The 41,990-nt window shown below is 65.7% G+C and carries 54 protein-coding genes and 1 tRNA gene (1 of these 55 only partly in view); 48 read left to right on the top strand and 7 right to left on the bottom strand.

The features are described from left to right. From RIE31_12525 to RIE31_12375, 31 genes are all read left to right on the top strand, one after another. Positions 1 to 121: elongation factor Tu (locus tag RIE31_12525; GenBank protein ID MEQ8641412.1), on the top strand; the 121-nt coding region annotated here is incomplete at its 5' end. Between the two features lie 88 nt (positions 122 to 209). Then, positions 210 to 518, top strand: a complete 309-nt coding sequence (rpsJ, locus tag RIE31_12520; protein ID MEQ8641411.1) for a 30S ribosomal protein S10 — start codon at positions 210 to 212, stop codon at positions 516 to 518. Positions 519 to 530: 12 nt separating this feature from the next. Next, positions 531 to 1,277, top strand: a complete 747-nt coding sequence (gene rplC, locus RIE31_12515) for a 50S ribosomal protein L3 (protein MEQ8641410.1) — start codon at positions 531 to 533, stop codon at positions 1,275 to 1,277. Between the two features lie 4 nt (positions 1,278 to 1,281). After that, positions 1,282 to 1,902, top strand: coding sequence for a 50S ribosomal protein L4 (gene rplD, locus RIE31_12510; protein MEQ8641409.1), 621 nt, complete (start codon positions 1,282 to 1,284; stop codon positions 1,900 to 1,902). Further along, positions 1,899 to 2,222: a 50S ribosomal protein L23 gene (locus tag RIE31_12505; GenBank protein ID MEQ8641408.1), complete on the top strand. Its 324-nt coding sequence runs from the start codon at positions 1,899 to 1,901 to the stop codon at positions 2,220 to 2,222. The genes rplD and RIE31_12505 overlap by 4 nt, the downstream gene beginning before the upstream one ends. A 3-nt stretch (positions 2,223 to 2,225) precedes the next feature. Continuing rightward, entirely contained in the window at positions 2,226 to 3,053 is an 828-nt protein-coding gene (gene rplB / locus RIE31_12500; protein MEQ8641407.1) for a 50S ribosomal protein L2, read from the top strand. Between the two features lie 16 nt (positions 3,054 to 3,069). Next, a complete protein-coding gene (rpsS, locus tag RIE31_12495; GenBank protein MEQ8641406.1) occupies positions 3,070 to 3,348 on the top strand; it encodes a 30S ribosomal protein S19 in 279 nt (92 codons plus the stop codon). Then, complete coding sequence (rplV, locus tag RIE31_12490) at positions 3,348 to 3,740, top strand: 50S ribosomal protein L22 (GenBank protein ID MEQ8641405.1); 393 nt, start codon at positions 3,348 to 3,350, stop codon at positions 3,738 to 3,740. Before rpsS ends, rplV begins: the two co-directional genes overlap by 1 nt. Beyond that, positions 3,740 to 4,417: a 30S ribosomal protein S3 gene (gene rpsC, locus RIE31_12485; protein MEQ8641404.1), complete on the top strand. Its 678-nt coding sequence runs from the start codon at positions 3,740 to 3,742 to the stop codon at positions 4,415 to 4,417. Before rplV ends, rpsC begins: the two co-directional genes overlap by 1 nt. A 27-nt stretch (positions 4,418 to 4,444) precedes the next feature. Next, on the top strand, positions 4,445 to 4,864 hold the full coding sequence (gene rplP, locus RIE31_12480; protein ID MEQ8641403.1) for a 50S ribosomal protein L16: 420 nt from the start codon (positions 4,445 to 4,447) through the stop codon (positions 4,862 to 4,864). Between the two features lie 2 nt (positions 4,865 to 4,866). Beyond that, positions 4,867 to 5,076 carry a 50S ribosomal protein L29 gene (gene rpmC / locus RIE31_12475; protein MEQ8641402.1) on the top strand — a complete coding sequence of 70 codons (210 nt, stop codon included), beginning with the start codon at positions 4,867 to 4,869 and terminating at the stop codon, positions 5,074 to 5,076. A 2-nt stretch (positions 5,077 to 5,078) separates the two neighbouring features. Further along, positions 5,079 to 5,324, top strand: a complete 246-nt coding sequence (rpsQ, locus tag RIE31_12470) for a 30S ribosomal protein S17 (protein ID MEQ8641401.1) — start codon at positions 5,079 to 5,081, stop codon at positions 5,322 to 5,324. Beyond that, positions 5,321 to 5,689, top strand: a complete 369-nt coding sequence (gene rplN, locus RIE31_12465; protein ID MEQ8641400.1) for a 50S ribosomal protein L14 — start codon at positions 5,321 to 5,323, stop codon at positions 5,687 to 5,689. Before rpsQ ends, rplN begins: the two co-directional genes overlap by 4 nt. Positions 5,690 to 5,699: 10 nt before the next feature. Continuing rightward, complete coding sequence (rplX, locus tag RIE31_12460; protein ID MEQ8641399.1) at positions 5,700 to 6,026, top strand: 50S ribosomal protein L24; 327 nt, start codon at positions 5,700 to 5,702, stop codon at positions 6,024 to 6,026. Between the two features lie 4 nt (positions 6,027 to 6,030). Then, on the top strand, positions 6,031 to 6,579 hold the full coding sequence (gene rplE / locus RIE31_12455) for a 50S ribosomal protein L5 (GenBank protein ID MEQ8641398.1): 549 nt from the start codon (positions 6,031 to 6,033) through the stop codon (positions 6,577 to 6,579). A gap of 19 nt (positions 6,580 to 6,598) precedes the next feature. After that, the gene (rpsN, locus tag RIE31_12450) at positions 6,599 to 6,904 is read left to right on the top strand and encodes a 30S ribosomal protein S14 (GenBank protein MEQ8641397.1); all 306 of its coding nucleotides are present in this window, start codon (positions 6,599 to 6,601) and stop codon (positions 6,902 to 6,904) included. A gap of 14 nt (positions 6,905 to 6,918) precedes the next feature. After that, positions 6,919 to 7,311 (top strand): 30S ribosomal protein S8, encoded by a 393-nt coding sequence (rpsH, locus tag RIE31_12445; protein ID MEQ8641396.1) that lies wholly within the window; start codon positions 6,919 to 6,921, stop codon positions 7,309 to 7,311. A 75-nt stretch (positions 7,312 to 7,386) separates the two neighbouring features. Beyond that, positions 7,387 to 7,920 carry a 50S ribosomal protein L6 gene (gene rplF, locus RIE31_12440; protein ID MEQ8641395.1) on the top strand — a complete coding sequence of 178 codons (534 nt, stop codon included), beginning with the start codon at positions 7,387 to 7,389 and terminating at the stop codon, positions 7,918 to 7,920. An 8-nt stretch (positions 7,921 to 7,928) separates the two neighbouring features. Further along, a complete protein-coding gene (gene rplR, locus RIE31_12435; GenBank protein ID MEQ8641394.1) occupies positions 7,929 to 8,291 on the top strand; it encodes a 50S ribosomal protein L18 in 363 nt (120 codons plus the stop codon). Between the two features lie 52 nt (positions 8,292 to 8,343). After that, positions 8,344 to 8,910, top strand: a complete 567-nt coding sequence (rpsE, locus tag RIE31_12430; protein MEQ8641393.1) for a 30S ribosomal protein S5 — start codon at positions 8,344 to 8,346, stop codon at positions 8,908 to 8,910. Between the two features lie 29 nt (positions 8,911 to 8,939). Then, the gene (gene rpmD, locus RIE31_12425; protein MEQ8641392.1) at positions 8,940 to 9,146 is read left to right on the top strand and encodes a 50S ribosomal protein L30; all 207 of its coding nucleotides are present in this window, start codon (positions 8,940 to 8,942) and stop codon (positions 9,144 to 9,146) included. A 106-nt stretch (positions 9,147 to 9,252) separates the two neighbouring features. Beyond that, positions 9,253 to 9,765, top strand: a complete 513-nt coding sequence (rplO, locus tag RIE31_12420) for a 50S ribosomal protein L15 (protein MEQ8641391.1) — start codon at positions 9,253 to 9,255, stop codon at positions 9,763 to 9,765. Between the two features lie 18 nt (positions 9,766 to 9,783). Beyond that, complete coding sequence (gene secY, locus RIE31_12415; protein ID MEQ8641390.1) at positions 9,784 to 11,139, top strand: preprotein translocase subunit SecY; 1,356 nt, start codon at positions 9,784 to 9,786, stop codon at positions 11,137 to 11,139. A gap of 20 nt (positions 11,140 to 11,159) precedes the next feature. Next, positions 11,160 to 11,843: an adenylate kinase gene (locus tag RIE31_12410; protein ID MEQ8641389.1), complete on the top strand. Its 684-nt coding sequence runs from the start codon at positions 11,160 to 11,162 to the stop codon at positions 11,841 to 11,843. Positions 11,844 to 12,067: 224 nt separating this feature from the next. Further along, entirely contained in the window at positions 12,068 to 12,436 is a 369-nt protein-coding gene (gene rpsM, locus RIE31_12405) for a 30S ribosomal protein S13 (protein MEQ8641388.1), read from the top strand. Between the two features lie 75 nt (positions 12,437 to 12,511). Next, positions 12,512 to 12,907, top strand: a complete 396-nt coding sequence (rpsK, locus tag RIE31_12400; protein MEQ8641387.1) for a 30S ribosomal protein S11 — start codon at positions 12,512 to 12,514, stop codon at positions 12,905 to 12,907. Between the two features lie 49 nt (positions 12,908 to 12,956). Next, positions 12,957 to 14,012 carry a DNA-directed RNA polymerase subunit alpha gene (locus RIE31_12395; GenBank protein MEQ8641386.1) on the top strand — a complete coding sequence of 352 codons (1,056 nt, stop codon included), beginning with the start codon at positions 12,957 to 12,959 and terminating at the stop codon, positions 14,010 to 14,012. Positions 14,013 to 14,033: 21 nt separating this feature from the next. Next, entirely contained in the window at positions 14,034 to 14,462 is a 429-nt protein-coding gene (gene rplQ, locus RIE31_12390; protein MEQ8641385.1) for a 50S ribosomal protein L17, read from the top strand. Between the two features lie 146 nt (positions 14,463 to 14,608). Then, the gene (locus RIE31_12385; protein MEQ8641384.1) at positions 14,609 to 15,955 is read left to right on the top strand and encodes a replication-associated recombination protein A; all 1,347 of its coding nucleotides are present in this window, start codon (positions 14,609 to 14,611) and stop codon (positions 15,953 to 15,955) included. Then, the gene (locus RIE31_12380; GenBank protein MEQ8641383.1) at positions 15,952 to 17,133 is read left to right on the top strand and encodes an RluA family pseudouridine synthase; all 1,182 of its coding nucleotides are present in this window, start codon (positions 15,952 to 15,954) and stop codon (positions 17,131 to 17,133) included. The genes RIE31_12385 and RIE31_12380 overlap by 4 nt, the downstream gene beginning before the upstream one ends. Positions 17,134 to 17,272: 139 nt before the next feature. Further along, positions 17,273 to 17,995, top strand: a complete 723-nt coding sequence (locus tag RIE31_12375) for an ATP12 family protein (protein ID MEQ8641382.1) — start codon at positions 17,273 to 17,275, stop codon at positions 17,993 to 17,995. Here RIE31_12375 and lipB read toward each other — a convergent pair. Then, positions 17,980 to 18,717, bottom strand: coding sequence for a lipoyl(octanoyl) transferase LipB (gene lipB / locus RIE31_12370; GenBank protein ID MEQ8641381.1), 738 nt, complete (start codon positions 18,715 to 18,717; stop codon positions 17,980 to 17,982). The genes RIE31_12375 and lipB overlap by 16 nt on opposite strands. Positions 18,718 to 18,777: 60 nt before the next feature. Between lipB and RIE31_12365 the strand changes: the two genes are divergently transcribed. The 6 genes from RIE31_12365 (at position 18,778) to RIE31_12340 (ending at position 21,814) form a co-directional block, all read left to right on the top strand. Then, positions 18,778 to 18,864 (top strand) — tRNA-Leu (locus tag RIE31_12365). Between the two features lie 63 nt (positions 18,865 to 18,927). Further along, positions 18,928 to 19,308, top strand: coding sequence for an MmcQ/YjbR family DNA-binding protein (locus RIE31_12360; GenBank protein ID MEQ8641380.1), 381 nt, complete (start codon positions 18,928 to 18,930; stop codon positions 19,306 to 19,308). 1 nt (position 19,309) lies between these two features. Continuing rightward, positions 19,310 to 19,696, top strand: coding sequence for a RidA family protein (locus RIE31_12355; GenBank protein MEQ8641379.1), 387 nt, complete (start codon positions 19,310 to 19,312; stop codon positions 19,694 to 19,696). Between the two features lie 34 nt (positions 19,697 to 19,730). Beyond that, positions 19,731 to 20,411 carry an SDR family oxidoreductase gene (locus RIE31_12350; protein ID MEQ8641378.1) on the top strand — a complete coding sequence of 227 codons (681 nt, stop codon included), beginning with the start codon at positions 19,731 to 19,733 and terminating at the stop codon, positions 20,409 to 20,411. Positions 20,412 to 20,420: 9 nt separating this feature from the next. Next, on the top strand, positions 20,421 to 21,218 hold the full coding sequence (locus RIE31_12345; GenBank protein ID MEQ8641377.1) for a TIGR01458 family HAD-type hydrolase: 798 nt from the start codon (positions 20,421 to 20,423) through the stop codon (positions 21,216 to 21,218). Further along, a complete protein-coding gene (locus RIE31_12340; GenBank protein ID MEQ8641376.1) occupies positions 21,215 to 21,814 on the top strand; it encodes a 2-hydroxychromene-2-carboxylate isomerase in 600 nt (199 codons plus the stop codon). Before RIE31_12345 ends, RIE31_12340 begins: the two co-directional genes overlap by 4 nt. A 34-nt stretch (positions 21,815 to 21,848) precedes the next feature. On the opposite strand, the gene RIE31_12335 is transcribed toward RIE31_12340, so the two are convergent. Beyond that, the gene (locus tag RIE31_12335; GenBank protein MEQ8641375.1) at positions 21,849 to 22,823 is read right to left on the bottom strand and encodes a threonine dehydratase; all 975 of its coding nucleotides are present in this window, start codon (positions 22,821 to 22,823) and stop codon (positions 21,849 to 21,851) included. 78 nt (positions 22,824 to 22,901) lie between these two features. Here RIE31_12335 and RIE31_12330 point away from each other — a divergent pair, with 78 nt between their 5' ends. From RIE31_12330 to RIE31_12315, 4 genes are all read left to right on the top strand, one after another. Beyond that, complete coding sequence (locus RIE31_12330; protein MEQ8641374.1) at positions 22,902 to 23,432, top strand: response regulator; 531 nt, start codon at positions 22,902 to 22,904, stop codon at positions 23,430 to 23,432. Positions 23,433 to 23,526: 94 nt separating this feature from the next. Beyond that, entirely contained in the window at positions 23,527 to 26,748 is a 3,222-nt protein-coding gene (gene putA, locus RIE31_12325; protein MEQ8641373.1) for a bifunctional proline dehydrogenase/L-glutamate gamma-semialdehyde dehydrogenase PutA, read from the top strand. An 85-nt stretch (positions 26,749 to 26,833) separates the two neighbouring features. Then, complete coding sequence (locus RIE31_12320; GenBank protein ID MEQ8641372.1) at positions 26,834 to 28,108, top strand: Xaa-Pro peptidase family protein; 1,275 nt, start codon at positions 26,834 to 26,836, stop codon at positions 28,106 to 28,108. A gap of 8 nt (positions 28,109 to 28,116) precedes the next feature. Further along, positions 28,117 to 29,370 (top strand): Xaa-Pro peptidase family protein, encoded by a 1,254-nt coding sequence (locus RIE31_12315; protein ID MEQ8641371.1) that lies wholly within the window; start codon positions 28,117 to 28,119, stop codon positions 29,368 to 29,370. Here the strand turns inward: RIE31_12315 and gcvA are convergent. Then, a complete protein-coding gene (gene gcvA / locus RIE31_12310; protein MEQ8641370.1) occupies positions 29,363 to 30,400 on the bottom strand; it encodes a transcriptional regulator GcvA in 1,038 nt (345 codons plus the stop codon). The genes RIE31_12315 and gcvA overlap by 8 nt on opposite strands. 155 nt (positions 30,401 to 30,555) lie before the next feature. Between gcvA and RIE31_12305 the strand changes: the two genes are divergently transcribed. Genes RIE31_12305 through RIE31_12295 form a run of 3 tightly spaced genes read left to right on the top strand, consistent with a single transcriptional unit; the run spans position 30,556 to position 34,687 of the window. Beyond that, positions 30,556 to 31,815 (top strand): Xaa-Pro peptidase family protein, encoded by a 1,260-nt coding sequence (locus tag RIE31_12305; protein ID MEQ8641369.1) that lies wholly within the window; start codon positions 30,556 to 30,558, stop codon positions 31,813 to 31,815. Positions 31,816 to 31,865: 50 nt separating this feature from the next. After that, positions 31,866 to 33,104, top strand: a complete 1,239-nt coding sequence (locus RIE31_12300) for a Xaa-Pro peptidase family protein (protein ID MEQ8641368.1) — start codon at positions 31,866 to 31,868, stop codon at positions 33,102 to 33,104. Next, entirely contained in the window at positions 33,104 to 34,687 is a 1,584-nt protein-coding gene (locus RIE31_12295) for a trimethylamine methyltransferase family protein (GenBank protein MEQ8641367.1), read from the top strand. The genes RIE31_12300 and RIE31_12295 overlap by 1 nt, the downstream gene beginning before the upstream one ends. Before the next feature lie 28 nt (positions 34,688 to 34,715). On the opposite strand, the gene RIE31_12290 is transcribed toward RIE31_12295, so the two are convergent. Beyond that, positions 34,716 to 35,102: a VOC family protein gene (locus tag RIE31_12290; protein ID MEQ8641366.1), complete on the bottom strand. Its 387-nt coding sequence runs from the start codon at positions 35,100 to 35,102 to the stop codon at positions 34,716 to 34,718. A gap of 167 nt (positions 35,103 to 35,269) precedes the next feature. Here RIE31_12290 and RIE31_12285 point away from each other — a divergent pair, with 167 nt between their 5' ends. After that, positions 35,270 to 35,902: a dienelactone hydrolase family protein gene (locus RIE31_12285; protein MEQ8641365.1), complete on the top strand. Its 633-nt coding sequence runs from the start codon at positions 35,270 to 35,272 to the stop codon at positions 35,900 to 35,902. A gap of 23 nt (positions 35,903 to 35,925) precedes the next feature. Here the strand turns inward: RIE31_12285 and RIE31_12280 are convergent, their stop codons facing one another. Then, positions 35,926 to 37,110 (bottom strand): mandelate racemase/muconate lactonizing enzyme family protein, encoded by a 1,185-nt coding sequence (locus tag RIE31_12280; GenBank protein MEQ8641364.1) that lies wholly within the window; start codon positions 37,108 to 37,110, stop codon positions 35,926 to 35,928. Positions 37,111 to 37,225: 115 nt separating this feature from the next. On the opposite strand from RIE31_12280, the gene RIE31_12275 reads away from it, so the two are divergent. Then, the gene (locus RIE31_12275; protein MEQ8641363.1) at positions 37,226 to 38,023 is read left to right on the top strand and encodes a peptidoglycan-binding domain-containing protein; all 798 of its coding nucleotides are present in this window, start codon (positions 37,226 to 37,228) and stop codon (positions 38,021 to 38,023) included. A gap of 46 nt (positions 38,024 to 38,069) precedes the next feature. On the opposite strand, the gene RIE31_12270 is transcribed toward RIE31_12275, so the two are convergent. Both RIE31_12270 and RIE31_12265 read right to left on the bottom strand, forming a co-directional pair. Next, positions 38,070 to 39,284 carry a multidrug effflux MFS transporter gene (locus RIE31_12270; GenBank protein MEQ8641362.1) on the bottom strand — a complete coding sequence of 405 codons (1,215 nt, stop codon included), beginning with the start codon at positions 39,282 to 39,284 and terminating at the stop codon, positions 38,070 to 38,072. Positions 39,285 to 39,368: 84 nt separating this feature from the next. Next, the gene (locus RIE31_12265; protein ID MEQ8641361.1) at positions 39,369 to 40,124 is read right to left on the bottom strand and encodes a DUF427 domain-containing protein; all 756 of its coding nucleotides are present in this window, start codon (positions 40,122 to 40,124) and stop codon (positions 39,369 to 39,371) included. Between the two features lie 286 nt (positions 40,125 to 40,410). Between RIE31_12265 and RIE31_12260 the strand changes: the two genes are divergently transcribed. Both RIE31_12260 and RIE31_12255 read left to right on the top strand, forming a co-directional pair. Beyond that, positions 40,411 to 41,670: a Xaa-Pro peptidase family protein gene (locus tag RIE31_12260; GenBank protein ID MEQ8641360.1), complete on the top strand. Its 1,260-nt coding sequence runs from the start codon at positions 40,411 to 40,413 to the stop codon at positions 41,668 to 41,670. Between the two features lie 11 nt (positions 41,671 to 41,681). Further along, on the top strand, positions 41,682 to 41,990 hold the 5' portion of the coding sequence (locus RIE31_12255) for a nucleoside hydrolase (GenBank protein MEQ8641359.1). 633 nt of this gene lie beyond the right edge of the window; 309 of the gene's 942 nt are visible here — the first part of the coding sequence; it begins with the start codon at positions 41,682 to 41,684; its stop codon lies beyond the right edge, outside the window.

Genomic DNA, 41,990 nt, shown 5'->3' with positions numbered 1-41,990 from the left:
CAATGTGTCGATCAGCGTTGCGCTGATTGCGCCGATTGCCATGGACGAGGGTCTGCGCTTTGCCATCCGCGAGGGCGGCCGCACGGTTGGCGCCGGCGTCGTCTCCTCCATCGTCGAGTAATACAGGGCCTCGGGTAAGACGAACAAAAGAAACGCACAGACAAGAAACGCATAGACAAGAAACGCAGCGGGCGAACGGGACAAAGAGCATGGACGGACAGAATATCCGCATCCGACTGAAGGCATTCGATCATCGGGTGCTGGATCAGTCGACCGGTGAGATCGTCAATACCGCCAAGCGCACGGGCGCCGAGGTGCGGGGACCCATTCCCCTGCCGACGCGGATAGAGCGCTTTACGGTGCTGCGTGGTCCGCACGTGGACAAGAAATCCCGTGAGCAGTTCGAGATGCGGACCCACAAGCGCCTGCTGGATATTGTCGATCCGACGCCGCAAACGGTTGACGCGCTGATGAAGCTCGACCTGGCGGCCGGTGTCGATGTTGAGATCAAGCTGTAGGACATGACGGTTATGCGTACCGGTATTCTCGCGCGAAAGCTTGGCATGACCCGCGTCTTTCAGGATGACGGCCGTCATGTGTCGGTCACCGTCCTGGCTATGGAGGGGTGTCAGGTGGTGGCCCGTCGCACCCGTGACAAGGACGGCTATGACGCGGTGCAGATCGGCGCCGGTCAGCCCAAGATCAGCCGGCTGTCAAAGGCCGTGCGTGGTCATTTTGCCAAGGCGGGCGTGGAGCCGCGCCGCCGGCTGGTTGAGTTCCGCGTCAGCGAGGATGCCTTGCTGGACGTGGGGGCGCAGTTGGCGGCCAGTCATTTCGTTGCCGGTCAATATGTGGATGTGGCCGGCACGACCATTGGCCGGGGTTTCGCTGGCGGCATGAAGCGGCACAATTTCAAGGGCCTCGAAGCCACCCATGGCGTTTCCATCTCCCACCGCAGCCATGGCTCTACCGGCAACAGCCAGGACCCGGGCCGGGTGTGGAAGGGCAAGCGCATGGCCGGTCACATGGGTGGCGTTCGCGCCACCCAGCAGTCGCTCAAGGTGGTCTCCACCGATGACCAGCGCGGCCTCATCCTGGTTGCCGGCAGTGTGCCGGGCCACGAGGGTTCGTGGGTTCAGGTGCGTGACGCCATGAAGCGCAAGCGGCCGGACGAGGCGCCCTGGCCGGCCGGTCTGGCCGCGTCGGTGGTCGCCGCAGGGGCGGCAGAGAGCAACAGCGGCGGCGCCGAGGGCGCGGCCGAAGAGGGGAAGGACTGAGGCGATGAAATGCCCCGTCATCGATCTGGACAATAAGAAAGTCGGCGATATCGAGCTGGCGGACGCGGTGTTCGCGGCTGCGCCGCGGCCCGACATCGTGCAGCGCGTTGTGCTGTGGCAGCTGGCCCGTCGCCGCGCCGGCACCCACAAGGTCAAGGGCCGCTCAGAGGTTACCGGCACGACCGCCAAGGTATGGGCGCAGAAGGGCGGTGGCCGGGCCCGTCATGGCAGCCGCAAGGCGTCGCTGTTCCGTGGCGGTGGCATCACCTTTGGTCCGCATCCGCGCGACCATGGTTATGACCTGCCAAAGAAGGTGCGTCGTCTCGGCCTGCGCTCGGCGCTCAGCGCTAAGCAGGCGGATGGCCGTCTGGTGGTGCTCGACCAGGCGACGGTAGCGGAGGCGAAGACATCGGTCCTTGCCGGCCGTCTCAAGGCGCTGGGATGGAGCAATGTTCTGATCATTGACGGTGCGTCGCCGGACGATAATTTCCGCCGCGCCGCGGGCAATATCCCGGGCGTGGATATCCTGCCGGGTGTGGGCGCCAATGTGTATGACATCCTGCGTCATGACCTGCTGGTCGTGACCCGGCAGGGGGTCGAGGCCCTGGAGGCGCGCTGCAAATGAGCTGGCGGTATTTCAATCAGGCGAAGGTCAGTACGGAGCGTATGCACCAGGTGCTGCGACGGCCGGTGGTGACCGAGAAGTCGACTCTCGGGTCGGAGCATGGGCAGGTCACCTTCGAGGTGGCGCTGGACGCCTCCAAGCCGGAGATCCGCGCCGCAGTGGAGACTCTGTTCGGGGTCAAGGTGACGGCGGTCAACACGCTGCGTCATCCGGGCAAGGTGAAGCGTTTCCGCGGCACGGTCGGCCGCCAGAAGCGCACCAAGAAAGCCATGGTCACCCTGGCCGACGGGCAGACTATTGACGTGACGGCGGGGATCTAGGCGATGGCGCTGAAAACCTACAAGGCGATTACACCGGGCCGCCGCGGGCTGGTTCTGGTGGACCGCGCCGGCCTGTGGAAGGGCGATCCGGTCAAGTCCCTGACCGAGGCCAAGCCCGGTCATGGCGGGCGCAACGCCCATGGCCGCATCACCATGCGGCGGCGCGGTGGCGGGCATAAGCAACGCTACCGTGTTGTCGATTTCCGCCGTCGCAAGTTCGACGTGCCGGCGACGGTGGAGCGTCTGGAATACGATCCCAATCGTACAGCCTTTATCGCTCTGATTCGCTACAGCGACGACGAGCTGGCCTATATCCTGGCGCCACAGCGCCTGCAGGTCGGTGACACGGTCATGTCCGGCGAGCGGGTGGATGTGCGGCCGGGCCATGCCATGCCGCTGCGCAACATTCCGGTCGGCACCATCGTCCACAATGTAGAGATGAAAGCCGGCGCTGGCGGCAAGATCGCCCGTGCCGCCGGCTCGTATGTGCAGCTGGTCGGTCGTGATGCGGGCTATGCGCTGCTGCGCCTGGGCTCGGGCGAACAGCGTATGGTTCGCTCGGACTGCATGGCTACGGTCGGTGCGGTGTCCAACCCCGACCAGCAGAACGTCAAACTGGGCAAGGCTGGCCGGGCGCGCTGGCTGGGGCGGCGGCCGAAGGTGCGTGGCGTCGCCATGAACCCGATCGATCACCCGCATGGTGGTGGCGAGGGCCGGACCTCCGGTGGCCGTCATCCGGTGACCCCGTGGGGCAAGCCGACCAAGGGTAAGCGCACGCGCAACAACAAGCGAACCGACGGGCTGATTATTCGCCGTCGGCGCAAGAAGTAGTCGGGGAGACGCCTGTATGTCGCGTTCCGTATGGAAAGGCCCGTTCATTGACGGCTACCTTCTTAAGAAGGCCGAGAAATCGCGTGCGTCCGGCCGTAACGAGGTGATCCGGATCTGGTCACGCCGGTCGACCATCCTGCCGCAGTTCGTCGGGCTCACCTTCGGTGTCTATAACGGCCACAAGTTTCTGCCGGTTCTGGTGACCGAGAATATGGTCGGCCACAAGTTTGGCGAGTTCTCGCCAACCCGCACCTACTATGGTCATTCCGCTGACCGCAAGGCGAAGAGGGCCTGATGGGCAAGAGCGCAAATCCACGCCGCCAGGCGGATGGCGAGGTACGGTCATTCGTCAAGGCGATCCGCACCAGCCCGCAGAAGCTGAACCTGGTGGCCGACAGCATTCGCGGCCTGCCGGCGGAAAAAGCCCTGTGGACGCTGGAGTTTTCCAAGCGTCGGGTGGCTGGTGACGTGCTGAAGGCGCTGCAGTCGGCCATCGCCAACGCGGAGAATAACCACCAGCTCGACGTTGATCGTCTGGTGGTGGCCGAGGCGACGGTGGGTCGTGCCTTTGTCATGAAGCGCTGGCGGCCGCGCGCGCGCGGTCGTACGGGGCGAATCGAAAAGCCGTTCAGCAACCTGACGATCGTTGTGCGTGAACAGAAGGATCAACCGGAGGCGAGTGTCTGATGGGCCAGAAAGTCAATCCGATCGGCTTCCGCCTCGGCATCAACCGCACCTGGGATTCTCGCTGGTTTGCCGATGCGGACTATGCCGGTTTGCTGCACGATGACATCAAGCTGCGTGCCTTCATTGAGAAGCGACTGAGCGGCGCCGGTGTGAGTCGCATCATTATCGAGCGGCCGGCGAAGCGGGCCAGGGTCACCATTCACACCGCCCGGCCCGGCGTGGTTATCGGCAAGAAGGGCGCCGACATCGAGCTGTTGCGTCAGGATCTGGCGCGTATGGCGGGCGGTGAGGTGGGCCTCAACATTGTCGAGATCCGCAAACCGGAAATCGACGCCCGTCTGGTGGCGGAGAATGTGGCGCAGCAGCTTGAGCGGCGCATTGCCTTTCGCCGCGCCATGAAACGGGCGGTGCAGTCGGCCATGCGGCTGGGGGCCAACGGTATTCGTATCCGCTGCGGTGGCCGCCTCGGCGGTACCGACATCGCGCGGATGGAGTGGTATCGCGAAGGGCGCGTTCCGCTGCACACGCTGCGCGCCGACATTGACTATGGTACGGCCACCGCACGGACCAACTATGGCGCGGTCGGCATCAAGGTATGGGTCTATAAAGGCGACATCCTGGAACACGATCCCATGGCTCAGGACAAGCGCCTGGCCGAACAGCAGCCCAATCGTTAGTCCGCCCGGCAGGCGAAAGAGGAAACCATGCTCAGTCCCAAGCGGACCAAATACCGCAAACAGCACAAGGGCCGCATCCACGGTACGGCCAAGGGTGGCACGGACCTTAATTTCGGCGCCTATGGCCTCAAGGCCCTGGAGCCGGAGCGGGTCACCGCGCGTCAGATTGAGGCGGCGCGCCGCGCCATCACCCGTCACATGAAGCGTGCCGGGCGGGTATGGATCCGCGTTTTCCCGGACCTGCCGGTGACCGCCAAGCCGGCGGAAGTGCGCCAGGGTAAGGGCAAGGGTTCGGTTGAGTACTGGTCGGTGCGTATCAAGCCCGGCCGCATCATGTTCGAGGTGGACGGTGTGTCCGGCGGCCTGGCCCGTGAGGCGCTGAGCCTGGCGGCGGCCAAACTGCCGATCCGTACGCGTTTCGTCGCCCGTCTGGGCGAGGAGGTCTGATCATGGAATCCGCTCAGGACTTGCGCACTAAAACGCCGGATGAACTGAGCGATCAGTTGCATGCCCTGCAGAAAGAGGCGTTCAACCTGCGCTTTCAGCAGGCCAGTGGCCAGTTGGAGAACACGGCGCGTGTGCGCGAGGTGCGACGCACCATCGCCCGCATCAAGACCGTGCTGACGCAACGCGGCGCTGCCGCCACGGCGGAGGGCTAGTCATGCCGAAGCGTATTTTGCAGGGCAAGGTGGTGTCGCGGGCCGGTGACAAGACGGTCATCGTGACCGTGGAGCGCCGCGTCAAGCATCCTCTGTACAAGAAGTACATCCGGCGGTCGAAGAAATATGCCGCTCATGATGAAACCAATGCGATCCAGATTGGTGAAGTCGTCCGTATCCGCGAGTGCCGCCCGCTCTCCAGGCGCAAGAGCTTTGAGGTGCTGTCCGGCGCAGGTGAGGCATCATGATCCAGTCAGAAACCAATCTTGAAGTGGCCGACAATTCCGGCGCGCGACGGGTCCAGTGCATCAAGGTGCTGGGTGGCTCCAAGCGACGCTTTGCCTCGGTTGGCGACGTTATTGTGGTGACGGTGAAGGAGGCCATCCCGCGCGGGCGCGTGGCCAAGGGCCAGGTCCACAAGGCTGTCATTGTCCGCACGGCAACGCCCGTATCGCGGGAGGACGGCAGCGCCATTCGCTTTGATCGTAATGCGGCTGTCCTGATCAATGCACAGAATGAGCCCATCGGCACCCGTATCTTCGGACCGGTCACTCGTGAGCTGCGGTCACGCAGCTTTATGAAGATCATCTCCCTGGCGCCGGAAGTTCTTTAGGCATACCGATATGACACAACCCAAGTACAAGATCCGCAAGGGCGATACGGTGGTGGTGCTGTCCGGCCGTGACAAGGGCCGCAGGGGCGAAGTGATTCGCATGGTGCCCACCGAGGCGCGCGCGTTTGTCCGCGGTGTTCACATGATCAAGCGTCATCAGGCGCCAACCCGTGAGAATCCGGGCGGCATCATAGAGCGCGAAGGGCCGATCCATGTTTCCAACCTGGCGATTGCCGATCCCAAGGACGGCCGGCCGACGCGGGTTGGCTACACCACATTGACCGATGGCCGGAAAGTGCGCGTGGCACGCCGCTCCGGCGAGCAGATGGATAAGTAGGACCATGGTGCGACTGAAAGAACACTATCGCGAGGTCGTGCGGCCGAAGCTGCGGGAAGACCTGGGCTATGGCAACGACTATCAGGTGCCGCGGATCGAGAAGGTCGTCATCAACATGGGCGTTGGCGAGGCGGCCAACGATTCCAAGAAGATCCAGGGTCCGGTGGATGACATGACCCGCATCAGCGGTCAGAAGCCGGTGGTAGTCCTGGCCCGTACGTCAGTGGCCAGCTTCCGCCTGCGCGAGGGAACACCGGTCGGCGTCAAGGTGACGCTGCGCGGTGACCGTATGTACGAGTTCATTGACCGGCTGATCACCATAGCCCTGCCGCGCGTCCGCGACTTTCGCGGTCTCAACCTGCGCAGCTTCGACGGCCATGGCAATTTTTCCATGGGCGTGAAAGAGCAGATCGTTTTTGCCGAGATCGACTATGACAAGGTTGAGTCGGTACGCGGTATGGATATCTGCATCACCACGACGGCCCGGACGGATGACGAGGCACGCGCCCTGTTGCGCGGTTTCGATTTCCCGTTCGCGGCGCAGCAAAGCTAAGACGCCTGGGAGGGCGAATATGGCGAAGAAAAGCGCAGTGGAACGGCAAAAGAAGCGTCAGAGGCTGGCGACGCTCAATAACGCACGGCGTTTGCGACTGAAGGCGCAGACGCGCGATCTGAGCCTGCCGCCGGAGGAGCGTTTCGCCGCCCAGCTCAAGCTGGCCCAGTTGCCGCGCAACGCCAGTCCCGTGCGTCAGCACAATCGCTGCACCCTGACGGGCCGGCCGCGCGGCTATTATCGCAAGTTCAAGATTTCCCGCGTTGCTTTGCGGGACCTGGCGCTGGACGGCAAGCTGCCGGGCGTCGTCAAGTCAAGCTGGTAGGACCAAGCGCCATGATGACCGATCCCCTGGGCGACATGCTCACCCGTATCCGCAACGGCCAGCGCGCCCGTCTTGCGGTCATCACCACGCCGGCGTCGAGTCTGCGGCGGAATGTTCTCAAGGTGCTGGCCGAAGAAGGCTATATCCGTACTTTCACGGAGCAGACCGGGGACTCCGGCCATGCCGAGATTCGTATTGAGTTGAAATATCATGAAGGCGAGCCGGTCATCCGTCGTATCGGTCGGGTGTCGCGGCCGGGCCGGCGGGTCTATTCGCACATTGCCGATTTGCCGCGTCACTTCGGCGGGCTGGGCACGGTCATTCTGTCTACGCCCCGCGGCGTATTGAGTGATGCGGCGGCCAAGGAAGCGCGGGTCGGCGGCGAAGTCCTCTGCACTGTTTTCTAGGGCTTTTCTGCTGACTGGGTTAGACACGGGCCGGATACGGGCCGGGGCAAGGGCCGGACAAGGGAGTATGAAACAATGTCGCGCGTAGGGAAGAATCCCGTGGCCGTACCGGCGGGCGTTGATCTGAAGGTCGACGGCGGTGAAGTGCGCGCCAAAGGCAAGATGGGCGAGCATATGGTGCGTATCGGCTCTGACGTGGCGGTGACCATGGAGGCCGGCACACTTACGGTGGAGCCGGCTAATGATACGCCTCAGGCGCGCCGCATGTGGGGTACGGCGCGCAGCCTGGTCGAGGGCCTGGTACGCGGCGTGTCTGAGGGCTTTACCATCAACCTGGAGCTGGTCGGCGTCGGCTATCGCGCGGCGGTTCAGGGTAAGACCCTGACCCTGCAGCTTGGCTTCAGCCATGAGGTGAACTACCCCGTTCCTGACGGCATCACGATCACCTGCGAGCGGCCGACACTGGTGTCGGTCAAGGGTATCGACAAGCGTCTGGTTGGCCAGGTGGCGGCGGAAATCCGCGCCTACCGGCCGCCGGAGCCCTACAAGGGCAAGGGCGTGAAATATGAAACCGAGACCGTCCTCCGCAAGGAAGGCAAGAAGAAGTAGCTTATGCCATGACCACACAACGCGAACTCTTCATCCGCCGCCGGCGGCGCACGCGCTACAAGATCCGTCAGTCGGCCTCCGGCCGGCCGCGGCTCAGCGTTCATCGCTCGGGCCAGCACATCTATGCCCAGGTGATTGACGACGCCGCCGGTCGCACGGTGGCGGCGGCGTCCAGCCTTGATCCGCACCTGCGGAAGGATCTGCGCACCGGCGCGGACCGGGCGGCGGCAACGGCGGTCGGCAAACTGGTGGCGGAACGGGCGAAAGCCGCCGGGGTCACCGATGTGGTGTTTGACCGCGGCGGGTTTGTCTTTCATGGCCGCGTCCGCGCGCTGGCCGACGCGGCGCGCGAAGGCGGGCTGAACTTCTAGGAACCGGTCCGGCCCCGTCAGTGGGTTCGTCGGACACACCAGGGAACGCAGAATGGCAAGAAATCCAAACGCACAGCGGCGTGATCGCGGGCAGGAGGCGGACAGCGAGTTCAAGGAGAACCTCGTGTCCATCAACCGCGTGTCCAAGGTTGTGAAAGGCGGTCGCCGGTTTGGCTTTGCCGCCATAGTGGTTGTCGGCGACCAGCGCGGCCGGGTGGGCTATGGCACCGGCAAGGCACGGGAAGTGCCGGAAGCGATCCGTAAGGCGACCGAATCGGCCAAGCGTCAGCTCATTCGTGTGCCGCTGCGCGAGGGCCGTACGCTGCACCACGACGTTCAGGGTCGCTATGGCGCCGGACGGGTGGTCATACGGTCGGCCCCGGCGGGCACCGGCGTAATCGCCGGCGGCCCCATGCGGGCGGTGTTTGAGAGCCTTGGTATCCATGACGTGGTGGCCAAGAGCATCGGCACCTCCAACCCGCACAACATGATCAAGGCCGCCTTCAATGCCCTGGGTCGGGTGCAGAGCCCGCGCGCCGTGGCCCAGCGCCGTGGCTTGCGGGTCAGCGACCTTCTCGCCCGTCGTGGCGAAATCGTGAGCGATGCAGCGGCCGATTGACCGCTAGTGTAGGAACGGGACGAAGCACAATGAGCGAAAATCTCAAGGCCGGCACCCTGCGGGTGACCCAGACCGGCAGCCCTATCCGGCGTCGGGCCGACCAGCGTCAGACCCTGATTGGTCTTGGCCTTAACCGGATGAACCGCAGTCGTGTCCTGGAGGACACCCCGGCGGTGCGTGGCATGGTGCGCAAGGTGGCGCATTTGCTGCGCGTCGAGGAGCCGGCGCAGGGCTGAGCCCGGCAAGGCGTACCGCTCAGGCGGCGGCCGGACAGACCGATCGCCACGCTGTGGCCTGGCTCACGGGCCGGGCCCGTACGGATAAACGGAAAGACGACAGACCATGAAGCTCAACACCATCTCCGACAAGAACGGCGCCCGTCACGCCCGCAAGCGCGTTGGTCGCGGTATTGGCTCCGGTACCGGCAAGACGTCCGGTCGCGGCGTCAAGGGCCAGAAGGCGCGGTCCGGTGTTTCGCTGCTGGCGTTTGAGGGCGGTCAGATGCCGCTCTATCGTCGTTTGCCGCACCGTGGCTTCATCAATATTTTCCGCGCCAACTATGCGGAACTGGGCCTGGCGCGCCTGCAGAAAGCCATTGATGACGGCCGCATCGACGCTGCCCAGCCGATCACCGAACAAGGCCTGGCCGATGCCGGGGTCATCCGGCGCGTCCTCGATGGCGTGCGTTTGCTTGGCAAGGAGGGGCTGAAGGCGGCGATCACCATCGAAGTCAGTGGCGCCTCACGCGGCGCCGTGGCGGCGGTGGAGGCAGCCGGCGGCGCCATTACGGTGCGCAAGCCGGCGCGGGCGGTGGAGTCGACGGCTGCCGCGGATTCTGAATCCCAGGCGGATTAGCGCCGAAAGGATCTGGATATGGCCTCAACGGCAGAGCAGCTTGCGGCCAATCTCAATCTCGGCGCCTTCGCCAAGGCGACCGAACTCAGAAAGCGCATCTGGTTCACCCTGGGCGCCCTGATTATCTATCGCCTCGGCACCTACATTCCCCTGCCGGGTATCGATCCGGACATTCTGGGCGATCTGTTCAGCCAGGCCCAGGGTGGCATCCTCGGCATGTTCGACATGTTCGCCGGCGGCGCGTTCGGTCGCATGACCATCTTTGCCCTCAATGTCATTCCCTATATTTCGGCCTCCATCATCATGCAGTTGATGACGGCGGTGTCGCCGCGACTGGATGCCCTGAAGAAAGAGGGCGAGCAGGGCCGCAAGAAGCTGAATCAGTATACGCGGTTCGGCACTGTCGGCCTGGCGGCGGTCCAGGCCTATGGCATTGCCATTGGTCTGGAGGCGTTTCAGGGCAGCCAGGGGTCGGCGGTCATTGATCCCGGCATGTTTTTCCGTATCTCCACGGTGATCAGCCTGACCACCGGCACGTTGTTCCTCATGTGGCTGGGTGAGCAGATTACCGCCCGCGGCATCGGCAACGGTATTTCGCTGATCATCTTCGCCGGTATCGTCGCCAATCTGCCGCAGGCGCTGATTTCCACCCTGGAGCTTGGTCGCACCGGCGCCCTGTCCACCCTCTTCATTCTTGCCCTGCTGGCCCTGTCCATCGCCGTCATCACCTTCATCGTTTTCATGGAGCGGGCGCAGCGGCGCATCGTTGTGCAATACCCCAAACGTCAGGTGGGGCGCCGCATGTTCGGCGGCGAAAGCTCCCATCTGCCGCTGAAGGTCAATTCGGCCGGCGTTATCCCGCCGATCTTCGCATCGTCCCTGCTGCTCATGCCGACCACCTTTGCCGGGTTCTCCTCCGGCTTTGGCCAGGGCGGCACGGGTTTCTTTGCGGTCCTGGCCGGACAGTTGTCGCATGGTCAGCCGCTGTTCATGTTCCTGTTCGGCGCGATGGTGATTTTCTTCGCCTTCTTCTATACCGCGCTTATCTTCAACCCGGCGGAAACCGCGGAAAACCTGCGGAAATATGGCGGCTTCATTCCGGGAATCCGGCCCGGCCGCAACACCGCCGAGTATCTCGACTATGTACTGACGCGCCTGACGGTGGTGGGGTCCCTCTACCTTGCCCTCATCAGCCTGTTGCCGGAGTTCCTGATTTCCCGTTTCGCTGTGCCCTTCTATTTCGGCGGCACCAGCCTGTTGATCGTCGTCTCCGTCACCATGGATACGGTGGCGCAGGTGCAATCCCATCTGATTGCTCACCAGTATGAAGGCCTGATCAAGAAGGCCAAGCTGCGCGGCGCGCGCAGCCGCTAGCCAGACCCAGGCATCGGTCCATGAATCTCCTGCTTCTCGGTCCGCCCGGTGCCGGCAAGGGCACCCAGGCCCGCCTCGTCGAGGAGGCCTATGGCATTCTTCAGTTGTCCACCGGCGACATGCTGCGGGCCTCCGTCGCTTCCGGCAGTGCGTTGGGGCGCGAGGTGAAGGCGATCATGGATGCGGGCGAACTGGTCAGCGACGACATCATGATCCGCATGATTGCCCAGAGGATCGATCAACCGGACTGTGCCAGAGGGTTCTTGCTGGACGGCTTTCCGCGCACTACCGCACAGGCCGAGGCGCTGGACGCCATGCTGGCGGAACGCGGTCAGAAACTGGACCATGTGATCCAGTTGGCCGTGGATGAAGAGGCCCTGGTGGCGCGGATCGCCGGCCGTTTCACCTGCGCCCGCTGTGGCGAGGGCTATCACGACCGTTTCAAGGCACCGGCCGTAGACGGCGTTTGCGACAAGTGCGGCGGCACCGATTTCATCCGCCGGGATGACGACCGGGCCGACGCCGTGCGCCAGCGGCTACTGGTCTATCGCCGCCAGACAGAGCCAATTCTGCCCTATTATGAGGCCCGCGGTATCCTGCAGACCGTTGACGGCATGGCCGATATCGACCAGGTGGCGGCGGCCGTCCGCGAACGGCTTGGCGGGCCGGACACCGCTGGCGGGGGCCACAGGGGTGGCGCTTGACGCTGGGCCGCAAGGCCTTATAATCCGCCGCTTCCCGTCGGGCTCAGCGCCGGCGGTGCTTGCGCTTGGCTGAATACTCCAGGGAACCGTGGTCGCTCCGCGCGATTTCGGCGTAAGGGTACGGCGCAGGGGTTAAGGGATCGGGTGCCCGATCAGACGCAGGGTGGCGGCGCTGGCCGGACGCCCTGAACAGAGTTTGGAACACGGTTTTTGGGAGTCATACAGTGGCACGAATTTCCGGCGTCAATATTCCGACCCAGAAGCGCGTTCCGATTGCGCTGACCTATATCTACGGTATCGGCGCCGACGGCGCATCGCGCATCTGCCAGTCGGCCGGTATCGACTCGCAACGTCGGGTCAACCAGTTGACCGAGGATGAAGTCAGCCGCATTCGTGAGATTGTCGACCGTGACTATACGGTAGAAGGCGATCTGCGGCGTGAGCACGCCGTCAATATCAAGCGCCTGATGGACCTTGGCTGCTATCGCGGGTTGCGTCACCGCAAGGGGTTGCCGGTAAACGGTCAGCGCACCCATACCAATGCCCGCACCCGTAAGGGCAAGCCAAAGGCGATCACCGGCAAGAAGAAGTAATCACACCGGGCTGGCGCGCAACGCGCCTGTCGGAACCGCCGGCTCACGGCGTCACAGGAACGGATACAGTCAGGCATGGCAAAGGCAGCAACAGGCGCGCGGGTCAGGCGTCGCGAGCGGAAGAACATCACGTCGGGCGTCGCTCATGTCCAGGCGTCGTTCAACAACACCATGATCACCATTGCAGACGCTCAGGGCAACGCCATCTCATGGTCGTCGGCCGGCAGCCAGGGTTTCAAGGGATCGCGCAAGTCGACCCCGTTCGCCGCCCAGATGGCGGCGGAAGATGCGGGCCGCAAGGCGCAGGAACACGGCGTGAAGACCCTGGAGGTTCAGGTGTCGGGCCCGGGTTCCGGCCGCGAGTCGGCGCTGCGCGCGTTGCAGTCGGTGGGCTTCACCATTACCTCCATTCGTGACGTGACGCCGATTCCGCATAACGGCTGTCGGCCACGTAAGCGCCGTCGCGTCTGAGTCGGCGGCGTAACGCGCCACCACCGGGCAGACCGCAAACCCATTATTTATGGCCGCCGCTTTCGGCGGCCAAGCCAGGGGACTTACCTTGTTGCAGAAAAACTGGACCGAAATGATCAAGCCCGGGAAACTCCAGGTAGAGGGTGGACCGGATCCGTCCCGCCGGGCGACCATCGTCGCGGAGCCGCTGGAACGTGGCTTTGGCGTGACCCTTGGCAATGCGCTGCGGCGTGTCCTGTTGTCGTCTTTGCAGGGCGCCGCCGTCACCTCCATTCAGATCGAGAACGTGCTTCATGAGTTCTCGTCGATTCCGGGTGTGCGTGAGGACGTCACCGACATTGTGCTGAATATCAAGGGCCTGGCTCTTCGTATGCATTCCGAAGGGCCGCGCCGTATGCGTCTGCAGGCCAAGGGGCCGGGACAGGTAACCGCGGCCCAGATCGAGGCGGTGGCGGATATTGATGTCCTCAATCCCGATCATGTGCTGATGACCCTGGACACCGAAGGCAGCGTCGCCATGGAGCTGACGGTGTCGTCCGGCAAGGGCTATGTGCCGGCGGCGGTAAACCGTGACGAGGACGACCCCATCGGACTCATTCCCGTGGATGCGCTCTATAGCCCGGTGCGCAAGGTGGCCTACCAGGTGGAGAACACCCGCGTCGGCCAGGTCACTGACTATGACCGTCTGTCGATTGATGTGGAGACCAACGGCGCTGTGACACCGGATGATGCGGTGGCGTATGCCGCGCGTATCCTGCAGGATCAGTTGCAGCTCTTCGTCAATTTCGAGGAGCCGCGCGAGCGCACGGTCGAAGACGCTGGCGAGGACCTGGCCTTCAATCGCAACCTGCTGCGCAAGGTGGACGAGCTGGAGCTGTCCGTGCGTTCCGCCAACTGCCTGAAGAACGACAACATCATCTACATCGGCGATCTGGTGCAGAAGACCGAGCCGGAAATGCTCCGTACGCCGAACTTCGGCCGCAAGTCGCTGAACGAGATCAAGGAAGTGCTGGGGCAGATGGGTCTGCACCTCGGTATGGAAGTCCAGGATTGGCCACCCGAGAATATCGAGGATATGGCCAGGAAACTCGAAGAGCCGTTCTAGGCGGCATACAGGAACAACGTCATGCGCCATCGCCTCGCCGGTCGCAAGTTTTCGCGTACCTCCTCTCATCGCAAGGCCATGTTCGCCAACATGGCGGCGGCGTTGCTCAAGCACGAGCAGATCACCACCACCCTGCCCAAGGCGAAAGACCTGCGGCGGGTGGTTGACCGGCTGGTGACGCTCGGCAAGCGTGGCGATCTGCATGCCCGACGCCAGGCTTTGTCGGTCCTGCATGACACTGCGCTGGCCGGTAAGCTGTTCACCACCCTGGCCGAACGCTACGCCGACCGCAGCGGCGGCTATACGCGTGTTCTCAAGGCCGGGTTCCGCTATGGAGATGCCGCACCGATGGCGGTGATCGAGCTGGTCGACCGTGACCCCGAGGCCAAGGGTCTGGATTCCGGCCCCGATCAGTCGGTCGCCGACGAGGACGCCACGGTTCCCGCCTGACCGTCGGACATATCAGGCCGGGCCGGCCATATCGCCGGCCTGTTTCCGCCATTGCCGGGTTATACTGCGCCGTCACCTGACGGACCGGCCAATGCCATGATGATTTTTGACGCCCTGTTGTGGCGCTGCCCGCACGGGGGGCTGTAGTGGCCCGCCGTCCGGCGCCCGCGCCTGCCCTGGGACTGTTCGACGGCCAGGCGCCGCGGCCGCTGGCTGATCGTTTGCGCCCGGCCAGCCTGGACCAGGTGGTGGGTCAGCAGCACCTGCTTGCGGCCGACAAGCCCATCGGCCGCATGGTGGCGGAACACCGCCTGGCCTCCATGGTGCTGTGGGGCCCGCCCGGTTGTGGCAAGACCACCATTGCCCGCCTGCTGGCGGAAACCACCGACATGGCGTTCCGCAGCCTGTCAGCGGTGTTTTCCGGCGTGGCCGATTTGCGCAAGGTGTTTGAGGAGGCGCGCGTCGAGCGCAGCACCGGGCGCGGCACCCTGCTGTTCATCGACGAAATTCATCGCTTCAACCGGGCGCAGCAGGACGGCTTCCTGCCCTATGTGGAGGACGGCACCGTCATTCTGGTGGGCGCCACCACGGAAAATCCGTCGTTTGAGCTCAATGCCGCTCTGCTCAGTCGTTGCCAGGTGTTTGTCCTGCGGCGGCTGGATGATGCGGCGCTGGACCGGCTCATTGACCGGTCAGAAGCGGAAGAGGGCCGGGCCCTGCCGCTGACCGCCGCCGGCCGCGAGGCGCTCAAGGCCATGGCTGATGGTGACGGTCGCTTTTTGCTCAACCTGGCGGAAGAGCTGTTCGCCCTCGGCGCCGCGGTGGCGCCGCTGGATGACCGTGCGCTGGCCGATACGGTGCAGCGTCGCGCGCCGATCTATGACAAGGCACAGGAAGGCCACTACAACCTCATCAGCGCCCTGCACAAAAGCCTGCGCGGCTCCGATACGGATGCCGCCCTCTACTGGCTGGCCCGCATGCTGGCCGGCGGTGAGGATCCGCGCTACGTGGCCCGCCGGCTGCTGCGCTTCGCCTATGAGGATATCGGCCTGGCCGATCCGCAGGCGCCGGTGCAGGCGCTTGCCGCCTGGGACACCTATGAGCGTCTTGGCTCGCCGGAGGGCGAGCTGGCCATTGTCCATCTGGTCATCTATCTCGGCACCGCACCCAAATCCAATGCCGCCTATCGGGCGCAATCGGCCGCCGCCCGCCTTGCCCGCGACACCGGATCGCTGATGCCGCCGGCACATATCCTCAACGCGCCGACCCGGCTCATGAAGGATCTGGGCTATGGCAAGGGCTATGCCTATGACCATGATGCGCCGCAGGGCTTTTCGGGGCAGGACTATTTTCCCGAGGGTCTCGGCCGCAGCACCTTGTATGAACCGGCCGAGCGGGGGTTCGAGCGCGAAATCCGCCGCCGCCTCGACTATTGGGCCGGCCTGCGCACCAATCCCCGACGCACCGGCAATGAACAGGAGCCTGGCGCATGACAGAGCCGGATGATCAGGCCGCCCCGGCCCCGCCCACAGAGGCCCCGCCCACAGAGGCCCCGTCCACTGCCGCCCGACCCGCCGCCGGGCCTGACGAGGCCAAATCAGCCACCGTCGATCCGGCCGCCAAGGACGGGCCGCTGCCGCGCGCGGGGGCTGGCGTACAACATGAAACCGTCGGCGCTGGCGAGGCGGAGGATCGTCTCGACCGCTGGCTCCGGCGGCGCTTTCCCGGCCTCGGCCAGGGCCAGGTGCAGAAGCTGCTGCGCACCGGCCAGGTGCGGGTCGATGGCGCCCGTGCGCGCGCTGCCCACCGCCTGCTGGCGGGCCAGACGGTGCGCATCCCGCCGATGCCGCAAACCGCTCTGACGCCGGCACGGTCCGCTGCGCCGCCGCCTCCGGTCACCGGTCAGGACCGCCGCGCGCTGGAAGGGGCGTTGCTGCATATGGACCCATCCATACTGGTGCTCAACAAACCGCCGGGCCTGGCGGTGCAGGGCGGTACCGGCACCCGGCGCCATCTGGACGCCATGCTGGACGTGTTGCGCTATGACGCGGCAGAGCGGCCGCGTCTGGTCCACCGCCTTGATCGCGACACCAGCGGCGTTCTTTTGCTGGCGCGCTCCGGCGACAGCGCCCGCAGCCTGGGTCGCATGTTCCGTGATCATGTGGTGACCAAGCTGTATTGGGCGCTGACGGTCGGTGTGCCGCCGGTGTCCTCGGGCTACATAGACATGCCGCTGGCCAAACTGCCGGGCCGGGCGGGCGAACGCATGACGGTGGATCAGGAGGGGCGGTCGGCGCTCACCCGGTTTGCCGTCCTGGCCACCATTGACGACCGCGTTGCGTGGCTGGCGGTGTGGCCGGAAAGCGGTCGCACACACCAGATACGGGCGCATCTGGCAGCCCTCGGCACACCGGTGCTGGGCGATGGCAAATACGGTCGTCGCCAGGCCTTCCTGCAGCGGGACGATATACCGCGGCGGCTTCACCTGCATGCCCGCGCGCTGCGCCTGCCGACCGGGCAGGGCATTGCCGGCGGCTCGTGGTTCGCGCCTGTGCCACCGCATTTCCGCAACACAATGGACGTCCTTGGTTTTGACGCCCGGCGCACGGGCCTGGCCGATTCTCTCGAAGCGCCACCGGGCGGTCGGGTGTTGGGGCTCAAATACACCTGATGGTGACCGCCGCCGGACGACGATTCTGGAACTGACGGACCATGCCCATTCCCCTCCGGACTCCACGCCGCGCGCTCAAGGTGGATCACATTGATCTGGCGGTCCCGAACGTGACGCCACAGGCCAGCGTCACCGCGTTGTGAAGCGTTTCTACAAGACCGTTTCAACCGTGTCCGCCAATGGCGGATTTTCCGTGTGTCTTGACGGGCGGCCGATCCTGACCCCCGGTCGGGCCCGGCTGATCGTGCCGACGGCGGCGCTGGCCGAAGCGGTGGCCGCCGAATGGGAAGAGCAGACCGAAGAGATCAACCCCGCCGCCATGGGCCTGACCCGACTGGTCAATAGCGCGCTGGATCGGGCGGCGGCGGCGCCGGGCGCCATTCTTGACCAGGTCATGGCCTATGTGGACACCGATCTTGTCTGCTATCGCAGCGACGAGCCGCCCGATCTGGCGGCGGCGCAGGCCGCTGCCTGGGATCCGGTGGTGGCCTGGGCGGAGCGGCGCTTTGATATCCATCTTGCTCTCACCACTGCGCTGCTGCCGCAGGCCCAGTCGCCGGCTGTTCACCAGGCGCTCAGGGCCGCCGTGGCGGCGCGCCAGACCATGGCCCTGGCGGCACTGGGCGCGATGACCCAGGCCAGCGGGTCATTGCTTGTGGCCCTGGCGGTGGCGGAAGGCGCTCTGGCGGCGGAACCGGCGTGGCGCGCCGTCCGGGTGGACGAACGGTGGCAGGCTTCCCGTTGGGGCGAAGATGCGGAAGCCACCCGTCTGGAACAGGGGCAGTGGCGGGAGTTCAGCGATTGCGTACGGTTTCTCGATCTGCTCCGCCCGTCGCCGGCGGCGCCTCAGTCCGCCGCATAGCGCGGCCTGCAGCGACCGGAGCCGCCCGGCTGCAGCAGCCGGTCGAGTTCCTTGCGCAGCACCGCATCTACCTCGGCCAGGGTGGCATCCACGCCCAGGGCGCGCAGCGACGTGACTCCACGGTCGGTCAAGCCACAGGGGACGATGCCGCCATAGTGGGACAGGTCAGGGGCGACATTGAGGGACAGGCCATGCAGCGTCACCCACCGGCGCACACGCACGCCGATGGCGGCGATTTTGCTCAGGCCGCCGCCCGTGGCGACGAATACGCCGATATTATCCGGATCGCGCCGGCCACTGACGCCGAAACGGGCCAGGGTGGCGATGACCGCGTTTTGCAGGTCATCGACAAATCCCCGCACATCGCGGCCGCGGCGGCTCAGATCAAGCTGCACATAAGCGATGCGCTGGCCCGGGCCGTGATAGGTAAAGCGACCGCCGCGACCGCTGGTAAACACGGGCAGGGTGGCCTGCAACAGTTCGTCCGGTCGGGCGCTGGTGCCGGCGGTATAGAGCGGCGGGTGCTCCACCAGCCAGATGCGCTCGCGCGCTGTCCCGGCGGCGATGGCCGCCGCCCGCGCCTCCATGTCCGCAACCGCCCGGGGATAGGCCACCGGGGCGCCGGCCATCTCCCAGACGATGGCATCCGTCGGTCCGGCCGGGCCCGCCGCACGGCGCGGCACGGTCGGCTGATCTGCCGCGCGGCTTGAGGAATGGTCCATGATTTGCTATCTCCACTCCGCCCGCCGCCGCCTTTGCGCCACGGCGGGAGTGGGATCATTGCGGTCGTGGCGGAATTGGTAGACGCGCAGCGTTGAGGTCGCTGTGGGGGAAACCCCTTGGAAGTTCGAGTCTTCTCGACCGCACCAGTCCCGATTGCCGGCGTCCGCACACATCGGGCGTCCGGCTGCGCCAGAAACGGAGGGCGCGCCGTGCCGCGTTTTGCTCTGGCTACCGCCCGTCGCCATGCCCTGGCCCTGCCCGGTGCCGGGGAGAGCTTCCCCTTCGGGCCTGGTGTCGCGGTCATCAAGGCGGGAGGGCGTATCTTTGCGCTGCTGCGCCAGAGGCCAGGTCTGACGCCGGCGGACCCGGCGGTTCAGGAAATAAGCCTCAAGTGCGATCCCGACCGGGCGATCATGCTGCGTCAGGTGTTCGAGTCGATTCGTCCCGGCTATCATCTCAACAAGCGGCACTGGAACACCATCACCCTTGACGGCAGCGTTCCGGCGCGTGATGTCCGATCTCTTATCGAGCATTCCTGGACCCTCGTCACTGACGCCACCCGTCAGCGGCCAACACGACGGCGATCATAGCATGGCACGCAAGCGCATTCTTTCCGGCTCCACCTTCGAGGACCTGGCCGGTTATGCCCGGGCCGTGGTCGACGGCGACTGGGTGTTCGTTTCCGGGACCACCGGCTACGACTACGCGACCATGACCATCAGCGATGATCCGGTGGCCCAGACCGAACAGTGCTTCCGCAACATCAAGGATGCTCTGGACAAGGCCGGGTCCAGCCTGGCCGATCTGGTGCGCATTCGGGTCTATATCGCCCGGCGTGAGGACTTTCCCGCCATCGCCGGGATTGTCGGCCGGCATTGCCGCGACGCGCGGCCGGCCAATACCACCATCTGCGCCCAGCTTGCCGATGAAGCCATGAAGGTGGAGATCGAAGTCACCGCTCTGAAGCAGACGGGCTGAACCCCGGCCGACTGCCGGCATCAGGAGGAAAGTCATGGACACCGTACTGATAACAGGCGCCAACCGCGGAATCGGTCTCGCCTTCGCCCGCCAGTATGCGGCGGATGGCTGGCGGGTCATCGCCACCTGCCGGCAGCCGGAGGCCGCTGCCGACCTCGCCGCCATCGCTGGCCAGGTGGAGGTGCATCCTCTCGATGTGACCGACGAGGAACAGATCGCCGCCCTTGCCGCCGGCCTGGTCGGCACGGGCCTCGATATCCTGGTCAACAATGCCGGCATCAACCTGCCCAACCGCGCCATGGACGGACCAACCATGGCCGATTGGAACCGCCTGCTGGCGGTCAATGTCACCGCGCCCATGCTGGTGACGCGGGCGCTGCTGCCCAATCTGCTGGCTGGCCGCCAGAAGAAGGCGGTGTTCATCTCCAGCCGTATGGGCAGCATCGGCGGTAATACCTCCGGCGGCAGCCACGCCTATCGCGCCAGCAAGGCCGGGCTCAACGCCGCCGCGCACAGCCTGGCGCTGGATTGCAGTCCGCAGGGCCTGCTGGTGGTGGCGCTGCATCCGGGATGGGTGCGGACTGACATGGGCGGTGAGCGGGCGGACCTCACCGCCGACGACAGCGTCGCCGGTATGCGTCAGGTGGTGGACTCGCTGACGCCGGCCATGTCCGGCGGCTTCTATAACCATGACGGGGCGGAAATCCCCTGGTAACCACCGGCCATGACGGATTCGGCGATCAAGATACGGCCCGGCGGCGTCCTGCTGGATATCGGCGGAGTTCTCGCCATTGACGATCAGGCTGTACCGGGCGCTGTGGAGGCGTTGGCGGCGCTGCGCCGGTCGGGTCTGCCGCTGCGGTTCCTGACCAACACGACCCGCCGGCCACGGCGCAGTCTGGTGGCGCGGCTGCACCGTCTCGGTTTTGCTGTGGAGCCGGAGGAGATCCTGATGCCGGCTTTGGCCTGCCGTGCCGTGCTGGAGGCTGAAGGGCTGAAGCCGCACCTTCTGGTGCATGACGATCTGGAAGAGGACTTTGCTGGTCTGCCGCGCGGCCGTGACGCGGTGGTGGTCGGTGATGCCGGCCACGACTTCACCTATGACCGGCTCAACGCCGCCTTCCGCTGTCTGGCCGATGGGGCGCCCCTTTTCGCCCTGGCCCGCAACCGTGTGTTCATGGAGGCTGACGGGCTGAGCATGGACATGGGCGGCTTCGTCGCCGCCCTGGAATATGCCGCCCAGGTGGAGGCACGGCTTTTCGGCAAGCCGGCCGCCGCCTTCTTTGCCGCGGGCGTGGCCGGTCTCGGCGTTGCCGCCGCCGCCGCCGTGATGGTCGGCGATGATGCGGACTCCGACATTGCCGGTGCCCGACGGGCCGGCCTGTCTGCTATCCTTGTGCGCACCGGCAAGTACCATGCTGGCGACGAACGCGCCTGCGATCCGCCGCCGGATGCGGTCGCCGACGATTTTCCGGCGGCCGTGACCCTCATCCTTTCCGCTATGGAGACACCTGCGGCATGAGCGTGGACTTCTATTTCGACTTTTCGTCGCCCTATGCCTATCTCGCCGCCATGAAAATGGACGACATCGCCATGTGGCACGGTCGCGAGGTCACCTGGCGCCCCATCCTGCTCGGGCCGATCATGGAGCGGACCGGCGCCGGCACCGTCTTTGACAAGCCACTCAAGGGCATCTACCTCAAGCGCGATGTGGCCCGTACGGCGCGTCTTTTTGGCCTGCCGGAGGTGCGCTATCCGGAGCCCTTTCCCTTCGCCGCGCTGGCCGCCTGTCGGGCCTTTTACTGGCTCGAGGCCAAAGACCCCAACATGGCAGTGAGCCTGGCGCAGCGCCTGTTCCGCGAGGCCTATGGCGAGGGCCGCCCGATTGCCAGCGGTGAAGACGTGGCAAAGGTGGCGGAGCGCATGTATGTGGACAGCCATGAACTGTTGGCGGCTATCGAAACGCCGGCCATCAAGGCCCGTCTCAAGGCGGAGGTGGACAAGGCGTTGCAGGCCGGTGTCGTCGGCGTACCCTTCGTGATTGCGGAGGGCGAACCCTTCTGGGGCGCCGACAAGCTGGAGCAGATATCACGCTGGCTGGATACCGGTGGCTGGTAGACGGTCCCCGCGCATTCCGAACGCCTGGCCTGTCTCAGCCGGCGTCGGCCAGAACCTCTGCAAACACATGACGGTCAACATTGCCACCCGACAGGATGACCGCCGCCCGGCCGCCGGCGCGGGCCGGCCCCTCCTGTAAGAGAGCGGCCAGCGCGGCCGCTCCGGCGCCCTCCGCCACATTGTGGGTATCGGTGAACAGGTGTCGCATGGCGGCGCGGATTTCTTCCTCGCTGACCCTGACGATGCGGTCGGCGCCGGCCCGGATCATGTCCAGCGCCGCCGGGTCCGGTATGCGCACCGCCATGCCGTCGGCCAGGGTTTCGGCGCTGTTGGTTGCGACCGCCTCGCCTTTGTCGAAAGACAGGGCATAGGCCGGCGCTTCGGCCGCCACCACGCCGACCACACGGGTCGCCAGACCCAGGGCATCACGGGCGGCGATGACCCCGCACAGGCCGGAACCCAGGCCGATGGGAACATACACCGTATGCAGATCGGCAACCGCGGCGAACAACTCCATGGCATAGCTTGCCACGCCGCGCACCAGTAGCGGGTGGAAGGACGGGGCCATGTGCAGCCCCTGGCTGTCGGCCAGGGCGCGGGCATGATCCAGGGCTTCGTTGAAGTCATCGCCGTGGGTGACCAGGGTGGCGCCGAAGGCGACCATGGCGGCGTTCTTTTCGCGGCTGTTGCCATGCGGCACAACGATGGTGACCGCAAGGCCGGCGCGGGCCGCGGCGCAGGCGATGGACTGGCCGTGGTTGCCGCGGGTGGCGGCGACGATGCCCTGGCGACCACCGCTCAGCCGCCGGAAGTCGTCCATCCAGGCCAGACCGCCGCGGATCTTGAACGCCCCGGTTGGCGTGTGGTTTTCATGCTTGACCCATACTTCGCTACCCGCACGGCGGGCCAGCAGAGGCCAGGCGTACTGCGCCGTCGGCGGCATGACCGTGTGTACCAGCCGGGCGGTCTCTTCAAGCGCGGCGCGGCTGAATTCGCCGGAATTACTCATAGGCAAGGGCCTCGGCGGTTAATCGCTTGTTCACCATGCCTGGCGACAATAGCAGACCTACCCTACCGGATGGTGACCATGGTCCGCAGCCGCCTCAAGATACTCATCGTTGATGATGAGGACCACATGCTGACAATCCTCCGCACCATGCTCAACGCCATGGAGCTGGACTCGGTTGTGGAAGCGCGTGACGGCCGCGGCGGTCTGGTCGCCTGCCAAAAATATGATCCGGCCCTGGTCATCACCGACGCGCGCATGGCCCCCATGGATGGTATCAGATTCGTCCGGGCGATCCGTGGTGGGGTTAGCGGAGTCAACCGCTATGTGCCGATCCTCATGCTGACTGCTGAAACCGACACCGAGCATGTGATCCGCGCGCGCGATTCCGGCGTCAACGCTTTCGTCGCCAAGCCAGTCTCGTTCAACGTCCTGCGCGAGCGGGTGGCCTTTGCCCTCGCGGACAAGCGTCCCTTCGTGGACACGCCGGCCTATGTCGGGCCGGACCGCCGCCATGGCCGCACGCCGGGCTATAGTGGTCCCGAACGCCGTCGGCGGCGGACCTCTGCGCCGGTCGATTCATCCGAAATGGCGGTGGCCGCCACCGGTTGACTCCGGTTTGTGCTCCGGCGTGATTGGAGTCGGCCGGCCGACTGTCTAGACTGACGTCCGTGCCACTCACACCTGTCTTCCGGGCGGTTGGTTCATGGCCATAAACGGGTCCGCCGCTACCAGCCAACAGGGCGTTATGGCCGGGCTGCCGCGCCCGGCCCGTCCCGGCCCCCTGCGCGATGCCATTGCCGCCAGTCGCCGTCTTGATGATGCCACCGCGCTGACCGCCTGCCTGTCCGCGCTTGATGCGGCGGCAAGCGACGCCGAGCGGGACCGGGCCATCGAGCGGCGTGCCGCTGATCTGGTCCATGGGGTGCGCCAGGCCGGACGCGAGAGGGGGCTCGATGCTTTTCTCCAGGAGTTCAGCTTGTCGTCGCGCGAAGGCATCGCGCTGCTTTGCATTGCAGAGGCCTTGCTGCGCATTCCCGACGCGGATACCGCCGACCGCCTGATTCGTGATCGCATCACCGACGCCGACTGGCGGGCTCATCTCGGCGGCTCCGACTCACTGCTGGTCAACGCCTCCACCTGGGGGCTGATGCTGGGCGGCCAGATTCTGGGGCCCGACCCCGCGGCGCACAGCCTCGATCCCTGGACCCTGCTGAGCCGCATGGTGGGCCAGGCGGGCGAGGCTGTGGTGCGCCGCGCCCTGGTCCAGGCCATGCGTATTCTCGGCCGCCAGTTCGTCATGGGGCGCACCATCGAAGAGGCGCTCGCCCGTGGTCGTGACAGCGCGGATGAAGGCTGGCGCTGGTCATTTGACATGCTGGGCGAGGCGGCGCGCACGGCAGCCGACGCCGCGCGCTATCACCGCAGCTACCTTGCCGCCATCGCCGCCATCGGTCGCGACGTGGCGGGGCGGGCGGCCCGTCAAGGCAGCTCGCTGCACGAGCGCCCCGGCATTTCGGTCAAACTGTCGGCTCTCCACCCCCGCTTCGAGTTCAGCCAGGCCGAGCGCGCCGTCCCCTCTCTGGTGGACTCAGTCCTCGCCCTGGCGGAGGCAGCCCGCGACCATGGCATTGGCCTGACGCTGGATGCGGAGGAGTCGGACCGGCTGGAGCCCATGCTGGATGTTTTCGCCGGTCTCGCCGAAGCCCGGTCGCTGCGTGGCTGGGACGGTCTGGGCCTCGCCGTGCAGGCCTATCAGAAGCGGGCGCCGGCGGTTCTCGACTGGCTGGCCGACCTGGCCGCCGCCACCGCCCGCCGTTTGCCGCTGCGCCTGGTCAAGGGGGCCTATTGGGACAGCGAAATCAAATGGGCGCAGGAAAAAGGCGTCAGTGACTATCCGGTCTATAGCCGCAAGGTGGCGACCGACGCTTCATGGCTGGCTTGTGCCCGGCGGTTGCTGGACAGGCCCACTGCCTTCTATCCGCAGTTCGCTACCCACAACGCCCATGCGGTGGCCTGGGTTCAGGCGTCTGCCGGCGGGCAGCCATTTGAGTTCCAGCGTCTGCATGGCATGGGCCGCGCGCTCTATGCGGCCGTGCGAGAGCAGGCGGCCGGCGCGCCGCCGCCGGTCCGGGTCTATGCGCCGGTCGGCAGTCATCAGGACCTGTTGCCCTACCTGGTGCGCCGGTTGCTGGAAAACGGCGCCAACACCTCCTTCGTTCACCGCCTGACGGACGATGATGTGCCGGTGGCTGACATCGTTGCCAACCCTGTTGCGCGGGCCCGCGCCTTGCTGCCGGACCAGGCGTCGCACCCGGCCATCCCGCGGCCACCGGCGCTCTATGGTGCGGACAGACGCAACGCCGCCGGTCTGGACCTGACCCACTGGCCCGATCTGGAGGCGCTGCAGCGTGACGCCGTCGCCGCCCTCTCTGGCCAGTGGCGCGCCGCGCCCATCATCGCCGGGACAGAGCGCGACGGTGCACAGGAGGTGCGCCATTCTCCGGCCGACCACACGCGCCCTGTCGGTGTGGTGGTGGCCGCGGATGACGTGGCGGTGGCCGACGCTATCGCTTCGGCGGACGGCGCCGCCGCTGACTGGGATGGGGCCGGAGCCGACCACCGCGCAGACGTGCTGGAGGGCGCCGCCGACCGGCTGGAGGCGGCCACCGGCGGCTTCATGGCGATAATCGGCGGGGAAGGCGGGCGCACACTGGGCGATGCCCTGGCGGAAGTGCGCGAGGCTGTGGACTTCCTGCGCTACTACGCCGGCCAGTCGCGGCGGGACTTCAGCGACGGCCATCGTCTGCCCGGTCCCACCGGAGAGCGCAATCAGTTGTGGTTGCGCGGCCGCGGCGTCTTCGCCTGCATCAGCCCGTGGAACTTTCCACTGGCCATCTTCACCGGCCAGATCGCCGCCGCCCTCGCCGCCGGCAATGCGGTGATCGCCAAGCCTGCCGGGCCGACGCCTCTTGTGGCCGCCCGCCTCGTCCGCCTGTTGCACGACGCCGGCGTTCCGCCAGAGGTGCTGCATTTCGTGCCGGGCAGCGGCCGGCGCATCGGCGCCGCGCTGACCGCCGATCCGCGCATCGCCGGCATCGCCTTCACCGGCTCGGGCCATACGGCGCGCGCCATCCACCGGGCGCTTGCGGCGCGTGACGGCGCCATCGTGCCGCTCATTGCCGAGACCGGTGGCATCAACGCCATGATCGCCGATTCCTCCGCCCTGGCAGAGCAGGTGACCGCCGATGTTATCGCTTCGGCCTTTCTCAGCGCCGGTCAGCGTTGCTCCGCCCTGCGCCTGCTGTTTCTCCAGGACGATACGGCCGATGGTGTGCTGGCCATGCTGGCCGGCGCCATGCATGAGCTGGTGCTGGGCGATCCGCTGCGCCTGTCCACTGACATCGGGCCCCTGATCGATGGCGCCGCCTGTCAGGAGATGACCGACCATGTGGCGCGGCTCGACCGCGCCGGCAAGCGCCTGGCCGTTACGCCGGGTATGGCGGGCCTCTCCGGCGGCAGCTTCTTTGCTCCGCACCTTTATGAGATTCCGCGCATGGAATGGCTGGACCGTGAAGTGTTCGGGCCCATCCTGCATGTGGTGCGTTATCAGGCCGGCCATCTGGACCAGGTAGTGGCGGCCATCAACCGGGCGGGCTACGGCCTGACGCTCGGCCTGCACAGCCGGCTGGACTCGGCCCTGAGGTATGTCCGTGCTCATGCCCGGGTCGGCAATCTCTATGTCAATCGGCCCATGACCGGGGCGGTGGTGGGCGTGCAGCCGTTCGGCGGCGAGGGTCTGTCCGGCACCGGGCCGAAGGCCGGCGGGCCATTCTATCTGCACCGCTTCGCGACGGAGCGCACGGTTTCCGTCAATACCGCCGCCACCGGCGGCAATACGGACCTGCTGGCGCTCGGCCCCGATTGACGGTTCCGGCCTGGTGACGGACCATGTTGATCTGCCTTTCGACCCGGCGCGCACCGGGTTCCCTCCCTGATGAAGGAGTCTGGCCGTGGCGAGAAATCCCCGCATGGACGATGTATGCCTGACCGGTCTGGCGAAGAATGTTCAGGACGTGGGGCTCAAGGACTTTGAATCGCAGATTGACATGGCCGCCTTGCGTCAGGGTCGCCTGGCCCGCGCCCAGCAGGCCCTGCGCGCCGCCAACTGTCCCGCCATGGTTCTCTATGACCCGGTTAACGTGCGCTACTGCACCGGCACCCGGCAGATGCAGGTCTACAGCCTGCAGAACCCTCACCGCTACGCCTTCGTCCCGGCCGAAGGCAAGCCGGTGATGTTTGAGTTTGGCGCCAGCGGCGCCCAGTGGGTGGCGCGCCAGATCACCGACACCGTCGGCGAGGTCAGACCGGGCATTGGCTGGGACTATTTCGCCTCCGGCCCGTCCAAGGCGGTCAAGGTCAGGCGCTGGGGCGGCGAGATTGCCGAGCTCATGGCGCAGGTGGCGCCCGGCGACAAGCGGATCGCCTTTGACCGGCTGGACCCGGAAGGCACCGACCTGTTGCGCGGCATGGGATTTGAGATCGTTGACGGGCAGGAGATCATGCACCGGGCGCGGGTTTACAAGACGCCGGAGGAGATTCTCTGCCTGGCATTGTCGGTTCAGGTGTGTGAGATCGGTTTTGCCCGTATCCGCGAGGCTCTGAAGCCGGGCATGACCGAGATGGCCCTGTGGTCGATCCTCAATCAGACCAATCTGGAACTGGGCGGGGAGTGGATCTTCACTCGCCTTCTGACGTCGGGCGGGCGGACCAATCCGTGGTTCCAGGAGGCCGGCGAGAAGCGCATCCGGCCCGGCGAGCTGATCGCCTGCGACAGCGATATGACCGGCCCCTTCGGCTATGTCTCGGATATATCACGCACCTTCTTCTGCGGACCCGGCCGGCCGACGGCACAGCAAAAGAAAATGTATACCGACGCCTATGACCTGCTGCACCACAACATTCAGCTCATGCAGGTAGGCCGCACCTGGCGCGATATCTGTGACAGCACATGGCGTTTGCCCGATGACTATCTGGCCAATCGCTACACCGTGCTGCATGGCACCGGGCTGGCTGATGAACAGCCCTTCGTCTTCAATTTCGAGGACCGCGACAGACTGCCGGACCCCGATGGGGTGTGTCAGCCCGGCATGGCCCTGTGCATCGAGGCCTATATCGGGCCGGAGAACGGGCCCGAAGGGGTCAAGCTGGAGCAACAGATCATCACCACCGAGGCCGGCCCGCAATTGCTGTCCACTTTTCCGTTCGAAGAAGACCTGCTGAACTAGGAGATCCGATGGAAGATCGTCGCAATACGGACCTGGCGAAGAAAACACCCGGTGCCGGAATAAAGGACTATGAGGCGCAGGTGGATACGAAGGCCCTGCGCGCCTATCGCCTGGGCCGGGTGCAGGAGCAGTTGCAGCAGCGTGACTGGGCCGCCGCCATTCTCTACGACCCGATCAACATCCGCTACGCCACCGGCAGCCGCAACATGGCGGTGTGGACCCTGCACAACCATGTACGCTACGCCTTCGTGCCGGCCCAGGGCCTGCCGGTGCTGTTCGAGTTTGGCGGCGCCCGCCGCAACCCGCCGGCGGCGAAGCTTGAGTCCGTCGGCGAGGTGCGCGGTCCCAAGAGCTGGACCTACTTCTACAGCGGCGACAAGAAGACCGAGCGGGCCATTGGCTGGGCCGATGAAGTGATGGACCTGATCCGACAGCACTGTGGTGCCAACCGCCGCATCGCCTTCGACCATCTGGACCCCATCGGCTCCAATCTGATGCAGGATCGCGGCGTTGAGATCATGGACGGCGAGGCGCTGATGGAGCGGGCCCGGCTGATCAAAGGCCCGGAAGAAATCCAGTGCATGCAGATTGCCATCTCCGTCTGCGAAACCGGCATGGCCCGCATGCGTCAGGCGCTGAAGCCGGGTATGACCGAGAATGCGCTGTGGTCGCTGCTGCACCAGGCCAATATCGAGCTGGGGGGCGAGTGGATTGAGACGCGCCTGCTGTCGTCGGGCGGCCGGACCAATCCGTGGATGCAGGAGTCTGGCGAGCGCATCATCCGGCCAGGTGACCTGGTCGCCTTCGATACCGACCTGATCGGCCCGTTTGGCTACTGCGCCGACATTTCCCGCACCTACTTCTGCGGCCCCGGCAGGCCCAGTGAGGCGCAGAAGGCGCTTTATCGCGCATCGTGGGAGCAGATTCAGCACAACACGGCGATCGTCAGGCCGGGCATGACCTTCCGTCAGGTGACCGAGCAGGAATGGCCCATCCCCAATCAGTATGTGGCCAACCGCTACGGCATCATGCACGGCGTTGGCATGGCTGATGAATATCCGTTCATCTTTAATCACCAGGACGCCGATATCATCCCCAGTCCCGACGAGGTGCTGCAGCCGGGCATGACCCTGTCGGTGGAAAGCTATATCGGTCTTGAGAACGGGGCCGAGGGCGTCAAGCTTGAAGACCAGGTTCTTGTCACGGAAACCGGTGTCGAGACCCTGTCCAGCTTCCCCTTTGAGGAAGAGCTGCTCAACTGAGGCTGGTGGCGCCCGCTACGCTGGCCGGCGATTGCGTGCCGAGGCTGACCAGGCGCGGCGTCCGGTCCGGCAGCAGGGGCGACGGGCCGCGGCCCAGCGGCGTGAAGCCGGCCGCTTCGTCCAGAAGCCAGGCGCGAAACGCCTGCAACCGGGGCTGCCGGCTGTCGGTGCTGCGACTGACGATGTAGTGCTGCCAGCCGGGCTCCATGAACAGATCGAAGGGCGCCACCAGGCGGCCGGCCGCCAGTTCGTCCATGGCCGTCGCACTGCGGCCCAGCGCAACACCGTTGCCGTCCACCGCCAGTTGCAGGGCCATGGCGTCGTCGCTGGCGCGCAGCCCGGCCTCCGCGTCGATGCCGGAGATGCCGGCAATAGCCAGCCACTGGCGCCAGCCGAACGCCAGATCGTCATGGATCAGGGTCAGCCGGCTGAGATCGGCCGGCTGGCCTTTCGGTCCGCCGCCGGCCATCAGCTTCGGGCTCATTACCGGAAAGATGGTGTCGTGCAGGAACGGCACCGCCTCCATGCGCGGCCAGTGACCATCGCCGAACTGGATGGCGCAATCGGCGCCTTCGTGGCGCTGCAGATCAATCTGCGACGACACGGTAATGACCTGCACCGCATAGCCGGGGTGGCGTTCGCGGAAACGATGGAGGCGCGAGGCGAACCAGCGCAACGCCAGACCCGGCCGCATGACAATCGAAATGGTCTCCGGCTGGCGGGCGCGGGCGAACTGGCTTATGGCATGGCGGATGTCCTGAAACGCCGTGGCCAGAGCCGCCGCCAGGCTCTCGCCGTCTGCGGTCAGGGCGATGGCCCGACCGTTGCGGCGGAAGAGGGTGGCGCCCAGGCTCTGCTCCAGATTGCGGATCTGGTGGCTGATGGCGCTCTGGGTGATGCCCAGTTCCTCGCCCGCCCGGGTCATGGAGCCGTAGCGTGCCGCCGCCTCGAAGGCACGCAGCGCCGCCAGCGGCGGCAGGCGACCGGCCGCGGTCGGGTCGGTGGCGGTTGGGCTATGAATCTGGTTCACGGTTCGCGAAAATCCCTCACTGGCTGATACGGGGTCGGACGGATAGACTTGCCGCCAGTCATTGCCTAACTAGCGCCCAGTCGGAAAAGACCGCCCAGGGCCAGCCGCGGCCCGGACCAGGCCAGCCCCACACCGAAACGACGTGAGCCATTCTCATGCTTCCAGATGATCGCCGCAACACCGGTCTGGCCAAAGAGACGCCGGGCGCCGGAATCAAGGATTTCGAATCCCAGATCGACATGGTGGCGATGCGCGCCTACCGCCTTGGCCGGGTTCAGGCGGAACTGAAGCGTCGCGGCTATGCCGCCGCCGTGCTCTACGACCCCATCAACATCCGTTATGCCACGGGTACACGGAACATGTCGGTGTGGACCCTGCACAACCATGTGCGCTACGCCTTCGTGCCGGCCCAGGGCCTGCCGGTTCTGTTTGAGTTCGGCGGCACCCGGTTCAGGCCGCCGGCGGAGAAGATTGAAACCGTCGGCGAAATCCGCGCGCCGCAGGGTTGGACCTACTATTACAATGGCGAGAAGAAGGCCGAGCGCGCTATCGGCTGGGCCGACGAAATGCTCGACCTGGTGCGCGAAACGTGCGGCGGCGAGCGGCGCATCGCCTTTGACCATCTGGATCCGGTCGGCACCCATTTGATGGAAGACCGCGGTATTGAAATCATGGACGGCGAAGCGGTCATGGAGACCGCCCGCATGATCAAGAGCCGCGAGGAAATCCAGTGCATGCAGGTAGCCATCTCGGTCGCCGAGATCGGCATGGCCCGTATGCGCCAGGCGTTGAAACCGGGCATGACGGAGAATGCGTTGTGGGCCATTCTGCATCACGCCAATATCGAGATGGGTGGTGAGTGGATCGAGACCAGGTTGCTGTCATCGGGCGGCCGGACTAACCCGTGGATGCAGGAATGTGGCGAACGGATGATCCGGCCGGGTGATCTGGTGGCCTTCGATACCGACCTGATTGGTCCCTTCGGCTATTGCGCGGATATCAGCCGGACCTATTTCTGCGGCCCGGGAAAACCCACCGAGGAGCAGAAGACGCTTTATCGCGCGGCCTTCGATCAGATTCAGCACAATACTGAAATCGTCAAACCGGGCCTGACCTTCCGCGAGATCGTCGAGCGCGAATGGCGCATTCCCAACCAGTATGTGGCCGCCCGCTATGGCCTCATGCACGGCGTCGGCATGGCCGATGAATATCCCTTCCTGCCCAATATCCAGGGGCTCGACCGCCTGCCCGACCATGACGGCGTCATGGAGCCGGGAATGACCTTTTCGGTGGAGAGCTATATCGGGCTGGAGCACGGCGCGGAGGGGGTTAAGCTGGAGGACCAGATCGTCGTCACCGAAACCGGTGTTGAGACGCTGTCCACCTTTCCCTTTGAGGACGATCTGCTGTCCTGATCCCTGACCCTGCCGGTCTCTGTCTTTGCATTATTTGCCGGAGTTCATCCATGACCTTCTCACCGCCCCATCACAAGCCCGGCGTCGATATGGGCACCCACGACTTCGAGGCCGAGATCGATACCCGGGCGCTGCGCGCCTGGCGCCTTGGCCGTATTCAGGAGCAGTTGCGCAAGCGCGGGCTGGGCGGCGTGCTGCTCTATGATCCGGTCAATATCCGCTACGCCACCGGCGGCCGGAACATGATGATCTGGACCATGCACAACGCGGCGCGCTACGTCTTCGTGCCGGCGGCCGGCAAGTCCATCATGTTTGAGTTTCCTGGCTGCGCCCATCTGGCGGAGGGTCTCGATACCCTGGCCGAGGTGCGCACCTCCACCGGCTTTCTTTTTGCCGGTGGCGACCGCCGCAACAGGCGGGTGCGCCAGTGGGTTGGTGAGATTCTCGAGCTGGTAAGGACCTATTGCGGCGCCGACCGCCGGCTGGCCGCCGATCATGTGGATGTGGAGGCCGGTCAGGTGCTTGTCGCCGAAGGCGTCAGGCTGGTTGAGGGCCAGTCCCTCATGGAGCAGGCCCGCTGCATTAAGTCGCCGGAAGAGATCTCCGTCATGAGCCTGGCGATCGGCGTGGCGGAAACCGCCTGTGCCCGCATCCGCGAGGCGCTGGAGCCTGGCCGCACCGAGGCCCAGATGTGGTCCATCCTGCAGGCGACCAATGCCGAGATGGGCGGCGAGTATATTGAGACCAAGCTGCTGACGTCCGGCGCGCGGACCAATCCTTGGTTCCAGGAAGCCGGCGAAAAGCGCATCCGGCCCGGCGATCTGGTCAGCTTCGACACCGATCTTGTGGGCCCCTTCGGCTATGACGCCGATATGTCGCGCACCTATTTCTGTGGCCCCGGCCGGCCGTCGGGCAAACAGCGCGAGCTCTATGGTCTGGCCTTCGATGAAGTGCACCACAATATGAGCCTGCTGAAGGCCGGACTGTCGTTCCGCGACTATGCGGAGCGGGCCTGGGAGGCGCCGCCGAACTTCCACAAGAACTGGTACAACGGCCTGATCCACGGTATCGGGCTGTGCAACGAATATCCGGTCCTGTCAAAGCGCTTTCTGGAGTTCGACGACGCCAGTGAGGCCGGCTTTGAGGAGAATATGCTGGTCTGTGTGGAGAGCTATATTGGCGAGGATGACGGAGTCGAGGGCGTCAAGCTGGAGCAGATGGTGCGTATCACGGCGACCGGCGTGGAGCTGATGACCACCTATCCCTTCGACGAGCAGCTCCTCGCCTGATGGCGCCGGCCACCGACAACCCCGCGTCCGGCCGCCGTCGCCGCGAAGGCGCCCGCCGCACGGTCGCCGGATCGCCGCCCCGCGACGGGCGGGGCGGTCGCGGCGGTGCCGTCCGTCAGGCGCCGTGGGCCCAGCCGGAACTGATCTACGACCCGGTTCGCCTGTTGAGCGACGATCAGGTGGAGGACATCCACCAGGCGTCGCTGCAGGTGCTGGCCCGCACCGGGCTCGAGGTGCAGGACAGCGAGGCGGTTGGCCTGCTGCGCGCCGAAGGGTGCACCGTGGATCCGGCCAACAATCGTGTGCGCTTCGACCCGGCCTTCATCGAGTCGAAGCTGGCGCTGGCGCCGAAGAGTTTTACGTTTCGCGCCCGCGATCCGGCGAAATCGCTGCATATCGGCGGCCGGTCCATTGTCTTCTCGCCGGTTGGCGGTCCGGCCTTTCTGTCCACGCTGGACAAAGGGCGTCATCCCGGCAGCATTGCCGAGGTGGGCGACTTCGTTCGTCTGGTGCAATCCCTCAATGCCATTCACACGGCGGCTTACGGCTTTGTGCCCATGGACCTGCCGGCCGAGTCCCGCCACCTGGATATCATGCTGGCGCTGACCACCCTCAGCGACAAAGCCATCGGCTGCACCGCTCTGGGCCGCACCCGCGTCATGGACGAAATCGCCATGATGCGCATTCTCCATGGCGAGGACGAGGCGGCCTTTGCCCGCTCGCCCAGCCTCAGCGGCATCATCAACACCAATTCGCCGCTGAAGCTGGACGGTGAGATGGCCCAGGGCCTGCTGACTCTGGCCCGCGCCGGCCAGGTGGTGATCGCCACGCCCTTCACCCTGGCCGGCGCCATGAGTCCGGTGACGCTCGCCGGCGCACTGGTGCAACAGAATGCCGAGGCGCTGGCCATGATTGCTCTGGCCCAGACCGCCAGGGCCGGCGCACCGGTCATCTATGGCGCCTTTACCTCCAACGTGGATATGCGCTCGGGCGCGCCGGCCTTCGGCACGCCGGAGAACGTCCGCGCCGCCTTCGCTACCGGCCAGGTGGTGCGCCGCTATGGCCTGCCCTACCGCTCGCACGTGGCCACCGTCTCCTGCGCGGTGGATGCCCAGGCGGCGTATGAATCCCAGATGTCGCTGTGGGGCTCCGTCATGGGCGGCGCCAATGTCATCATGCCCACCGCCGGCTGGCTGGAAAGCGGCCTCACCACCTCGTTCGAGAAGCTCATTGTCGATGCGGAATCGGCCCAGCTCGTTGCCGGCCTCATGCAGCCCATCGCCACCGACACGGACTCCCTGGCCGTGGCGGCGATCGATGAAGTGGGGCCGGGCGGGCACTTCTTCGGCGTCGGCCATACTATCGAACGCTACGAGACCGCCTTCTACAGCCCCATGCTGTCGGACTGGCGCAACTTCGAGTCCTGGCAGGAAGCCGGCTCCGAAGATGCGGCCAAACGCGCCAACGCCATCTGGCATTCCCTGCTGGCCGCCTATGAGCCGCCGGCTCTGGATGACGGCATACGCGATGGTCTCAGTGACTATGTGGCGCGGCGCAAGCGGGACCTGGCCAACCCGATCTGACGGCGTCCGTCAGACCACCCGGGTCGAACTATTCCGGTGCGTGGCACACCGCTTCGATGTTGTGGCCGTCGCCGTCGCGCACGAACGCACCGTAGTAATTCGGATGATAGTGCGGTCGCAGGCCGGGCTTGCCATTGTCCGTGCCGCCGGCCGCCAGGGCCGCCGTGTAAAAGGCATCCACCATCGCCCGGTTCGGCGCGGTGAACGCCACATGCACCGGCAGTCCTTGCGGCGCCGGCCCGCCGATCCAGAAGAAGGGCTTGCCGGCGGCGCCAAAGCCTGCCGCCGCACCGGCGCCGGTCTGCTCCGCCGTGACCTCGGCGATGAGACTGATGCCCAGCGGTTGCAGGGCCGCGCTGTAGAATCCCTTGGCGCGTTCCAGATCGGTGACGGCCATGCCTATGTGATCGATCATGTTGGTCCTCTTGTCGGATTGCCACGAACGGCCAATCGCACCACCGTATGTCCACAAGCGCAAGACGCATTTGGCCTGCGTGGACTGATACAGATCATTTCGGCCGGGCAAGAAACCGTGAACCCTGATGCTGTGGTCTGGTCGGGCGCTACGCGGTGGTGCGATTAATGGCGGAGTTGATTCTGCCGTCCCGACGGGTGCCGTTTGGCGGCGTCCTCGTCATCCACTCGTGGTGGGGCCGTACGGACTCTTTTTCCGAGTACGGCCAGGCGTTGGCGAATGCCGGATTTGTCGCCGGTTTGTCGGATCTGTTCGATGGCCGCACGGCCGCCACCGCCGCACAGGCCCGCGCCCTCAGACGCCGGCCGCGGCGCATACCCATGTATCACACCCTGCGCGATGATCTGGCTGAGGTACGGGCCAGTCTGCCGGCCACGGGAAAGCTTGCCGTGGTGGGTTTTTCCATGGGCGGACACTGGGCGGTGTGGTTGTCACAGCAGGCCGACCTGCCGATTGCTTCGGTTGTTCTTTACTACGCCGCCAGGGGTGGTGATTTCCGGGCCAGTCGTGCCGCCTATCTGGCGCATTTCGCAGAGCAGGACCCGTGGCTATCGTCTGCGGCGCGGCGCAACATGGAGCGGCGCTTGCAGGTGGCAGACCGCCCCTATACCAGCTTCGACTATGCCGGGACCGGTCATTGGTTTGCGGAATCCGCGCGGCCGGAGGCGTTTGTTCGCGGTGCGGCGGCCACGGCCCGCCGACGAACCGTCGCGCACCTGAAGAAGACCCTGACCGGCTAGACGACGCGTCGTTCGCCACCGTCTTACGACAACGGCACGCGCCGGAAGACACCCGGATTGGCCGGGTCGTGGAATTCGTTGGGCGGACCGTTGTCCACGAAGTCCTTGTGGGCGTGGGCCATGCGGTCGCGGTCAAGCTCGACCCCAAGGCCCGGTCCTTCCGGCACCCGCACGGTGTTGTTCTTGGTCTTGAACGGGCCGCCGATGATGATATCCGCCACTTGCTGGGTGAACAGCGACTGGTTGGGTTCGCGGACCCAGTTGAGCGCCGCACACATGTGCAGGTACAGCGCGCTGGTGATACCGGCGTCGCCTGAATAGAACCAGAAGTCGATCCCCATCTGTTCGCAGGCGCCGATGAAGCGCACCGCATGGCTGATGCCGCCATGGGTCGCGGTGTCGGTGACGAAAATGTCGGGTGTGCCCAGCGCCACCGCATGCTGGAAATTGCAGTTGTGGACCGAGAAGGGAATGGAGGTGGAGCGGCGCAGAATCGCCATCTCCTGAAAGCTGGCCACCGGGTCTTCCCAGCCGCGCACACCCAGCTCCTCCAGTTCCGGCGCTATCATTCGCGCGGTGGCTACCGAATAGGCCTTGTTGGAGTCGATGCGGAGCATGATCTTGTCGCCCAGACGGCGACGGATCTGCCGCAACATTTCCAGGCTCGGCTCCGGGTCGGCGGTGGTGAACTTTCCCTCGAAGAAAGTGGAACCGTGGGTCTCGTGCATTTCAACGCAATAGTCGGCCACCGCTTCCGGCGTCTGTTCCCCGCCCTTGCCGTTCAACGCCTGACGGAACGAAAAATACTCCGTAAACGGAATGTCCTTGCGTACGGCGCCGCCCAGTAGCTGGTACAGCGGCTGGTTCCACGCCTTGCCGCGAATGTCCCACAGTGCCGTCTCGATGCCGCCCCAGGCGCGCAGCAGGGGGAAGGGCGTGGTGGACTGTACGCCACGCAGCCCCGGCACACAGCGCGCCTCCAGCCCGGCGATGTCGAACGGGTCGCGGCCCACCAGGCGCGGGCCAAGGCTATCATTGATCATCGCCGCCAGTTCGCCGCGTGGCGCTTCGCCAAGACCGGTGATGCCTTCGTCGGTCTCCACCTCGATCACCGCTTTGGTAAAGCCGGGCAGGGCGCCGAAGGTCCAGTCATAGGGCGCTTCCAGCGGCAGGTTGACAGGCGTCGCTCGGACGCGGGTAATCTTCATGGGGGCGCTCCCTGGTATGTGTGGCGTGCATTCTGCCTGCCGCACCGGGCTTGCACTAGACTGTCCGGGTGCTCGTGTGCCCCTTGGGCCTGACCATGATCCGTCGTGCGACCCTATGAAATCACTTCATGCCATCGCCCATGCTGCCGGGTCGGCCGTGGTGTTGGCCGCCATGCTCTACATGCCGGCCGCCGTCGCGCCGGTTGCGGGGATGGCGCTTGCGGCGGACATGGCAGCCGGTTCCACCGCGGAGGCCTGCCTTGCCGCTGCCGCGCCGGACCGGGTGGCGGCTCTTTTGGATATCCGGCCGGAGCTGGCCTTGCCGTTGTGCCGCGCCGCGACGGCGGAGTCGCCCGCTGACCCGCGGCTGGCTCATGCGCTGGCCCGGGCCAGCGCCCGCGCCGGCGACACCGATCAGGCGATGGCCGCCTACCGGCGCGCCGCCGCACAAGGCGATGTAGTAGCCCAGTATGAACTGGCCCGCCTTCTTCTGGCTGGCGGCGGTGCGGCGGCAGAGGCGCAAGCCGTCACCTGGCTGCAGATGGCGGCGGCGGCCGGTGCGGCCGATGCCGGCCTCATGCTGGGTGTGCTTCATCGCACCGGACGGGGCGTGCCGGCCGATGATGGGCTTGCCGCGCGCTGGCTGGCTCTGGCGCTGGCGCGCGGCGACCGGCGCGTGGCCGATCAGGCGCGATCAGCGCTGGTGGCTATCGCCTGGCCGGAGCGTCTGGCCGCCGGCCAGGCTCTGTTGCGGGCGGCGGGCTATGATCCGGGCTTGCTGAGCGATGACAAGTCACCGGTGCTGGTCGCCGCCATCCGCCGCTTTCAGTCGGATGCCGGCATCGCCAGCGATGGCCTGTTGACGGAAGCTCTGCTCGCGGCCCTTGCCGACCATGTGGCGCCGCCTCCCTGATTCATTGAGGCCTGACTCGTTGCGGCCTGACTCGTTGCGGCGTGACTCACTGGGCTGTGGCCGGCCGCCGCCCGCGCCGGCCGAGCCAGACATGGCTCAGCAAGGCACCGACGCCGCCGATGGCGATGGCCGTCACCATCGCCAACTGGGTGCCGTCGCTGGCCCACACCACCAGGATGCCGGCCGCCGCTGACAGCACCATCTGGATGAAGCCCAGCAGGGAGGAGGCCGCCCCCGCATTGTGCGGCCACGGCGCAATGGCCATGGCGATGGTATTGGGCATGATCAACCCCATGCCAAAGGTATAGACCGCCATGGGAATCAGAATCTGCCATACACCGGTGGAGCCACCCCAGGCCAGCCCCGCCATGGCCAGCCCCGATGCGGCGCCAGCGATGCCGCCCCATAGCACCAGCCGCGGGCTGCCCACCCGGCGGACCAGCCGGCCCGAGGTCAGATTGCCCGACAGGCCGCCCAGCACCGCCGCGCCGAAGCAGACGCCATAGACGCCGGGTGTCAGACCCAGAAACTCGATAAAGACGAAGGCGGAGGCGGAAATGAACGCAAAATAGCCGCCGAAATTGAAGGCCAGGGTCAGGGCATGGCCCAGATAGGCGGGCTCCGCCGCCAGGCGGGCGAAGATCCGCAGCATGGGGCCGAAATTGACCGCCTCGGGATTGAACTTCGGGTTGGTCTCTTTCAGCAGGCTGATGATCGCCAGCAGGCACAGCCCGGCCGCCGCCGCCACGAAGGCGAAGTTCCAGCGCCAGCCAAGAAACTCTTCTATCTGACCGCCGATCATCGGTCCAAGAGACGGCGCCAGGCCCATGGCGGCGGCCATATAGGCCATCACCCGGGCCGAGCGTTCGGGCCCGTAGACATCGCGCACAACCGTCCGCGACAGAACGCTGCCGGAGGCCGCTCCCAGCGCCTGCAGGAAGCGGGCGACGATCAGCATATCCACACTGCTGGCCAGCGCCGCCATGATCGAAGCCAGAATGAAGGTGGCGGTGCCGGCGATCAGCACCGGCCGCCGGCCAAAACGGTCCGACAGGGGCCCGTGCAGCAACTGGCCCAGCGCGAAACCGACGAAGAACAGGCTCAGCGTAAGCTGCACCTTCTCCTCGGTCGTCCCATAGTCGGCGACGATGCTGGGCAGGGACGGCAGATAGACATCTACCGCCAGTGGCCCGTAGGCGGCCAGCGCCGTCAGCAGCGCGGCAATCGTCAGGGAATCCGCGCGCGGGCGGGTCCAGGCCATGTCTCGTCTTCCGCTTGGGGTTGGGCAGCGACCGCGGGTCAGCGGCCGGCGTCAGGCTTTCATGGGATGCGTCAGGCGCGGGGTCTAGCGGAAATGCGTCTTCGGCCGCTCCAGCGCGATGCCGTCCTCGCTCATGTCCACCGCTTCATTGTAGAAGCAGATCAGGCCCTGCAGCTTCGCCTGTTCGGGGATCGGCATGGGATACCACCAGGCCAGGTCCTTGTGGGTCTTGCCGTCGGCCACCACCGAGTAGTATCGCGCCTCGCCCTTATAGGGACAGGCCGTCTGTGTATCGCTTGACTGCAACAGGTCAAGCCGCACGTCCTGTGGCGGAATGTAATAGCGCGTGGGCAGCCCGGTTTCCCACAGCAGGACCGGCCGCCGGGTGTCCGCCACCAGTGTGCCGTCCACGCTCACCTGCACATGACGCGACGAGGCCACCGCATCCACCCGGTGATAGGGGTTGCGGGCGTGCACATAGATCCGCTCGTCTTCCTCGAACCACGCGTCCATCGCCTTCCAGGCGAAGGTCACATAGGACTCCAGATCGGCTTGCCCGGCCTTCGGTGGCTGGCGATAGGTAAAGGCGGCGTCCTTCGCCGTCTTGCCGTTGACCGTCACGTCCCAGAACAGCTTCTCGCCGCGCGGATTGCCGCTTTCCCGCGTCTCGCTCGGGCTCAGCACGCCGGCGGCCACCGCATCCCGTGGAAAATAATAGTTGGGATAGGGCCGCTCGAAGAACAGGACCATGTGGCGGCTGTCGGCGATGCACTGGCCGTTGAAATAGGCCCGCACACGGCGCGGACTGGCTTCGATGGTGTAGTCGTCGATCTGGTACATGGAAATCCTCTGCCGATTAGCGGTTTGGCCCAGTCTAGTCCCTTGCCGCCGTGCCCGTCGCCTGCCGTCGCCTTCTCTGTCCCGCTCAATAGGGACTCCAGGGACTCTCCGGCTATGTGGACTCCCTGCGTTGAGTCTTTGCCCGACGTGCCTGCGACCTGGCGTCGCCGGTCCGCGTCCTTGCTTGGCAGGGCGAGGCCGGCGTTCTACCGTGGTCCCGGCACGGACCGGGACCGGGTCGTGCCGGGGGCGGGGCGGTCCGATGGACTTTGCGGGGGATACACCGATGAGTTTGGAAGCACTGGGCTCACTCGACCTGGCCAAGAATGCGCCGGGCGCCGGCCTCAAGGATTATGAAGGCCAGATCGACATGGTGGCGCTCCGGGCGTACCGCCTGGGGCGGGTGCGCGAACAGCTCCGCGCCCGCGACTATGCCGGCATCGTTCTCTATGACCCCATCAACATCCGCTACGCCACCGGCACCCGTCAGATGGCGGTGTGGACCCTGCACAACGCGGCGCGCTACGTCTTTGTGCCCACCGAGGGGCCCATCATCCTGTGGGAATACAACAATCCCGGCGCCATCATGGTGTCGGCCGGCCTGGAAACGGTGGACGAGGTGCGGCCGGCCCGCACCTGGTTCTATTTCCCGGCGGCGGAGCAGGCCGCCTCCCGCGCTCGCGCCTGGGGTGACGAGCTGGCGACGGAAATCCGCCGTCTGTCCGGCGACAACCGGCGCGTCGCTTTCGACCATCTCGATCCCTACGGCCACAATGTCATGCAGGAGCTCGGCTTCGAGGTGATGGATGGTCAGCAGGTGATGGAGCGCGCCCGCGTCATCAAGGGGCCGGAGGAGATGGCCTGCATGAATGTGTGCATGGATGTATGCGATGCCGGCATGTACCGCATGCGCGAGGCGCTGAAGCCGGGCATGACTGAAAACGCGCTGTGGTCCATTCTGCATCAGACGAATATCGAAATGGGCGGCGAGTGGATCGAAACCCGTCTGCTGACCACCGGCGGGCGGACCAATCCGTGGTTCCAGGAATGTGGCGAGCGGGTTATCCGGCCGGGCGATCTGGTCAGCTTCGATACCGATCTCATCGGCCCCTTCGGCTATTGCGCCGATGTGAGCCGCACGTTCTTCTGCGGCCCGGGCAAGCCCAGCGACGAACAGAAAAAGCTGTATGGCCTGGCGGTGGACCAGATCGCTCATAACTGCGCCTTGCTGAAACCAGGCGTTACCCACCGGGAAATCTGTGAGAAGAGCTGGAAGATACCTAACGAATACGCCGCCAATCGCTATTCCCTGCTGCACGGGGTCGGCCTCTGCGACGAGTATCCGTCGATCCCCAACGTCCAGGACATCTGGCGCCTGGCCGATCCCGAAGGGATTGTCGAGCCGGGTATGACCTTGTGCGTCGAAAGCTATGTCGGTGCTGAAGGCGGCGCCGAGGGCGTCAAGCTGGAGCAGCAGGTGCTGATCACCGATAACGGCCTGGAGATTCTATCGACCTTCCCCTACGAAGACGCCTTCCTCAGCTAGGCGGCCGGACCATGGCCGCTCTGCCCATCATCTTCGACTGTGATCCCGGCGTGGATGACGCGGTGGCGCTGATGATGGCGCTGGCCGTGCCGGAGCGGCTCGATGTCAGGGCCATTACGCCGGTCGCCGGCAATGTGGGTCTGGAGCGCACGGCGCTCAATGCCCGCGCCCTGCGGGAGCTGTGCGGCCGACCGGAAGTCCCGGTCCATGCGGGCTGCCCGCGGCCCCTGGTCGGGCCCGTGGCTGACGCCTCCCACGTGCATGGGGCCAGCGGTCTCGGCAATCTCGTTCTGCCGCCGCCGAAGCAGCCGCTCGATGAC

This window comes from Alphaproteobacteria bacterium, from assembly GCA_040218575.1.
In the GTDB taxonomy this organism is placed as follows: Bacteria; Pseudomonadota; Alphaproteobacteria; order JAVJRE01; family JAVJRE01; genus JAVJRE01.
This window is presented reverse-complemented; position numbering and strand designations above follow the sequence as displayed.

Excerpts from the sequence above, each read along its gene's own strand:
- rpsJ (MEQ8641411.1), top strand. The coding sequence starts at position 210 with ATGGACGGACAGAATATCCGCATCCGACTGAAGGCATTCGATCATCGG.
- rplC (MEQ8641410.1), top strand. The coding sequence starts at position 531 with ATGCGTACCGGTATTCTCGCGCGAAAGCTTGGCATGACCCGCGTCTTT.
- rplD (MEQ8641409.1), top strand. The coding sequence starts at position 1,282 with ATGAAATGCCCCGTCATCGATCTGGACAATAAGAAAGTCGGCGATATC.
- RIE31_12505 (MEQ8641408.1), top strand. The coding sequence starts at position 1,899 with ATGAGCTGGCGGTATTTCAATCAGGCGAAGGTCAGTACGGAGCGTATG.
- rplB (MEQ8641407.1), top strand. The coding sequence starts at position 2,226 with ATGGCGCTGAAAACCTACAAGGCGATTACACCGGGCCGCCGCGGGCTG.
- rpsS (MEQ8641406.1), top strand. The coding sequence starts at position 3,070 with ATGTCGCGTTCCGTATGGAAAGGCCCGTTCATTGACGGCTACCTTCTT.
- rplV (MEQ8641405.1), top strand. The coding sequence starts at position 3,348 with ATGGGCAAGAGCGCAAATCCACGCCGCCAGGCGGATGGCGAGGTACGG.
- rpsC (MEQ8641404.1), top strand. The coding sequence starts at position 3,740 with ATGGGCCAGAAAGTCAATCCGATCGGCTTCCGCCTCGGCATCAACCGC.
- rplP (MEQ8641403.1), top strand. The coding sequence starts at position 4,445 with ATGCTCAGTCCCAAGCGGACCAAATACCGCAAACAGCACAAGGGCCGC.
- rpmC (MEQ8641402.1), top strand. The coding sequence starts at position 4,867 with ATGGAATCCGCTCAGGACTTGCGCACTAAAACGCCGGATGAACTGAGC.
- rpsQ (MEQ8641401.1), top strand. The coding sequence starts at position 5,079 with ATGCCGAAGCGTATTTTGCAGGGCAAGGTGGTGTCGCGGGCCGGTGAC.
- rplN (MEQ8641400.1), top strand. The coding sequence starts at position 5,321 with ATGATCCAGTCAGAAACCAATCTTGAAGTGGCCGACAATTCCGGCGCG.
- rplX (MEQ8641399.1), top strand. The coding sequence starts at position 5,700 with ATGACACAACCCAAGTACAAGATCCGCAAGGGCGATACGGTGGTGGTG.
- rplE (MEQ8641398.1), top strand. The coding sequence starts at position 6,031 with ATGGTGCGACTGAAAGAACACTATCGCGAGGTCGTGCGGCCGAAGCTG.
- rpsN (MEQ8641397.1), top strand. The coding sequence starts at position 6,599 with ATGGCGAAGAAAAGCGCAGTGGAACGGCAAAAGAAGCGTCAGAGGCTG.
- rpsH (MEQ8641396.1), top strand. The coding sequence starts at position 6,919 with ATGACCGATCCCCTGGGCGACATGCTCACCCGTATCCGCAACGGCCAG.
- rplF (MEQ8641395.1), top strand. The coding sequence starts at position 7,387 with ATGTCGCGCGTAGGGAAGAATCCCGTGGCCGTACCGGCGGGCGTTGAT.
- rplR (MEQ8641394.1), top strand. The coding sequence starts at position 7,929 with ATGACCACACAACGCGAACTCTTCATCCGCCGCCGGCGGCGCACGCGC.
- rpsE (MEQ8641393.1), top strand. The coding sequence starts at position 8,344 with ATGGCAAGAAATCCAAACGCACAGCGGCGTGATCGCGGGCAGGAGGCG.
- rpmD (MEQ8641392.1), top strand. The coding sequence starts at position 8,940 with ATGAGCGAAAATCTCAAGGCCGGCACCCTGCGGGTGACCCAGACCGGC.
- rplO (MEQ8641391.1), top strand. The coding sequence starts at position 9,253 with ATGAAGCTCAACACCATCTCCGACAAGAACGGCGCCCGTCACGCCCGC.
- secY (MEQ8641390.1), top strand. The coding sequence starts at position 9,784 with ATGGCCTCAACGGCAGAGCAGCTTGCGGCCAATCTCAATCTCGGCGCC.
- RIE31_12410 (MEQ8641389.1), top strand. The coding sequence starts at position 11,160 with ATGAATCTCCTGCTTCTCGGTCCGCCCGGTGCCGGCAAGGGCACCCAG.
- rpsK (MEQ8641387.1), top strand. The coding sequence starts at position 12,512 with ATGGCAAAGGCAGCAACAGGCGCGCGGGTCAGGCGTCGCGAGCGGAAG.
- RIE31_12395 (MEQ8641386.1), top strand. The coding sequence starts at position 12,957 with ATGGCCGCCGCTTTCGGCGGCCAAGCCAGGGGACTTACCTTGTTGCAG.
- rplQ (MEQ8641385.1), top strand. The coding sequence starts at position 14,034 with ATGCGCCATCGCCTCGCCGGTCGCAAGTTTTCGCGTACCTCCTCTCAT.
- RIE31_12380 (MEQ8641383.1), top strand. The coding sequence starts at position 15,952 with ATGACAGAGCCGGATGATCAGGCCGCCCCGGCCCCGCCCACAGAGGCC.
- lipB (MEQ8641381.1), bottom strand. The coding sequence starts at position 18,717 with ATGGACCATTCCTCAAGCCGCGCGGCAGATCAGCCGACCGTGCCGCGC.
- RIE31_12355 (MEQ8641379.1), top strand. The coding sequence starts at position 19,310 with ATGGCACGCAAGCGCATTCTTTCCGGCTCCACCTTCGAGGACCTGGCC.
- RIE31_12350 (MEQ8641378.1), top strand. The coding sequence starts at position 19,731 with ATGGACACCGTACTGATAACAGGCGCCAACCGCGGAATCGGTCTCGCC.
- RIE31_12345 (MEQ8641377.1), top strand. The coding sequence starts at position 20,421 with ATGACGGATTCGGCGATCAAGATACGGCCCGGCGGCGTCCTGCTGGAT.
- RIE31_12340 (MEQ8641376.1), top strand. The coding sequence starts at position 21,215 with ATGAGCGTGGACTTCTATTTCGACTTTTCGTCGCCCTATGCCTATCTC.
- RIE31_12335 (MEQ8641375.1), bottom strand. The coding sequence starts at position 22,823 with ATGAGTAATTCCGGCGAATTCAGCCGCGCCGCGCTTGAAGAGACCGCC.
- RIE31_12330 (MEQ8641374.1), top strand. The coding sequence starts at position 22,902 with ATGGTCCGCAGCCGCCTCAAGATACTCATCGTTGATGATGAGGACCAC.
- putA (MEQ8641373.1), top strand. The coding sequence starts at position 23,527 with ATGGCCATAAACGGGTCCGCCGCTACCAGCCAACAGGGCGTTATGGCC.
- RIE31_12315 (MEQ8641371.1), top strand. The coding sequence starts at position 28,117 with ATGGAAGATCGTCGCAATACGGACCTGGCGAAGAAAACACCCGGTGCC.
- RIE31_12305 (MEQ8641369.1), top strand. The coding sequence starts at position 30,556 with ATGCTTCCAGATGATCGCCGCAACACCGGTCTGGCCAAAGAGACGCCG.
- RIE31_12300 (MEQ8641368.1), top strand. The coding sequence starts at position 31,866 with ATGACCTTCTCACCGCCCCATCACAAGCCCGGCGTCGATATGGGCACC.
- RIE31_12295 (MEQ8641367.1), top strand. The coding sequence starts at position 33,104 with ATGGCGCCGGCCACCGACAACCCCGCGTCCGGCCGCCGTCGCCGCGAA.
- RIE31_12290 (MEQ8641366.1), bottom strand. The coding sequence starts at position 35,102 with ATGATCGATCACATAGGCATGGCCGTCACCGATCTGGAACGCGCCAAG.
- RIE31_12285 (MEQ8641365.1), top strand. The coding sequence starts at position 35,270 with ATGGCGGAGTTGATTCTGCCGTCCCGACGGGTGCCGTTTGGCGGCGTC.
- RIE31_12280 (MEQ8641364.1), bottom strand. The coding sequence starts at position 37,110 with ATGAAGATTACCCGCGTCCGAGCGACGCCTGTCAACCTGCCGCTGGAA.
- RIE31_12275 (MEQ8641363.1), top strand. The coding sequence starts at position 37,226 with ATGAAATCACTTCATGCCATCGCCCATGCTGCCGGGTCGGCCGTGGTG.
- RIE31_12270 (MEQ8641362.1), bottom strand. The coding sequence starts at position 39,284 with ATGGCCTGGACCCGCCCGCGCGCGGATTCCCTGACGATTGCCGCGCTG.
- RIE31_12265 (MEQ8641361.1), bottom strand. The coding sequence starts at position 40,124 with ATGTACCAGATCGACGACTACACCATCGAAGCCAGTCCGCGCCGTGTG.
- RIE31_12260 (MEQ8641360.1), top strand. The coding sequence starts at position 40,411 with ATGAGTTTGGAAGCACTGGGCTCACTCGACCTGGCCAAGAATGCGCCG.